This is a genomic window from Mycolicibacterium aubagnense (genome assembly GCF_010730955.1).
Taxonomy (GTDB): domain Bacteria; phylum Actinomycetota; class Actinomycetes; order Mycobacteriales; family Mycobacteriaceae; genus Mycobacterium; species Mycobacterium aubagnense.
Genome location: NZ_AP022577.1, coordinates 1,768,711 through 1,825,412 on the forward strand (window position 1 = coordinate 1,768,711; position 56,702 = coordinate 1,825,412).

The window sequence follows — 56,702 nt, forward strand, 5'->3', positions numbered from 1 at the left end:
CGCCAACTCGCTGCGTCTGCTGGAGCGCAAGATCGTCCAGACGCCGCCGAAGAAGCACGGGAACATCCCGCTGTGAGCGGCGCGAACGGTTCGGCTGTGGTGAGCGCCGACAACGTGTCCGAAACCGATGCCGCCGCGGAAGCGCCCGTCGCGCCGCTGTTCCAGGTCGTCAAGGGCAACCCGTCCGACGAGGAGCTCGCTGCTCTGGTGACGGTGCTGGCCAGCGCCTCCGGCGGCGGTGCCGCCGAGGCCGGCGACCGCAACGACTGGGGTCACCCGGTCTCCAAGCTGCGGTACGCGTACACCAGCTGGCAGCTGGTAACCCTGGTGGAGCGCACCTTCATTCGTCGCTGATGAGCGCTTGCGCGAAGAAGATTCGGCACTGATGAGGCTCGTTCTCGGCTCGGCCTCTTCGGGCCGGCTCAGCGTGCTGCGCAAGGCCGGGGTCGAACCGGTCGTGCTGGTATCCGACGTCGACGAGGACGCGATCATCGCGTCTCTCGGCGACGCCGGCCCCGGTGACGTCGTGCGCGCCTTGTCGACGGCCAAGGCCCAGCGGGTCGCCGAATCACTCGATCCGAGCCTGTCGTCGGACTGCCTTGTGATCGGCTGTGATTCGATGCTCGAGTTCGACGGCCGGCTGACCGGTAAACCCGGCTCCCCCGATGTCGCCCGGCGACAATGGAATTCGATGGCCGGCCGCAGCGCCACCCTGCACACCGGCCACTGTGTGTTGCGTCTGAACGACGGCGGCGTCACCGCCGCGGTCACCGAACTCGGTTCCACCACAGTGCATTTCGGCGAGCCGAGCCCGGTAGACCTGGACGCCTACCTGGATACCGGCGAACCCCTGTGGGTGGCCGGCGCGTTCACCCTCGACGGCCTGGGCAGCTGGTTCATCGACGGCATCGATGGCGACCCGTCCAACGTGATCGGGCTGAGCCTGCCGCTGCTGCGCCGGATGCTGGCCCGGCTCGGGGTGTCCGTCGCTGAGTTGTGGGCCGCGAACCGGCCCGGACCGGACGCTCCCGCGCTCTGATCGGATTTTTTCGCCGAATCCACCTATCCGCGCCCCCGGCCACACCGAACCCCTGGTGACCAACCAGGAAGGACGGCACGGTGCGGCGAATCGCAGTGATCGGAAGCGGCATATCGGGGCTCACCGCAGCCTGGGTGCTCGCGCGGGACACGGAAGTCACTCTGTTCGAGGCGCAACCGCGATGCGGTGGTCACGCCCACACGCACGAGCTGGCAGCCCGTCGCGGCAGCGCCGACGTCGTCGGCGTCGACTCCGGCTTCATCGTGCACAACGACCGCACGTACCCCACCTTGCTCCGGCTGTTCGCCGAACTCGGTGTCCGCACCCAGGAATCCGACATGTCGATGTCGGTCTGCTGCGAAGAGTGCGGCTTGGAGTACGCCGGCGCGAAAGGGCTGGCCGGCCTCTTCGCCACGCCGGGCTCCGTGTTGTCCCCGCGCTATCTGCGGCTGCTCGCCGAGGTGACGCGCTTCCACCGGCTCGCTCGCGCCGAACTCGCGCGCGGCGTGGCGGATGGTCAAACCCTCGGTGAATTCCTCACTACGGCAAGGTTTTCCGGCTACTTCGTCGCCCACTTCATGGTGCCGTTGGTCGCCGCGGTCTGGTCATGTCCGCCGGACGTCGCACTCGACTATCCGGTCGGCTACCTACTCGCGTTCCTCGACCACCACGGGATGTTGACGGTGTTCGGTTCACCGACCTGGCGGACGGTGACCGGGGGCTCGGCGCGATATGTCGAAGCGATCACCGCGCGGTTGCCGTCGGTACGCCTCGGGGTGCCCGTGCGGAGCGTCACCCGAACCCCGGACGGGGTGGCGGTCCGTGACGACGCGGACCGGGTCGAGCAGTTCGACGCGGCAGTCATCGCGACCCACCCGAATCAGGCCCTTTCGATCCTGGACCAGCCGACGGCCGACGAAATCGAGATACTCGGCGCACTGCGGTACTCGATCAACCACACGGTGCTGCACAGCGATACGTCGCTGCTGCCGCGGCGTCAGGGCGCCCGTGCGTCGTGGAACTATCGGATGCCGTCCTGCGACGTCCAGGCGGACGAGGTCCTGGTCAGTTATGACCTCAACCGGCTACAGCGACTCGACGGGAGCACCGATCGGCAGTTCGTGGTGACGTTGGGCGGCGGCGGCCGGGTCGACCCGAGCCAGGTCATCGCCACCATGCTCTATGACCACCCGCAGTACTCCCCCGAGTTCCGCGCGGCGCAACAGCGCCTGCACACACTCGGCGATCACCGGCTGGCATTCGCCGGCGCGTATCACGGATGGGGTTTTCACGAGGACGGCGCCGTGTCCGGGGTGGCCGCGGCGGAACGACTCGGCGGCAGGTGGAGCGGCGCGGTGCCGCCACTGGTCCACCCGGCGGGAAATGTGGCATGAGCCCACCACAGATCGTGCGAACCAGCATCCACCACGCGCGTGCCGTTCCGGTGCGCCACGCCTTCACCTATCGCAGCTACAGCTGGCTGGTCGACCTCGACGACGTGCCCGAGTTGCCCCGCCTGCTGCGGCCATTGGCCGGGTTTCACGCCGCCGACCATGTCGGCGATCCGCACCGCACGCTGCGGGAGAACGTCGACTCCTATCTGCACGAACAGGGGATCGACCTCGGCGGCGGTCGCATCCGAATGTTGGCCAATGCCAGGGTCTTCGGCTTCGTGTTCAATCCGCTGACGCTCTACTGGTGCCACGACGCGGGCGGCGCACTGGTATGTGCCATCGCCGAGGTGCACAACACCTACGGAGGACGGCACCGCTACCTGCTGCGCGCCGATCATCGCGGTGAGGTGATCGTGCCGAAGGCGTTCTACGTCTCGCCGTTCAACCCGGTCAGTGGCCGATACGTGCTGCGTGTTCCGGAGCCGGCCCAGGGCCGGCTCGGCGTGGCGATCACGCTGCTCGACCCGTCCGGCGAGGTCGTCCTGACCGCCACCTGGACCGGCTCCATCCACCCCGCGCGCCCCGCAACCGTTCTGACCACCGCACTGGCAGCGCCGCTGGCGCCGCTGCTGGTCTCGGCCCGCATCCGCTGGCAAGGCGTGCGCCTGTGGGCTCGCGGACTGCCACTGCACCCCCGACCCCAGGAGGCCGCCGTATGACGAATCAACTCCACGACGGTGCCGCGTACGATCCGTTCCTGCCGGCCCGGTGGACCGAGATCGCTCAGGTGCCAAACGGTCTGCGCACCAGGCTCGGCACGCCCGTCACCCGGGCGCTGTTCCGGGCCGCCGTACGGGACCTGCCGGTGCGGGTGGAATACCCCGACGGCACCGTGCAGGGGGCCGCCGGTGCGGCCGACCCGGCCGCGCCGCGAATGTTGTTGCACCGCCCCGATGATTTCTTCGGCCGGATCGCGAACAGTGGTCTGATCGGCTTCGGCGAGGCGTACATGGTGGGTGACTGGTCCGCGCCCGAGCTCACCGCCGTACTCACCGCGCTGGCGTCCCGGATCGACACCGTCGTGCCGGCCATGTTCCAGGGACTGCGCTCCGTTCTGCTGCCGCGGACACCACGCAACCACCGCGGGGCCCGCGCGGATACCCGCGCGAACATCGCGCATCACTACGACCTGTCCAACGAGTTCTTCAGCATGTTCCTCGATCCCACGCTGACCTACTCGTGCGCGCTGTTCGACACTCTCGACCCGCCACCGGCCTGGCGTGACCTCGCGGCCGCACAGCACCGCAAGATCGACCGGCTGCTGGACGCCACCGGCGTCGGCTTCGGCACGCGCCTGCTCGAAATCGGCACCGGCTGGGGCGAATTGGCGATCCGGGCCGCGCAGCGCGGCGCGCAGGTACATACCGTCACGCTGTCGCGCGAGCAGCAGCTGCTGGCCCGGGAGCGCATCGCCGCCGCAGGACTGTCGGACCGGATCACCGTCGAGCTGTGCGATTACCGAGACATCACCGGCAGGTACGACGCGATCATCTCCATCGAGATGATCGAGGCCGTCGGGTATCGCTACCTACCTGCCTATCTGCGCACGCTCGACCGCCTTCTCGAGGTCGACGGACGGGTCGGCCTGCAGCTGATCACCATGCCGCACAAGCGCATGCTGGCTTCCCGCGACACCTACACCTGGGTGCACAAATACATCTTCCCGGGCGGGTTCCTGCCCTCGGTCAAGCTCATCGAACGCTCGGTCGCGGCGCACACCAACCTGCACATCAGCGACCGCCATTCGTTCGGACCGCATTACGCCCACACCCTGAGGCTGTGGCTGCAGCGATTCACGGCGAACAGCGCCGGCGCCGACGCACTGGGGTTCGACCGGATCTTCCGTCGGATGTGGCGCTTCTACCTCGCCTACTCCGAGGCGGGCTTCGCTTCGGGCTACCTGGACCTGCACCAGCTGGTCCTGCAGCCGAAGGCACGATCGTGAGCAGGCCGTCCGGATCCGACGGGTTGCGTCAGATGGACACGGTTCCCGCGCAGTCGTGCGACGATTCCCGGATGGAGGGGGAGCCGGACCGCGCAGCGCTCCTGACTGCGATCGCCGATGGCGACCGCACGGCTTTCGCCGAGTTCTACGACCTGACGTCGGCCCGGGTGTTCGGCCTGGCCTACCGCGTCGTGCGTAACAAGACCCTGGCCGAGGACGTGGTGCAGGAGGTGTTCCTCCAGGTGTGGTCCTCGGCGGCCCGGCAATACGACCCCGCGCTGGCGAGTCCGATCGGCTGGCTGATGACCTTGACTCATCGCCGAAGCATCGATCGGGTCCGGTCCGAACAGTCGGCCGCCGACCGTAACCATGCCTACGGCGCCTCGAGCCTGGGCCGCGAACACGACACCGTCGCCGACGAAGTGGGGCAGCGACTCGACGAGCAGGAAGTCACCGAATGCCTCGGCGGATTGACCGCCGTCCAGCGCGAAGCCATCGGCCTGGCGTACTACAGCGGCCACACCTACCGGGAGGTCGCCGAGCATCTCGACGTCGCGCTCCCCACCATCAAGGCCCGTATCCGGGACGGCCTGATCCGCCTGAAGAACTGCTTGGGGGTGGGCACCGATGCCTGACAGCTACACCGAAGACGAACAGCAATTGCTCGATCTGGCGTACGTGTATGCACTCGACGCGGTGTCCGAAGCCGAACGCTCGGACATCGCCGGCCGCCTGGGCGTCGTCGCGCCGCACACCGCGCAGGCGTTCGCCCGGATCGTCGGCGACACCCAGGAGACCATGGCACTGCTCACCGCGGGTGACGCCGTGGCGCCGCCGGCCGAATTGCGCGCGCGCATCCTGAAGGCCATCGGCATCCAGTCGGAGCGCAGTTCAGATGAGTTGGCGCTCAGGCGCACCCGGCGACGCCGGTTGATCGTCCGGGTCGCGGCGGCCGCCGCGGTGATCTGCGCGATAGTCATCGGCACGACGGTGGTCGCCGAGCGCTTCACGAATCAGCCGGCGCAGCCGACGGTTTCGCAGGTGCTGGCCAACCCCGACATCCGGACCTTCTCCGCGGCGGTCGCCGGGGGCACCATCACCCTCAGCGCGTCCCAACAGGCGAACGCCGTCGTGGTGGCCATGTCGAATGTGCCGGCGCCACCGGCAGGCCACGTCTACCAGATGTGGTTCATCCCGGCGTCCGGAGCACCGCGGTCCGCCGGCACCATGAGCGCGGACACCATGCCACCACCCGGCGGCGAGGTGGTGCCGGCGCTGAACTCGGCCGCCAAGGTGGCCGTGACGGTCGAGCCGGGGTCCGGGTCCAGCCAGCCGACGAGCACCCCCGTCGTCGTCGTCTCCCTGGCCTGACGATGAGGGTCGACGCCTTCTTCGACGAGCTCCTCGACCGCACCGTCGTACTCGGGTATTCCCGCCTGGGTTTGGCTGTGCGGCAACGGTTCTGGCAGGCACCGGAGCTGCCTGACGGCGCCCTCGCCGGCCGTACCGTCATGGTCACCGGGGCGAATTCGGGCATCGGCAAGGCCATTGCCACCGAACTTGCGGTGCTCGGCGCGACGGTGTTGATGACGGTGCGGGACCGGGCCCGCGGCGAGGCCGCCCGGCACCATGTGCTCACCGTCGCGCCGGCCGCCGACGTCGCGGTGGAGGTGTGCGACGTATCGCACCTGGCCGCGGTCCGGTCGTTCGCCGCGGACCTGCTGGCCCGGCGCCCACGGCTGGACGCCGTGATCCACAACGCCGGGGTCATGCCCGAGCACCGTACGGAAAGCGCTGAAGGACACGAGCTTTCGCTGGCCACGCACGTCCTGGGACCGGCGTTGCTGACGGAGCTCCTGCTGCCCGCGCTGACCGCCGCATCGGACCCTCGGGTCGTGCTGATGTCGTCCGGCGGCATGTACACCCAGCCGCTTCCGGTCGATGACATCGAATACCGGCGCGGGCCCTACCACGGTGCCACGGCCTACGCGCGCAGTAAGCGCATCCAGGTCGCGTTGACGCCGGTGCTGGCGCGGCGCTGGCCCGACCTGATGGTGGCCGCCATGCACCCCGGCTGGGCCGACACCCCCGGCGTCGCTCAGTCGCTGCCCGCGTTCCGCCGCGTGACGCGCCCGATCCTGCGGACGTCCGAGCAGGCCGCCGACACCGCGGTCTGGCTGACGGCGACGAACCCACCACCGAGGTCAGGCGAGTTCTGGCACGACCGCCGCATCCGTCCCACGCACTATCTGCCCACCGCCCATGACGACGACGCCGACGTGCAGCAGGTGTGGCAGTACTGCGCAGCCGCCATCGGGTTGTACGGACCTGTCGCAGAATCAGATTCGTGAGAGTTCGCGGCGAAGTCCGCGCGCCCCGTCGTCGAGAAGGTGTGCCACCGCGAGCTGCAGCAGCGGCTCGATCCACCGCAGCCACCCCTGGAACGCAAATCGGATGCGGTAGGTGACCTGGGTGCCGTCTGCGTGTGGGGCCACGGTGATGGTGTCGCGCGCGACCAGATACTGATTGACCCCGCGCAGTTCGATCGACCGTCCGGGCGTCACGCTGGTCACTTCGTAGGTGATCTCCGACGTGCGGCCGGCGAATCGGGACGTGTTCAGGTAGCGGGTGCCCACGCCGCCGTCACCGTCGATGCGTTCGGTGCGAACGGTGCCGGGGTCCCACTGCGTCGTGGTGGTGAAGTCCGCGAGGTAGGCGAACACGGCGTCCGCCGGCGCGTCGACCACCAGCTGCCGTTGGGCGTCGATCATCGGATTGCCTTTCCCAGCTGGTGGCGCAGGCACTGTTCCAGGTCCGGTCGCCGGAATCGGTGCCCGGCCTCGATGAGCCGGCCGGGCACCACCCGTTGGCTGGCCATGGCCAGTTCGCGGGCGCCCTGCCGGCCGAGCAGCAATGCGGGGCCGGCCGCGGGCACCGGGACCACGGCCGGACGGTGCAGCACTCGGGCCAGGGACCGCGTGTAGTCGGCATTGCGAACCGGTTGTGGCGCAACCGCATTGACGGGACCGGACAGCTCCGTGTCGACCAGGGCGCGGTGATAGACATCGATCAGATCGTCGATGTCGATCCAGGACAGCCACTGCCGCCCGCTGCCCAGGGGGCCACCGAGACCGGCGGCGAACAGCGGCCGCATCAGCTGGAGCGTGCCGCCGCGCGGGGTCTGCACGATCCCGGTGCGGACGTTGACCACTCGCAGTCCGGCAGCGGCTGCCGGCGTCGTCGCCGCCTCCCAGCCGGCGACGACATCGGCCAGGAACCCGTCGCCCGGTTGCGCCGATTCGTCGAGGCGCTCGTCGGCCCGGTCATCTCCGTACCAGCCGATCGCCGAGGCGCTGACGAAGACCGACGGTCCGTCCGTCGCTCGTGCGGCACACTCGGCCAGCCGTCGGGTCGGCTCGATCCTGCTGTCGCGCACCGCCTTTTTGTGTGCGTCGGTGAACCGCCCTGCAATCGATGCGCCCGCCAGGTGCACCACGGCGTCGATCCCGTCGAGCAGGTCATCGGCGGGTGACTCGGGATCCCACCGGCGTTCGGTGTCGTCGCGTGGTTCGCGGCGCACCAGCCGGATCACCCGGTAGCCGCCGGTGGACAGGAAGGCGGCGAGGGCAGTGCCGATCAGTCCCGATGCCCCGCTCACCACCACCGACTCGGGTCGCTCGCCGTGTTCGCGCGCCCACCGATGGGTGGCCAGATCATCGCTCAGCTGGCGATGCCGGTAGCGGAACGTCGGCTGCAGAAGTTGCCCGGGCACCGGCGTATCGACACGATCGGTGACTCGGGTGCGCCCGTCGGCGACGGCGTCGAAGCAGTGTTCGTGCCGCCAATGCCCGACCAAAGCTGTTGGCAGCGAACGCAACCCGCCCCGGCCCAGTTCGTCGACGAACCGGGCGGGTGGTGCGTAGTCGGCGGGATTGTGTTGAGCGCTCCAGCGCAACCCGCCGGGCAGTCCGAGTACGGCGCGCCCGTCAGCCAGCGATGTCGCTTCCGCGACCACACTCATCGGCTGCCACGGCGGCAGCAGCCGATGGATGGCCCCCGGCCGCGCATGCCAGGCGAATACGTCGTCGCGCGGCGCGTCGACCACACTGCTGTACTCGATTCCCATGAAACCTCCGAGTCGAATCGGCCTCAGGTGGCATTCGGGGCCAACCGGCCGGCGGATGGGTCTGGGATACCCGCGAAAGGGATTCGAAAAACAGCGGTCAGTTGGCCGGCCGATAACTGAACGACACCTTGCCGTCGGCGACATCGGTGACCGTCAGCGTGTAGGCACGGCTCTGACCGCCGACCACCGCCGTGCACCGCTGGGTCGCCCCGACCTTGCTGTCCACGTCTCCGGCGCACTTGACGGCGCCCGGGCTCTGGCCCAGTTGCGCCGCGAGCGAGCTCTCCGCAACGGACTTCTCGAGCACGGGTGTCAGGCCGTAATTCATTGCGAGCCCGGATACTTCGCTCACCAGAGCGGTGCGGCGGCTGGTGAACCCGTCGTCGGTGATGTCGCACAGTGCCACCGCGCCCTGCTTGCCCTCGAGTCCCGACAGGCACACCACGGAGTCGGGAGCGGACTTGCGCGCCCGGGTCACCATGTCCGCCACCGCCGCCTCCAACTGGGTCTTGGAGACGGCCGGCGTCATCGAATAGCTGACCTTGCCGCCGTCGACCCCCGACACGGTGATGGTCGGTTGAATCCCGTAGGCGGGTGACATGGTGACGTCGCAGCGCGTGCTCTGCCCGACCCGGGCGATGAGGCCGCGCTCGCAGATCACCGCCTGCGGCGGCTGGCTGGTGAAGGCATCGTGAATGGCCCGCTCCAGTGATGCCTTGTCCACCATCGGCAGCTGCGCCGACTTGGCCTGGGCGGGCTCGGAATCCGGGCGGGTGAGGCTGTAGACCAGCGCCGCGAGCCCGGTCACCAGCAGTCCAGCGATGACGACCAGTGCCAGGATGCGCGCCCTCATAGCCGCTATTGTGCCTGGCTACATCAAGTCGTTTGCGGGCACGTCATTTTGGTGCTCGCGGTACCACGCGACGGTGCGCGCCAGCCCCTCGTCCAGCCCCACCTGCGGCGACCAGCCCAGTGCCCGCATCTTCGAGATGTCCGGGCACCGGCGCGGCGTGCCACCGGCCTGCAACTCGCCGGGCTTGATCTCGAGCTCGACCCCGACGGCACGGCCGATCCGCATCGCCAGCTCCCGGACGCTCAGTTCCTCGTCACTGCCGATGTGGTAAACCTCGCGGTGACCGCCGTTTTCGTACATGGTCAGGATGCCCTGGACGATGTCGTCGACGTAGCAGAACGAGCGCGTCTCGCTGCCGTCGCCCTGGATCGGGAACACCGGGTCACCGGCCTCCTGACAGCCCAGTGCCCGCAGGATGAACTGCGGCTCGACGTGCTTCCAGCCCATGTTGGGCCCGAAGACGTTGTGCGGCCGGAAGACCTGCACCTGCCGGTAGTGGTCCTGCCCGTAGTTGAAGGCGATCAGCTCGCTGACGATCTTGCCGCCACCGTACGAATACCGCGGGTTGAGGCTGTCGGGCAGCATCAACGGGATGGTCTCGGGCGTGGGGATGATCGCGGGCGTCTGGTAGACCTCGGCCGTCGAAGCGACGATGAGGTCCGGCACCCCCGCGGCGCGGCCGGCGTTGGTCACCGCGAGCGCGCCGCGCAGACCGACGTCGAGCACCAGCTCCGGTTGCTTGTAGAAGTTCTCGGTGCCGTTGATGGCAGCCAGGTGCATGACGACCTCGGCGCCCGCGAAGGCCTTCTCGAGGGCGTCCTGATCGCGGACGTCGCACGTGAAGAGTTCGACATCGGAGGCGACTTCGGCGAACCGGCTGGCATCGCCGCGGACCATGGAGTCCACGACCGCGACCTGCCAGCCGTCCCGGACCAGTCGCTTGACCAGGTAGGCGCCGATGAATCCGCCACCGCCGGTGACGACAACCCGCTTAGACACGTTCGACGACCTTTCCGCTGCGGCCCACGGCGAAGTAGTTGTCGCCCAGTTCGGTGGCCGGCAGGTGGCTGTAGTGGTTCCAGTAGTCGAAGACGAAACCGTCGGGGCTGATGAACTCGCTGATGGTGCGCGGCGAGATGGTGCCCAGCGACGGGTGGTTGTTGCCGAGGACCACGACGTCCGCGCCGCTCACCGCGTCACCGAACCGGTTGTAGACCTTGTGTCCCGGGAACGCTTCGGCCAGCACGTCATTCGGCGTGACAGGGTCGTAGACGCCGATCTCGGCATCCGGGTGCGCGGCCTTCAACTCATTGAAGACCTTGATGGACATCGACCCACGCAGGTCGCTGGTCTCTGGCTGACCCTTGAACGCCATGCCCAGCAGGTTGATCCGCAGCGGGCCTTCGGCGCCCAGCTTGCGGCGGGCGATCTCGCTGCTGATGAAGCGCACCGTCTCGGCGGGCTGGCGCTCGTTGACCAGGCGGCCGGCGGCGGTGATGTCGAGGGTGACGCCGCGTTCACGCACGCTCTCCATCAGGATGTGCGGGTCCTTCTCGAGGCACGGCCCACCCACCAGACCCGGCAGCGGGATATTGGTGCGGTTGTAGCCGAGTTTGCCCGCCGAGATCACCTCGTAGGCGCTGACGCCGAACGCGTCGCAAATCCGGGCGACTTCGTTGGCGAAGGCGAACTGAACGTCACGGAACGTGTTGCTCACCAATTTGATGATCTCGGCGGTCTCGATATCGGAGACCAGCACGATCGAACTGGTGAGCTTGCGGAAGACCGCGGCGGCGCGGTCGGCGACCGCCGGGTCGTCGGCGCCGACGATCTGCGGCAGCTCGCGCAGCTCCTGCAGCGCCTTGCCTTCCAGGGTGCGCTCGGGGCACATCGCGATGTCGAAGCTCTTGCCGCTGGCGGCCAGCATCGGCGCCACCACGTCGCGGGTGGTACCGACCTTCACCGTCGAACGCAGGATGACCAGCGCGCCGTCTTCCATGTTTCCGGCGATGTCGCGGGCCGCGGCCTCGATCATATCGACGCGGGCCACGCCGTCGGCCGACAACGGCGTGCCGACGGTGATGATGTAGGTGTCGCAGGAGAAGCTGTCGTCAAACGCGGTGACGGCCTTCAGTTTCCCGAATCGGGTGACGCCCTCGAGGGCGTCGGGCAGGCCGGTCTCGGTGAAATGCGGCAAACCCTGATTGGTCATATCGACCAATTCCTGACGGGTCTCGATTCCGATGACGGAGTTTCCGGCTTCGGCCAGCACGGTGGCCAGCGTCAGCCCCACATATCCCAGGCCGATGATTCCGACGTCGTATTTCTCTGGCAAATCCTCAATCCCTCCGGTCAGCCCTGTGGGAGACGCTGATTTCATACCGCAGCAGTTATCGCGCAAACAAGTTTCGACCTTACGGGTCGGCGGCGCATTTCGGGGCCTAGGTACGCTCACAGTGTGCCGCTGCCCGCAGACCCACATCCCGCTTTCGCCGCCTATGCGCATCCCGATCGTTTGGTGACCGCCGACTGGCTGTCAGGCAACATCGGACGCCCTGGTCTGGCCATCGTCGAATCCGACGAAGACGTCCTGCTGTACGACACCGGCCACATCCCGGGCGCGGTGAAAATCGACTGGCATCTCGACCTCAATGACCCGCATGTCCGCGATTACATCGACGGCGCGCAGTTCGCCGCGCTGATGGATCGCAAGGGCATCAGCCGCGACGACACCGTGGTGATCTACGGCGACAAGAGCAACTGGTGGGCGGCCTACGCGCTGTGGGTTTTCACCCTATTCGGCCATCCGGACGTCCGGCTGCTCGACGGCGGCCGCGACCTGTGGATCACCAACGGCCGCGACACCACGCTCGACGTGCCGAGCAAGCAGACCTCGGGGTACCCGGTGGTGGAGCGCAACGACGCACCGATCCGGGCCTTCAAGGACGACGTCCTCGCCATCCTCGGCAAAGAACCGCTGATCGACGTCCGCTCGCCGCAGGAGTACACGGGCGAGCGCACCCACATGCCCGACTACCCGGAGGAGGGTGCGCTGCGCGGCGGCCACATCCCCACCGCGCGGTCCATCCCGTGGGCAAAGGCCGTCGAGGACAGCGGCCGGTTCCGTGGCCGTGCCGAGCTCGACGAGCTCTACGGCTTCATCTCTCCCGACGACAAGGCCATCGCCTACTGCCGCATCGGCGAGCGCTCCAGCCACACCTGGTTCGTGCTGACCCACCTGCTGGGCCTGCCGGCCGTCCGCAACTACGACGGCTCCTGGACCGAGTGGGGTAACGCGGTGCGGGTGCCCGTGGCTGTTGGTGAAGAACCGGGGTCGGCACCGCCGGCATCCGCATGACCCTCCCCGCGGCCCTGGCCGAGGTGGTGTCGGATTTCGCCGACGTCCAGGGGCAGGACAAGCTGGCGCTGCTGCTGGAGTTCGCCGGTGAGTTGCCGGCACTCCCGGCGTTCCTCGAAGAGGCCTCGATGGAGCCGGTGCCGGAGTGCCAGTCGCCGCTGTTCCTCCACGTCGACGCGCAGGACCTCGAGCACGTGCGGCTGTACTTCAGCGCGCCGGCCGAGGCACCGACCACCCGGGGCTTCGCGGCGATCCTCGCGGCCGGCCTGGACGGTCTGCCGGCGTCCGAAATCCTGGCGGTTCCCGACGATTTCTACGCGGACCTGGGGCTGGCCAAGCTGATCAGCCCACTGCGCCTGCGGGGCATGTCGGCGATGCTGACGCGCATCAAACGCCATCTCCGCGACGCTTGATCGGGTTACGGCTCAGAAGAACGGCAGCTTGAACTTGCCGCTGTAGTGCAGGGCGTCCGGGTTGCGCTGGCCGATGATCTTGCCGGGCACGCCCCCGACGATGCCGAACGGCGGCACTTCCTTGTTGACGACGGTGTGCGCGGCGACGACGGCGCCGCGGCCGAGCAGGGATGGCAGGACGATCGCGCGGGTCGCGATCCACACGTGGTCGTCGATCACGATGGGGTCCGGAGGATTCGGCGCCGGCACGAAGTTCGGGTGGTTGATGTCGTGCCCGCCGGCGATGATGTGTGTGTCGCTGGCGATCACGACGTCGTTGCCGATCGCGATGCCCGCCCGCGCGTCCAGAACACACCGGAAGCCGATCGAGACGCGGTCACCGATCACCAGGTAGGGAATGGACCAGACGCTGGTGCCACGGTTGATCGCGGTGCCCTTGCCGATCGAGGCGCCGAACAGCCGCAGGTAGCCCAGCCGGATGAAGTGGAACGGGATGTGGGTGACGACCGAGCTGTAGAACAGCGCCGCGTAGGTGTCCCGGATCCGGTGCCACAGGGTCTCCCCCGGCAGCTCGTGCTTGAGGATGTTGCCGTCCTCGTCGGTCACCCACTGCATCTTCGGTGGGATGCGCACGTTCGGGTTGACCGCCCGCTTGCGTGCGATCAATTCCGGGTCAGATGCCTGCGGCTCGACGAACAACGGTGTCCCCTTACTCGCGGATCCCTGGCGGGACCGGTGCCGCATCAGTATCGCTCACGCCGATGGACGAGGGAGAAAGTGCCGGTGAAACCGGCGGATTCGGCGATTTCTAAGAAAATCCCCCAACGACCCGCTACCCGAATCGGGGATCCACCTGCATTGGCCTTACACTGCACCCGATACATTCTTAAAGACATTTCTTAGAGAACCGCCGTCAGGAGGCACTGTGGCCAACCACGCCAGTTCCAAGATCTCCAAGGTGCTAGTCGCCAACCGTGGGGAGATCGCCGTCCGGGTCATCCGGGCTGCCAAGGACGCCGGACTGGCCAGCGTCGCCGTTTACGCCGAGCCGGACGCCGATGCGCCGCACGTGCGGCTTGCCGACGAGGCCTTCGCCCTGGGCGGGCAGACCTCGGCCGAGTCGTACCTCGTCTTCGACAAGATCCTCGACGCCGCCGCCAAGTCGGGCGCCAACGCGATCCACCCGGGTTACGGCTTCCTGTCCGAGAACGCCGACTTCGCCCAGGCCGTCCTCGACGCCGGCCTGATCTGGATCGGGCCCAGCCCGCAGTCCATCCGCGATCTGGGTGACAAGGTCACGGCGCGCCACATCGCCGCCAAGGCCAACGCTCCACTGGTGCCCGGTACCCCGGACCCGGTCAAGGACGCGAACGAGATCCTGGCCTTCGCCAAGGAGCACGGCCTGCCGATCGCCATCAAGGCCGCCTTCGGCGGTGGTGGCCGCGGTATGAAGGTCGCCCGCACCCTCGAAGAGATCCCCGAGCTGTTCGACTCGGCCACCCGTGAGGCCGTCGCGGCCTTCGGCCGTGGCGAGTGCTTCGTCGAGCGCTACCTGGACAAGCCGCGCCACGTCGAGGCCCAGGTCATCGCCGACACGCACGGCAACGTCGTCGTCGCCGGTACCCGCGACTGCTCGCTGCAGCGCCGCTTCCAGAAGCTGGTCGAAGAAGCGCCGGCACCTTTTCTCACCGACGCGCAGCGCAAGGAAATCCACGAGTCCGCCAAGCGCATCTGCAAGGAAGCCGGTTACTACGGTGCGGGCACCGTCGAGTACCTGGTCGGCCAGGACGGCCTGATCAGCTTCCTTGAGGTCAACACCCGCCTGCAGGTGGAACACCCGGTCACCGAGGAGACCTCGGGCATCGACCTGGTGCTCCAGCAGTTCAAGATCGCCAACGGCGACGCCCTGGACATCACCGAGGATCCCACTCCGCGTGGCCACTCGTTCGAGTTCCGGATCAACGGCGAGGACGCCGGCCGCGGCTTCCTGCCGGCCCCCGGCCCCGTCTCGAAGTTCGAGGCCCCGACCGGCCCCGGTGTCCGCATGGACTCGGGTGTCGAGAGCGGTTCGGTCATCGGTGGCCAGTTCGACTCGATGCTGGCCAAGCTGATCGTCACCGGCGCCACCCGCGACGAGGCCCTGGCCCGCTCGCGCCGCGCGCTGGCGGAGTTCAACGTCGAGGGCCTGGCCACGGTCATCCCGTTCCACCGCGCCGTGGTCTCCGACCCGGCCTTCATCGGTGACGGCGAGAAGTTCGACGTGCACACCCGCTGGATCGAGACCGAGTGGAACAACACGGTCGAGCCGTTCACCGGTGGCGAGGCGCTGGACGACGAAGAGGCCGCACCGCGTCAGAAGGTCGTCGTCGAGGTCGGTGGCCGTCGCGTCGAGGTGTCGCTGCCCGGCGATCTGGCCATCGGTGGCGGCGGCGGTGCCGCCGCAGGTGCCATCAAGAAGAAGCCGAAGCCGCGCAAGCGTGGCGCCGCCGGCGGCAAGGCCGCCTCGGGCGACTCCGTCACCGCGCCGATGCAGGGCACCGTCGTGAAGGTCGCCGTCGAGGAGGGCCAGCAGGTCTCCGCGGGTGACCTGATCGTGGTGCTCGAGGCCATGAAGATGGAGAACCCGGTGACCGCGCACAAGGACGGCACCGTGACCGGCTTGTCGGTCGAGGCCGGCGCCGCCATCACGCAGGGCACCGTCATCGCCGAGCTGAAGGACTAGTTTCTGGTCTGCTGTTTTTTGACTCAGGGCTGCGATCCACCACGGATCGCAGCCCTGAGTTGTATGTGAGGAGGAGCGCTATGGAACCCATCGAGATCAACGCCGGCGCCTGGTATCTGCGTGCCCTGCGTGCCGACGACCGGATGGACGACCGGCCTTCGCTCGCCGACCTGGGTGAGCGCTCCCCCGACCATGTGGAAACCCGTGCCGCGCAATGGGGATCCGACACGCTGTATTCGTGGGCGGTCTGTGAGCCGACGACCGGTGAACTGCTCGCCGAGATCACTCTGGACCCCGTGACGCGCGAGGTTTCGGTACGGACCCGGGCCGGATTCGACGAAGCCGCCGCGACCGGAGTCGAGTCCGTGCGCCGCTTCGCCGCCGCGATGCTCGATTAGAGAAGCAGTACCGGCAGGCTCATGGTCAGCACGATGGACATCAGCAGCAGCAGGAACCAGCCGGCGCCCTGCCAGGCCCACCACACCTGGTCGTTTCGCCAGGCGCGGTAGGTCCGCACAAAGGCCCACACGCCGCTGCCGAACAGGAACAGCGGGCCGGCCAGGGCCAGCACGGTGCGGTACGGCATGCTGCACGCCGCGGTGTCGAAACCGTGGCACTGCCGAACCCACACAGCGGCCAACACCATGAATCCGACGCCGAGGCTTCCCATCACCAGACCGAATCGCGCGGCCTGATGCACGCCGGGATCGTCGTCACGGAATCGATCAGTTGTGGGGCTGAGCATCGTCATCACCGCCAAACCCCAGTATGCGCCTGGTCGGTGCTAGGGCGCCACTTCCCCCTCGGCGATCCGCTTGATCGCGGCCAGTCGCCGATCCCATTGCCTGCCAATGGTTTCCAGCCGGCTTCCCAGTGCGCTGAGTTCGGCCCCCAGCGCTCGGTAGCGAATCTCCCGGCCCACCTTGACGGACTCGACCAACCCGGCCTCGGCCAGCGCCGACAGGTGCTTGGCGATGGCCTGCCGACTCACCGGCAGCCGGCCGGCCAACGCGCTCGCCGAGAGATCGTCGGCGCCCAGCTCGGTGAGGATGCGCCACCGGGTCTCGTCGGCGAGCACCGCCAGCACCGCCGGCACGTGGGTGCCGGTCACACCGCCGCCCGCAGGTACGCCACCAGGTCTTCGAGTTCGGCCGTCCAGCCGCCACTGTTCTCGGCGTGTGCGGTCTGTGGATCGGCGAGCTGCTCAAACCCGCTCTCGCGCAGATCAAGTCGCGTGCCGCCGTCGATCTCGGTGAGGTCGAAGCGGACGACGGTGGAGTTCTCGGGGCTCGGGTCGGCGTCGGCTTCGCGGTGCGCCCACCGATAGACCAGCGTGTGCGGCGCCTCGGCGCGCTCGACCACCACTCGGAACTTGCCGTGGGCGTGCCAGCCGAAGAACCCGGTACCTCCCGGGATCGCTTCGAGTTCCGCTGCGTCACCGAACCATTGGGCGATGAGCTCGGGCTTCGTCAGGGCGTCCCAGACCCGCTGGATGGGAGCGTTGATGTCGATGGTGCGGGTGATGTCCAGCGTGTCCATGATTTCCTCTCGGGCGACGGTATGTGCAACTTCAGAGTTGCATACTGTCGATCGACTTGCAACCCTCAGATTGCACTTTGTACCGCCCGCCCCTGTCGCACCAGCACCAGCCCAAGCACGGCGAAGATCACGTTGGCGGCGATCTCCAGTATCGCGGTCACCCACGAAAACGCCGTCACCCGCGCCCACGGCGGCGCATTGATGAAGCTGTCGCTGAAGAATCCCCACTTCGGAAGCAGATGCGCCGCAGTGAAACCCACCGCGCCCGCGAAGCCGATGCCGACGGCCGCGAGCGGCGCCCACCTGTTCCGCTTGAACACCAGCACGATGGTCGCAGCCGCGAAGATCAGCTGCAGCGTGCCGCCGATCATCACTGCCGGCGGGATGACGTTCATCCCCCGCCGCATGTGGTCAGCGCCGTGCAGCAGCAGCGCCACCGCCAAAAAGCCTGCGGCCCAATCGAAGTTTCGTTGCCAATTCCTGGTTTCACCAGTCATCCGGATCACCTCTACTACGGAAGGTAGTAGCTCGATTTCATCCTGTAAAGACCTGTCGGGGGCTGGCCCTACGATGCGTGGCGTGCAGATGAAACTCTTGGGCGCGGCAGGGCTGCTCGCCGGCGGCGCCGCGTACCTGCACGGCTGGAGTTGGCAGCCGGCACTGGCCGTGACCGTCAGCGTCCCGCTGTTTCTCGCCGCCGTCCCGCACGTGGTCACCGGAATGCGTACTCCCGGCCGCCGCGAGAACCCCGTACACGACATGTCCGGCACGGAATTCGAGGACTACGTCGCCCGGATCGCCCGGTCCTGCGGCGTCCCGGTCATCATGACCGAGCTGTCCGGGGACTGGGGCGTCGACCTGATCGTCGGCACCCGGCCCAATCGCCTTGCCATTCAATGCAAAAGAGTGTCCCGGCCCGTCGGCCCGGGCGCCGTTCAGGAGGTGGTCGCCGGCGCGCCCATGCAGGACTGCACACACACCATGGTGGTTACCAACAACGACTTCACCGCGGCCGCACGGAAACTGGCCGAGCTGCACGACTGCACGCTGGTCAGCGGCACCGAGCTGACCCGACTGCGCGGGCTGATCCGGCAGCACGTACTAGAGCGTCGTTAGCACGTCCCGCACCGCCTGCACGGCTTCGTCGATCTCGGTCCGCGACACCGTCAGCGCCGGCCGGAACCGCACCGAATCCACACCGCTGGCCAGCAGGATGACCCGGCGCTGCCAGAGCCGCCGGAGCAGCTCGTCACGCTGCGCCGCCGACGGCATGCTGAACGCACACATCAGACCGCGCCCGCGCGGTTCGAGTACCAGCGACGGAAATTCGCTTGCCAGGCAACGCAACTGGCCCACGAGATACCAGCCCATCCGCACGGCATTGTCGATCAGCCCATCGGCTTCGATGACCTCGAGGACGCGGCGGGCCCGCACCATGTCGGTGAGGTTGCCGCCCCACGTGGAGTTGATCCGCGAGCTGACGTGGAAGACGTTGTCCGCGATGTCGTCGACGCGGCCACCCGCCATCACGCCGCACACCTGGGCTTTCTTTCCGAAGGCCACCACGTCGGGCACGACACCCAATTGCTGGTAGGCCCACGGGGTCCCGGTCATGCCGACGCCGGTCTGCACCTCGTCGAAGATCAGGAGCGCGTCGTACTCGAGACACAAATCCCGCATGGCGGCGAAGAACTCGGGCCGCATGTGCCGGTCGCCGCCTTCACCCTGGATCGGCTCGGCGATGAAACAGGCGATGTCGTGCGGATACGCCTCGAAGGCCGCCTGCGCTTGGCGTAGCGATTCACGTTCCAGCGCAACGATATCCACTCCGGGGGCCAGCACCGGAGCGTCGATTCGTGGCCAGTCGAATTTCGGGAATCGGGCCACCTTGCCCGGGTCGGTGTTGGTCAACGACATCGTGTAGCCGCTTCGGCCATGGAAGGCACCGCGCAGATGCAGCACCCGGGTGCCCAGCGCCGGGTCGATGCCACGGGACTCGTTCAGCCGGCTCTTCCAGTCGAATGCCACCTTCAGCGCGTTCTCCACGGCCAGCGCGCCACCGTCGACGAAGAACAGGTGCGGCAGCGCCGGATCTCCCAGCACGCGCGCGAACGTCTGCACGAAGCGCGCCATCGGCACGGTGTAGACGTCGGAGTTGCTCGGCTTGTTCACCGCCGCCTGCGCGAGTTCGGCGCGGAATGCCGGCTCGGTCAACGCCGGGTGGTTCATCCCCAGCGCCGACGACGCGAAGAACGTGAACATGTCGAGGTACCGGCTGCCGTCGCGCGCGTCGACCAGATACGAGCCACCGGACCGGTCGAGATCGAGAACCAGGTCCAATCCGTCGGTCAGGATGCTGCGCCCCAGTACGTCACGAACGTCGCGGGCACTGCCCGCCGAAAGGCCGTCGCCAGAAGTCAGAACAGCGGTCATGCCGCCATCCTAACGCAATATTTACAGTCTGCACGCCATGCAACAGGAACTATTCCGGTAGCGAGACTTGATCATCGTAAAAAGTCTGTAAGATGATGGTGCTTCGCGTGCGTACGTTGGCAACGGTCCGGATCCGCTGCAGCAGACCTTCCAGCGCCCGCGCCGAGGCCACGCGCACCAGCAGGACGTAGCTCTCGTCGCCGGCCACCGAGTGGCAGGACTCGATTTCGGGGAAGTGCTGCAGCCGCGCCGGGGCATCATCAGGTTGGGAAGGATCGAGCGGGGTGATCGCGACGAACGCGGACAGCATGTGGCCGACAGCCTCGGGGCTGATCCGCGCGGTGTATCCGGTGATGACGCCGCGGGATTCCAATCGGCGCACCCGCGATTGCACTGCCGACACCGACAACCCTGCCGCCGTCGCCAGGTGCGCCAGCGTCGCCCGGCCGTCGGCTATCAGCTCCCGCACCAGGATTCGATCGACGTCGTCAAGCGCTTCGGCCATGGCCGGAGACTACCCCCAGGCCCTATCGGCGGGCAGGAGCGTAGCGACTCGGGGATCAGCACGGTGACGGTCCAGACGTGGGAGCTGCGCGCCGCGTTCGCCGCCGCCCTGTCCCGCATGTACGGCGCCGAAGTACCGGCCTACACCACGCTCGTGGACGTCAGCACGGCCGTGAACCGCGACCGCGGCACCGACGGCCGGCTCGGTTCGATCGACCGGGTCACCGCTGAACGGCACGGCGCCATCAGGGTCGGCAGCCCCGCCGAACTCGCCGAGGTCGCAAGCCTTTTCGCGGCCTTCGGCATGTACCCGGTCGGGTTCTATGACCTGCGCGAAGCCACGTCCCCGGTGCCCGTGGTCTCCACCGCATTCCGCCCGATCGAGGCAGACGAGCTGGACCGCAACCCGTTTCGCGTTTTCACGTCGATGCTGGCCACCGAGGACGCCCGCTTCTTCTCCCCCGACCTGCGCACCCGGGTACAACGCTTCGTCGGGCAGCGCCAACTGTTCGACCCCGCATTGATCGCCCAGGCCCGCCGCATCGCCGCCGACGGCTGCCCGGCAGCCGATGCCGACCAGTTCGTGCGGCGCGCCGTCGCGGCGTTCGCGTTGTCGCACACACCGATCGACAAGGCCTGGTACGACGAACTCGGTGCTGTCTCCGCCGTCGCCGCGGACATCGCCGGCGTCGGCACCACCCACATCAATCACCTGACCCCGCGCGTGCTCGACATCGACGAGCTGTACCGGCGGATGACAGCCCTCGGTATCACCATGATCGACGCCATCCAAGGTCCACCCCGTACCGACGGACCGCCGGTCCTGTTACGGCAGACCTCGTTCCGGGCCCTGGCCGAACCACGCACGTTCCGCAACCCGGACGGCGGCGTGTCCAACGGGAGCCTGCGGGTGCGCTTCGGCGAGGTCGAGGCGCGCGGAGTGGCGTTGACCCCGACGGGCCGGGAGCGCTACGACGCCGCGATGGCCGACCAGCAGCACTGGGATCGGTATTTCCCGGCCACCGACGCCGAGATGGCAGCCCAAGGCCTGGCCTACTACCGCGGTGGCGACCCCACGAAACCCGTTGTCTACGAGGATTTCCTACCGGCTTCCGCGGCCGGCATCTTCCGGTCGAACCTGGACCGGGATGCGCAACCAGAAGCCACCGACGACACTGGCGACTACAGCCTCGACTGGATGGCCGGTGTCATCGGCCATCACATCCATGACCCCTACGACCTCTACGAGAAAGCGGCATCATGACGTCCCTTCAGCCCCAAGTGCAGACTCTCCTACCCACCGCCGATCAACTCCGGGACCGGGTGCGCACCGCGCTGCAGGCGGTCGGTGCCGAGGTCGCATTGGGTGCGCCCGGCGCTCATGGCTTACCCGCCAGCACACCCATCACCGGCGAGGTTCTCTTCACGGTTCGCGAGACCACCGCCGATGAGACAGGTGCCGCGATCGCCGAGGCAGCACAGGCGTTTTCCGGCTGGCGCACCACTCCGGCCCCCGTGCGCGGTGCGCTCGTGGCCCGGCTGGGCGAGCTGCTCATCGAGCACAAGGCCGATCTCGGCACCCTGGTGACCATCGAGGCGGGCAAGATCACCTCCGAGGCACTCGGCGAGGTGCAGGAGATGATCGACATCTGCCAGTTCGCCGTCGGCCTCTCGCGGCAGCTGTATGGGCGCACCATCGCCTCCGAACGGCCCGGGCACCGGCTCATGGAGACCTGGCACCCCCTCGGGGTCGTCGGTGTCATCACCGCGTTCAACTTCCCCGTCGCCGTCTGGGCCTGGAACGCCGCCATCGCGTTGGTGTGCGGCGACACCGTGGTGTGGAAGCCCTCGGAGCTCACCCCGCTGACCGCCGTCGCCTGCCAGGCGCTGCTGGAACGCGCAGCGGCTGACGTCGGGGTTTCCGGTTCCGTTTCGCGCCTGGTCTTGGGTGGCCGTGAGATCGGCGAGCAGCTGGTGGACGATCCGCGTGTCGCGCTGGTGAGTGCGACGGGGTCGGTCCGGATGGGCCAGCAGATCGGCCCGCGCGTGGCCCAGCGGTTCGGCAAGGTGCTGCTGGAGCTCGGCGGCAACAACGCCACCATCGTCACCCCGTCGGCCGACCTCGATCTCGCGGTGCGCGGCATCGTGTTCGCCGCCGCAGGCACCGCCGGGCAGCGCTGCACGACGCTGCGCCGCGTCATCGCGCACCGCAGCGTGGTCGACACGCTGGTGTCGCGCATCGTCACCGCCTACCAGAGCCTGCCGGTGGGCGATCCGTCCGCCGAGGGAACCCTGATCGGGCCGCTGATCCACGAGCGGTCCTACCGCGACATGGTCGGTGCGCTGGAACAGGCGCAAGCAGAGGGCGGTGAGGTCACCGGCGGCGAGCGGGTGCAGCTGCACGCCAGCTCGTACTACGTCACCCCCGCGGTGGTGCGGATGCCCGGGCAGACGGCCATCGTCCACCAGGAGACGTTCGCGCCGATCCTGTATGTCCTGACGTACGACACCCTCGATGAGGCCATTGCACTCAACAATGCCGTGCCGCAAGGACTTTCGTCAGCTATCTTCACCACCGACATCCGGGAGGCCGAACGCTTCATGGCCGCTGACGGGTCGGACTGCGGTATCGCCAACGTCAACATCGGTACCTCCGGCGCGGAGATCGGCGGGGCGTTCGGCGGCGAGAAGCAGACGGGCGGCGGGCGCGAATCGGGCTCCGATTCCTGGAAGGCTTACATGCGGCGCGCCACCAACACCGTCAACTACTCGTCCGATCTGCCGCTGGCTCAAGGAGTCCGGTTCGGTTGAGCCGCTGATGCGGTAGACATGAGCCCGTGAAGATCGAAGGTGCGGTGGCGGTGGTCACCGGAGCGGGCTCGGGCATCGGAAAATCCATCGCGACGGCGCTGGCCGCCGCCGGTGCATCGGTCGTTGCCTGCGACATCAACGCCGCAGCGGCCGCCGACACCGCCGCGGGTTTCGGCGGTGTCGGCGTCGGTGCCGATGCCGCGTCGGTCGACGGCATCGCGACGCTACTCGACGCCGCCCGAGCGGCGTACGGGCCGGTGGACATCTACGTCGCCAACGCCGGAATCACCGGGCAGCCCGGCCTCGGCGACGACGAAGCCGCATGGGATCGCATCATCGACATCAACCTGCGCGCACACATCCGTGCCGCCAAAGCTGTTGTGCCGGAATGGCTCGAGCGCGGTGCCGGGCATTTCGTCGCCGTCGCCTCGGCAGCCGGCCTGCTCACCCAACTCGGTGCCGCCGGGTACAGCGTCACCAAGCACGCCGCCGTCGGCTTCGCGGAGTGGCTCACCATCACCTACGGCGACAAGGGCATCGGCGTCAGTTGCGTCTGCCCGATGGGTGTGGACACGCCCCTGCTGCGCGGCATGACCGACTCCGACGACGCCGCGATCCGAGTGGCCGGCAACGCCGTGACCCACGCCGGAAACGTCGTCAGCCCCGATGACGTCGCCGCGCTCGTGACCCAGGCCATCGAGGACGGCACCTTCCTGGTGCTACCCCACCCCGAGGTGCTGACCATGTACCGGCAGAAGGGCGCCGACTATGACCGCTGGATCGCCGGCATGCAGCGGTATCAACGCACGTTGGGATAGGCGGCTCTGGTTCTAGATTTTGGTGGGGTCGCTGTCGCCGATGGTGGTGCCGTTCTTGTCGAGAGCCTGGATCTGGAAATAGGTGCCGGTGGTGGGTGTTGTGGCCGGCATGGGGACGGGTGTGTCGAGTCCGTTCCAGGGGGCAGTCAGCAGGGGTTTGAGCGCATCGGGTGTGGGCCCGGTGAGGATTCTCCAGTGGGTGACCTCGGTGGCGCCGTTCCAGACCGCGTGCAAGGTGGGCTGGCCATTGCCGGTGGTGATGGCCAGTTCGGGTTTCTGCGTGGGATGTCCGGTCCAGGGCTGCAAGAACGCGCGGTAGGTTCCGATCCCACCACTTCCCACGTTGCCCTCTAGTTTTTGTGGAGCATTTGCGGGTTGGCCGGCGCTCCACAAGACTCTGCCGTCGGCCGCGAATTCGGTAATCCGGTTCGCATCGCCCCAGCCGGTGAACGTGTTGCCACCGGGAAGGCTTTGCACGCTGCCTTGGGTGAACGTTCCCAGATTGTCCGGCTGGGTCCACTCGCGGACCAGGGTCGCCGTACGGGTCTGGTGGTCGAGCCGGATCCATTTGATACTGGACGGGCCGTGCCGGGTCCCGCCGAGGTCCACGTTGTTGTTGAACAACATGATCGTGTTTGCGTCCACGAATTGTGGATCGTGCTGGCCCGCGAAGTCCGCCCCAGGGCCGAGGGTGAAGGTCGAGTCTTTCCCACCGAGTTTCCATTTGATGGCGCCGGTGTGTGCGTCGACGGCAACCAGCTCGTTGGCCGCGCGCACCGATACCAACAGATCTCCGTCGGGGTCCAGGGCCACCGAATTGATGTGCAAGGGAGACACCGCAGCTTGCCCCGGAATGTTGGACAGATCACGGTAACTCAGTGCGCTATCGGTCACCGGGAGATGCTGTGCCGAATCCCACTCGAGCAGAGTGTTACCGGAGGCGATATCGACGACATTGACGATGCTGTTGTTGATCTTCCCGTTCTTGGGTCCGCCGATGCCCGTGAGATCAGCATCAATGGTCTTCACTGACGTGATCAACGCCCGCCCGTCCGGGGTGATGCGGAACTCGTGAAAGTCCGACGGTGCGCCGTGCGGAGTGATCTTCTTGATGATCTTGTAGTTCGTATCCGCGATGTAATCGGCACCGGAGAGTTTGGTGCCCTGGAACCGAGCCTGTCAAGTTTTCTGTGTAAATCGCCTGTCTGATTGTTCGTCTGAGTAGTTGTTGTGGTGCTTACAGATAGCGTTCGATGCGCTCTGGGTAAACCAGGGCGAGTTGTTCGAGTGCCTTCTTCCAGTTGGTGACCACCTGTCCTTCCACGAGGCGTCCGGGAGCTGTCCGGCCCTGCTTCTTGCCGCGCTCTTTGGCCCGCTGCGCGGCGCGTTTGTCTTCGATGTTGCAGATCGCCAGCCACAGCAATTTCACCACTGAGGCATCGTTGGGGAACTGGCCGCGGTTCTTGATGATCTTGCGCAGTTGATAGTTCAGCGACTCGATCGAGTTGGTCGTGTAGATCACCCGGCGCAGCTCGGGCGGGAACGCCAGAAACGGGATGAACTGTTCCCACGCGCGTTCGAAAACCATAGTCACCGTGGGGTTTTTCTTCCCCAGCTCCGATGCGGTGAACGCGTCCAACTCCACCTGTGCAGCCTCGGCATTGGGTGCGGTGTAGATCGGCTTGAGGGCGGCGGCCACCGCCTTACGATCGGCGTAGGACACGAACCGCAGTGCGTTGCGGATCAGATGCACCACACAGGTCTGCACCGCGGCCTGCGACCAGGTCGCCGCGATGGCCTCGGGGAACCCCGTCAGCCCGTCGCAGCACACGATCAGCACGTCCTTGACACCCCGGTTGGCCAGGTCCGCGCATACCGACGCCCAGAACGAGGCGCCCTCGTTGGGCTGGACCCAAATCCCCAGAACATGCTTGACCCCGGCCATATCCACGCCGACCGCGATATGGGCGGCCTTGTTGCGGGTGTGCCCGCCGTCTTTGACCTTCACGATCAGTGCGTCAAGGTAGATCACCGGATACAACGGCTCCAGCGGCCGACGCTGCCACGACAGGACCTCGTCGGAGATCTCGTCGACGATCTTGGAGATCGTCTCATGCGACACCTCGGTCCCAATCGTGGACTGAAGGTGAAATTGTATGTCCCGCAATGTCATTCCACCGGCATACAGGGAGATGATCATGTCATCGAGCCCGCCGATCCGGCGCTGGCCTTTAGGTACCAGGGTCGGGGTGAACGAGCCGTCACGGTCTCGCGGCACCTCCAGAGGCACCGGGCCGGCCTCGGTGAGCACCGTCTTGGGCGAGCCGTTGCGGGCGTTGGGCAGCACCCGGCCGGCCGGGTCGCCCTTCTCGTAGCCCAGATGGTCGGTCAGCTCGGCGGCCAGCCCGCGTTCGAGGGCCAGCTTGATCAGCCCGGGCAGCAGCCCGCCTTCACCGGTCAGCGCGACCTCACCAGTATCGACCTGCGCCAGCAGCTCATCGACCGCGCCCGATGCCCGAAGCGCCTCGGCCATCTCCACCGTGGACGCCGCCTCAACCAGCGCCGAATCCATGTTCTTGCCTGTCGTCACGTCCTGCGATCCTTCCGTTAACAGGACTTACACAGACCATTTGACACGCCCCTGGAACCAGGTCAGCACAGGCTTGCCCTGATACGTCTGGACCTGAAAATTCCCCGCGTCCTGGTCATTGGGGATCTGCAGGAACCAGACCGGCCGACCCTTCTTGTCCAGAATCTCCGGGCCGGAAGCGATTTCGGGGCTCCCGCTGCCAAAAAGATTGGCCGCGCCCGCCCCGCCACCATTGATGAACACAAAACCCGGATCCGAACCGGGCACATCGGCGGTGACAGTGAGTGGCGGTGCAGCCAGCTGTGTCTGCGGGATCGACCCAGCATCCTGTGCGAGTGGACCCGCCGCCTCAGAAGACACCTGGCTTGAGGACGAACAGCCTGTCGCCAGCAATACCAGCGCTACCGCCCCCACGCGAAAACCCTTAACTGCCCCAAAGTAACTCGGCAGCTCGTGACCGCGTAACCGCATCATCTGCCCAACACTAGACCAGTCCTGTGAGGTCACTGTGAATCGTCCCCGGATGGCCCTCCCTCGGCTAGCGGCGGCGGGCGATGATCTGCGTGCTGTCGAACAGAGCGAAGGTGACGCCAGGATCGTCGAGCACGCGCCGCAGATAATCGCGGTAAGCCTCGATCCGCTCAGCGGGAGCACCGATTTCGGAGAGGTACGCCGGTGCACATTGTTCGAACCCCAGCGCATGGACGAGTTTGGCGTCCCGGGCCGAGGAGATCGGTTGGTATCGGTCACGACGGTGGATTGCGAAACCGGCTGCCTCGAGCTCGGTTTCGATGGAGTCGGCCACATCGAAGCACAGACCGCGCGCCCGGCCCAACGCGTACCACCAGGACAGCCAGAGGTCGCTGTCGGCCTCGGCCGGGCTGAACCGCGCCGAGCCGACGTCGGCGATCTCCAGCAGTAGCGCGCCGCCGTCGGCGAGCATGTCGGCCATCGCAGCGAGGGCACGACGCAGGTCGCGAACGTGCATCAACAGGAACCGGCTGTATACCCAGTCGACGCGCTGCCCGCGCAACGGGTCGTCTTCGAGCGCACCGGCGACGAAGGTGACGTTGCGGCGCCGACTCAGCGTCGACCGCGCGATCTCGATCTGCTCGGCAGAGGCATCGACTGCGTACACCATGCCCGATTCGCCGACCCTGCGCGCCATCCGATCGGTGACCCCGCCGTGCCCGCATCCCAGGTCGACGATCGAATCCCCTTCTGCCACACCGGCAGACTCCAGAAAAGCGCCCGAGTTCGGATCGTAGAACCGACCGAGCAGCATGAGACGTTCACTGTCGTCGACACCGACGTGCATAGCATATGTTTCAGCGGCCATCCTCGGTCACCTTTCTTCGTTGTTGCGATGTGTGGTCTGCGCAAGGACGTCGCGCAGCACTTCCCCGACGGAAACACCCCACGTTCGGTCCGCGCCGCGCGCATCGGTCGTCACCACAGTTCAGGACCATACTTGAACACTGTTCAATTGCAATACCCGCGCAGCACCAGCCCGCACGTCACCGTCCGCCGAAACTTGTCGGACCCACCGGGCAATATGGAGCCGTGGCCCCGACCGACCCGATGGCCCGGTTCAGTGACCTGACCCGGGAGTGGTTCGCGGCTGCCTTCAGCACCCCCACCCCGGCGCAGGCTGAGGCCTGGCAGGCCATTGCCGACGGTCACAACACGCTGGTCATCGCCCCCACGGGGTCCGGCAAGACGCTGGCGGCATTCCTGTGGGCCATCGACCAGCTGGCGCAGGAGCCCGCCGGCAAGGGCACCCGCGTGCTCTACGTATCACCGCTGAAGGCCCTCGCGGTCGACGTCGAACGCAACTTGTCCACGCCGCTCACCGGCATCACGCGGGTGGCCGAACGCCTGGGCGAGACGGCGCCGAAGATCACCGTCGGAGTGCGGTCCGGCGACACCTCACCGGCACAGCGCCGCCAATTGATCGCCACCCCGCCGGACATCTTGATCACCACACCCGAGTCGCTGTTCCTCATGCTGACCTCGGCCGCCCGGGAGACACTCGCCACGGTGCGGACCGTCATCGTCGACGAGGTGCACGCGGTCGCGGCCACCAAACGCGGTGCACACCTGGCACTTTCGCTGGAACGCCTGGACCAGTTGACCGCGGCGCCGGCCCAGCGGATCGGCCTGTCCGCGACCGTCAAGCCACCCGAGGAGGTGGCGCGCTTCCTGTCCGGAGCGGCCCCCACCACCATCGTCAAACCACCCGCGGCCAAGACCTTCGATCTGACCGTCGAGGTCCCGGTGCCCGACATGGCCAATCTCGACGGCGGCACCATCTGGCCCGACGTCGAGGAACGCATCGTCGACCTGATCGAGTCGCACAATTCGTCGCTGGTGTTCGCCAATTCCCGGCGGCTGGCCGAACGGCTCACGGCCCGGCTCAACGAGATTCACGCGGCTCGCTCGGGTATCGAACTGGCCAACGAACGCAACCCGCAGATCGGTGGCGGCGCCCCCGCCACCATCATGGCCAGTGGCCAGACTTTCGGTGCACCGAGCCTGCTCGCCAAAGCCCACCACGGCTCGGTCAGCAAAGAGGCCCGCGCCCAGGTCGAAGACGACCTCAAGAGCGGACGGCTCAAAGCCGTGGTCGCCACGTCCAGCCTGGAACTCGGCATCGACATGGGCGCCGTCGATCTGGTCATCCAGGTCGAGGCGCCGCCGTCGGTCGCCAGCGGCCTGCAGCGCATCGGCCGCGCCGGGCACCAGGTCGGCGAGATCTCCGAGGGTGTGCTGCTGCCCAAACATCGCACCGACCTCATCGACTGCGCCGTCACTGTGCAGCGCATGCGCGCCGGCGAGATCGAAACCCTGCAGGTGCCGGCCAACCCACTCGACGTGCTGGCCCAGCACACCGTCGCGGCAGCCGCTCTCGAACCGCTCGATGCCGACCGTTGGTTCGACGCCGTCCGCCGCAGCGCGCCATTCGCCGCGCTGCCGCGCAGCGCGTTCGAAGCGACGCTGGACCTGCTGGCCGGCAAGTACCCGTCCACCGAATTCGCCGAGTTGCGGCCGCGGCTGGTCTACGACCGCGACCGCGGAACCCTGACCGCCCGGCCCGGCGCGCAACGGCTGGCCGTCACCTCCGGCGGTGCCATCCCGGACCGCGGCATGTTCACCGTCTACCTGGCCACCGGTGACGAAAAGCCCTCTCGGGTGGGCGAACTCGATGAGGAGATGGTCTACGAATCGCGACCTGGCGACGTCATCTCGCTCGGTGCCACCAGCTGGCGGATCACCGAGATCACCCATGACCGGGTGTTGGTCCTGCCCGCGCCGGGCCAGCCCGCTCGGTTGCCGTTCTGGCGGGGCGACGCCGTCGGCCGTCCCGCCGAACTGGGTGCGGCCATCGGCGCCTTCACCGGAAAGCTCGCCGGACTGCCTCGCACCGAGTTCGACGAGTACTGCAGCACAATCGGTTTCAACGACTATGCCACCGACAACCTGTGGCAGCTGCTGGACGAGCAGCGGCAGGCCACCGGCACGGTGCCCACCGACACCACCTTCGTGGTGGAACGGTTCCGCGACGAGCTGGGCGACTGGCGGATTGTCCTGCACTCCCCCTACGGACTGCGGGTACACGGGCCGCTGGCGCTGGCTGTGGGCCGACGGATCATGGAGCGGTACGGCATCGACGAGAAGCCCACCGCGTCGGACGACGGTATCGTGCTGCGGCTGCCCGATACCGGGGAAAACCCGCCCGGCGCAGACATTTTCGTTTTTGACGCCGACGAAATCGAGACCATCGTGACGGCCGAGGTCGGCGGGTCGGCACTGTTCGCGTCGCGCTTCCGCGAATGCGCGGCACGGGCGCTGCTGCTGCCGCGGCGCCACCCCGGTAAGCGGTCGCCGTTGTGGCACCAACGGCAGCGCGCCGCGCAATTGCTCGACATCGCCCGCAAGTATCCGGATTTCCCGATCGTGCTCGAGACCGTGCGGGAGTGCCTGCAGGACGTCTACGACGTCCCGATGCTCATCGAGTTGATGCGGCGCGTCGCGCAACGGCGGATCCGGGTTCTCGACGTGCAGACCGCCACGCCGTCGCCGTTCGCCGCATCGCTACTGTTCGGTTACGTCGGCGCGTTCATGTACGAGGGCGACAGCCCGCTCGCGGAACGGCGCGCCGCCGCACTGTCGTTGGACGCCACCCTGCTCGCCGAGCTGCTGGGCCGGGTCGAACTCCGCGAACTGCTCGATCCCGACGTGGTGGCGTCGACCAGTCGGCAGCTGCAGCACCTGACCGAGGACCGGGCCGCCCGCGACGCCGAGGGCATCGCCGACCTCCTGCGGCTGCTCGGACCGCTGAGCACCCAGGAACTTCAGCAGCGGTGCACCGCAAGCGATGTCGAGGCGTGGTGCGAGACGCTACAGGCTGCCAAACGCGCGGTCCGGGTCACCTTCGCGGGGCAGGGTTGGTGGGCCGCGGTCGAAGACATGGGGCTGCTGCGCGACGGCCTCGGGGTCGCGGTGCCGGTCGGGGTACCGGCGAGTTTCACCGCGGTGGTGGCCGATCCGCTGGGCGAACTGCTCGGCCGTTACGCGAGGACCAACGGGCCGTTCACGACCACCCAGGCGGCCGCCCGGTTCGGCCTGGGACATCGCGTGACCGCCGACGCCCTGAGTCGAATGGTGTTGGACGGCAAGCTCATCCGCGGGGAATTCACCGATATCCCCGACAGCGTCGATCAACAGTGGTGTGACGCAACGGTTCTGAAGATTCTGCGCCGCCGGTCACTGGCGGCGTTGCGGGCCCAGATCGAACCCGTCAGCACCACCGCATACGCCCGCTTCCTGCCCGCGTGGCAGCAGTTCGGCGATGCCCGTGGTATCGACGGGCTGGCGTCGGTCATCGAACAGCTTGCCGGCGTGGCGATTCCGGCGTCTGCGGTCGAGCCGCTGGTGTTCGCCCAGCGGGTGTCGGACTACCAACCGGCGATGCTCGACGAGCTGCTGGCCTCGGGCGAGGTCACCTGGTCGGGTGCCGGGCAGATCGGCGGAACCGACGGCTGGATCGTCTTCCACCGGGCCGAGACCGCGCCGCTGTCACTTGCCCCTGGGACCGAGATCGAGTTCACCGCTACCCATCGCGCGCTACTCGACACGCTGGGTAGCGGCGGTGCCTACTTCTTCCGGCAGTTGGCAGCCGAGGACAGCACCGACGCGAAACAGGCGCTGTGGGAGTTGATCTGGGCCGGCTGGGTCACCGGCGACACCTTCGCACCGGTACGGGCGATGCTCGGCAACGCGGGGCGCAAACCGGGTGGATCGCACCGGCAGCGACAGCGCCCACCCCGGCTCAGCCGCTACAGCGTGGCCCGGCCGCAGGCCCGCACCGTGGACCCGACCGTCGCCGGACGCTGGTCAGCGCTGCCGGCGGCCGAACCCGAATCGACTGTGCGCGCGCACTTTCAGGCCGAGCTGCTGCTGAACCGCTACGGCGTCGTCACCCGCGGCGTGGCCGACGGCCTACCTGGCGGATTCGCCTCGTTGTACAAAGTCCTGACCGCGTTCGAGGAAGCCGGCCGCTGCCAGCGCGGGTATTTCATCGAATCACTTGGTGGCGCGCAGTTCGCGGTGGCCTCGACGGTGGACCGGCTGCGCAATTATCTCGACGGCGTCGACCAGAGCAGCCCCGACTACAGCGCCATCGTGTTGGCGGCCACCGACCCGGGCAATCCCTATGGCGCCGCGCTGCCGTGGCCCGAGGTCGCGGGCCATCGGCCGGGCCGCAAGGCCGGCGCGCTGGTGGCGTTGGTCGACGGCGAGTTGGTGTGGTTCCTGGAGCGCGGCGGCAAGTCGCTGTTGTCTTTCGACGCCACCCCGGAACAGCAACGTGCGGCCGCCGGTGCGCTGGCGGACCTGGTGAGTGCGGGGCGCTTGCAGTCGCTGTTGATCGAGAAGGTCAATGGCGAGCCGGTGCTGGCTCCTACCCCCGACGCCGAGCAGACACAGGTCCACGCCGCACTGACCGACGCCGGGTTCTCACGGACGCCACGGGGCCTGCGGTTGCGCTGATGCGCATTGCCGGGGCCACCCCGTCGGAGGCTATGGCTCCCAACTACGAGAATTCATGTCCTGGTAGCCGCCCTTGTCACCGCAATACGTTGTGCTTCAACGGCGTTGAAGTGTGCGAACACAGGAAAGGTAGCGAACCATGCCACTGCTGAACTTCACCGTCATCCGGGGCCGGACCTCCGAGCAGGTGCGGCAACTGCTCGACAGCGCACACCGCGCCGTCGTGGACGCCTTCGGAGTACCTGAGCGTGACCGCTACCAGATTGTCGATGTGCGCGAACCCGACGACGTGGTCGCGCTCGACACCGGGCTGGGATTCGAACGGTCCGACCGGCTGGTCATCATCGAGGTGGTCAGCCGGCGCCGCACTGCAGAACAGAAGCAACGGTTCTACGAACTGCTGGCCGAGAACCTACATCGCGACTGTGGATTGGACGCCACAGACCTCATCGTCGCAATCACCGAGAACGGCGATGCCGACTGGTCGTTCGGCGCCGGGCGCGCGCAATTCGTCACAGGTGAGCTGACCTGACGGGTCACCGTACAGCACTGCAATGAAAAGCCATCACTATGAACGGCTTTGATCATCCAGGAGGTTGCCATGATCACCACCCGGTTCACGTCGAGATTTGAGCTCTCGGTGCCCGTCGCGCTGGGCCCGATGGATAAGTTCGCCGACGGTCGCCTGGCTGCGGCGGTGACTCGGGCGGGCGGTCTCGGCGTCCTCGGCGCCGGCTATGCCGACCCGGATTGGCTCAACGCCCAGTTCGCCGTCGCTGACGGAGCCCGCATCGGCGTCGGCTTCATCGCCTGGAAATTGGCCGAGCGACCAGAACTGCTGGACCTGGTTCTCGCCCACCAACCCGCCGCCCTGATGCTCTCCTTCGGCGATCCCACCCCGTTCGCCGACCGGATACATGACGCGAGAGTGCCGCTGGTCAATCAAATCAACGACCTGGAAGAGGCCCGCCGGGCGATCGACATCGGAGCTGCGGTGTTGGTGGCCCAAGGCGGCGAAGCCGGGGGGCACGGCAAAGGCGTCCGATCCACTTTCACTTTGGTGCCCGAGGTCGCCGACCTGGTCGCCGACCGAGCCCCGGACACCCTGGTTCTTGCGGCCGGTGGCGTGGCCGACGGCCGCGGTCTGGCGGCCGCGCTCTCACTGGGCGCCGACGGCGCCCTCGTCGGGTCACGGCTGTGGGCGACGCGGGAGGCGCCGGTCAATCCAGTCGCCCGCGATCGCGCGCTTGCCGCAGGGTCCGACGAGACCGTGCGGTCGACCGTGTTCGACGTCGCGCGTGGATACCCATGGCCGGCGGGTTACGGCGGGCGCGTGTTGCGCAACGACTTCGTCGACCGCTGGCATGGCAACGAGGACATGCTGCGCGCCAATCTTCCCGAGGCTCTGCGTGATTACCGCGCAGCAGTTGATGCCGCAGACTTCGACACCGCCGACATTCACATCGGCGAAGCGATCGGCGTCATCCGCGACAATCCGACCGCCGCGGTTGTGCTTGGGCGCATGGGGCGTGAGGCCGCCGCAATCCTCGGGAGGCTGGCCGCTTCCGCTCGGTAGGAGAATGGACTCTCGTGACCGAATCCGCGGACTTGTCAGACGCCGATATCGCCGCAATGACGCCGGCACAGCGCCACGATCTGATCAAGCGGCTGCAGCGTCCGTTGGACGACGTGTTTCCGCCGGCGACGGCGCGGCGGATGCGGCGCATCCGCTTGACGCTGATGACGGGCAGCAGCCTCGTGTTGATCCCGTGGGTCATCTACCTCGGATTCACCCTTCCGGACAACTACACGGCGCACAACTGGCCGGCCACCTGGATCGGTTTCGACGGCCTGCTGGTCGCCTTCATGACCGCGACTGCCGTGTTGGGCTGGTTGCGTCGTCAACTCGTGCTGCTCGCCGCCTTCACCACGGGGGTGCTCCTGGTCTGCGATGCCTGGTTCGACATCATGACCTCGGACTTCGGTCATGATCTGCTGGTCCCGTTGATGACGGCGCTCCTGATCGAGCTCCCGCTGGCGATACTCATGATCACCGGCGCGATCCGGATTTTCCGCCTCACCGCCACCCGGCTGTGGTTCCTCGAACCCGGTGCGCCGCTCTGGCGGCTACCGCTGCTCCCGTAATCACCGAGACAACATCCCGTGACCTCAATACCGCGGTGCCGGAGCAGTTTTCGGGAATCAAGTATGCAGCCGGTAGGCGCTGTCGACCGTGAGAGCCTGCACCTCTCAGCGCCAAGCTGATTCGTCCTAGCCACCAGGCATGGCCGCGGCCGAGGATTGTTGCACCCAGTGCAGTCAATCCACCCACAAGAGGAGGCCCGCCCATGGAATACCTGGTTGATATGACGACCCAGGTGCCGGCCCGCACATCGCCGGAAACCGTCGACGATATGCGGGCCCGGGAATCCAAGCGCGCCGCCGAGCTTGCCGCAGCGGGACACCTGCTGCGGCTGTGGCGTCCGCCTTTGGCCCCCGGACAATGGCGCACCTTCGGACTGTTCGCCGCCCAAGATGCCGTCCAACTGGAGATGGTTTTGGCTTCGATGCCGCTGCGCATCTGGCGCACGGATCTGGTAACCCCGCTGACCCCGCACCCCAACGACCCTCACGGCACCAGGGGGTGTGCGCCGACGGAGTTCCTGACCTGGATGAACATCACTGTGCCGGCCGGCACGCCGTCGCTCCGGGTCGGCGAGTTGAAGGATCGCGAAGCGGTCCGCGCCCGGGAACTGGCCGGGGAGGGACATCTATTGCGGCTTTGGCGGCCGCCCACTCGCCCGGACCAGTGGCGCACGCTGGGCCTGTGGAGCGCTCGCGACGACGCCGACCTGAGCGCCACCATGAAGTCACTGCCGCTACACGGCTGGATGGACCTCGAATCGATCCCTCTCAGCGTGCACCCGAACGACCCAGCACAGGAGGACCGGGCATGAGCGTTTTCGCAGTGGACCGGTTGGCGGACTTCGTTGTCGCGGCGGATCATTCGCATATTCCAGACCATGCGTCGACACTGTTGCGCCGCAACGTCCTGGACAGTCTGGCAGGTGCGATCGCGGCGCTCGACGGGGACACGGTCCGCCAGATCCGCGACCAGGTCGAGGCCACCGGTGGACATCCTCAAGCATCACTGATCGGCGGCGGCCGGACCACCGTGGACCAGGCGGCCCTTTTCAATTCCGTCGCGGTACGGTACGTCGACCTGCTCGACACCTACCTGACGCCGGGTGGGCTCTGCCATCCCGCCGACAACTTCGGTGCATTGATCGCCGTCGCGGAGAGCGTCGACGCCGGCGGCGCCGATTTCCTGCTCGCCCTCGCGGTGGCTTACGAAGTGCAGTGCCGCTTCTCCGCATCTGTGCCGGTAATGGGCCGCGGCCTCAATCACGCTCTGCAGCTGGCTCTTTCCGTCGCCGCCGGGTCAGCCAAGCTGCTCGGCCTGACCGCCGAACAGACCGCCGACGCGCTCGCCATCGCGGTGGCCGACAACGTCTCGCTCGCCGCGATCCATTCCGAACCGGTGTCGAACTGGAAGGGCATCTCACCAGGCATCACCGCGATGCGTGCCGTCTACACCACCCAGCTGGCCCAGCGCGGTATCACCGGCCCACGCGGAATCATCGACGGCCCCAACGGTCTTGAGCGCTTGTTCGGCCAGCCCATCGAGCTGCACCTCGACAACCCCACCCTGGACGTTGTCCAACACACCTATCTGAAGAAGTTCAGTGCGCTCATCCATGGTCAAACCCCGATCGAGACCATCCTGGCGTTGAGCGCCGAACACGGCGTCGACTATCACGACGTCACTGCCGTGGATGTCGACACCTTTCAAACCGCCTACGACATCGCCGGCGGCGGCACCTTCGGCGGGAAAGACCACCCGACCACCAAGGAGCAGGCGGACTACAACCTGAAATATCTGCTTGCCGTGGCGCTCATCGACCGGCAGGTCGGTCCGGACCAACTTCGAACCGAGCGCATTCAGCAAGCCGATGTCCAAGAGCTTTTGCGCCGCATCAGTATTCGCCCCGACCAAGAGTTCACCAATCGCTATCCCGAGGCGACTCCGGCGCGGGTCTCGATCACGCTTCGCGACGGTCGACGACTGTCCCGGGAGCAGGATGACTTCGAGGGTGCACCGGGCCGGTCGTTCGACTGGGGCCGCACGGCCCGCAAGTTTGACGCCCTGGCAGCACCGCACGCCGACGGCGATTTGCGCGCTGCGATCATTGCCACCGTGGCACAGCTCGACACTCTGCCGTTGTCAGCATTGACAGAGCTGCTCGTGAAGGTCAGTCCAGAACGACAGTCATGACAACCCTGCTCAACCGGCCTTGCCCGACTGCGGGCTGTCGATCGGGTGCGCCCGCAACCACTCGAGCACCTGCTGCGCATGCGTGTTCGGCGGGAAGATCGGATAGAAGACGTGCTCGATCCGGCCGTCGCGGATAACCATGGTCAGCCGCGTGTAGAGACGCGGGTGACCGGCCGCGGCGAACGTAGGCAGCCCCAGCGCTTCCGCCAGGGCGAACTGCTCATCCGACAGCATGTGGAACGGTAGTCGCAGCCGACGCACCACCTCCGCCTGATAGTCGACATCCTGGCTGGACAGACCCCAGACCTCCTCTACGCCAGCATCTTTCAGCTCGGCGAAGTGGTCACGGAAGTCGCACGCCTCGGTCGAGCAGCCACGCGCTCCGGGAATCGCGTCCCAACCCTCGGGGAGGTCGGCGCCGGGACGACCGGTAAGCGGGTACAAATACAGAATCGTTCGTCCCGTCGGCAGGCGCCCCAGCCGGACGGGGCCACCACCGCTCGACTTCAGCGTGATATCGGGGAACCGCAATCCCACCAGATGGTCTGCCGCGCCGTCGTTTTCGGGGACGGGAAGGCCCGCGGGAAGTGTCGTGTAATCCGTCACCTGCTCATACTCCTTATCGAATTCGCGGCACGCGGCAGCATTGAGCCGCGCCGTGAGGACCTGCCGTCGCTGCGTCAACGCCGCGATGGTCTCGTCGAGAACCGCAATGCTGTCCCGGTATGCCGCAAGCGACTCGGGACACTCGTCACTGTGCTCGTGGCCGTGGCGGAGGCATTCGATGAACGGCCCGGCCTTCGACGGGGGGATGCCGACGGCGGCCAGCGCACGCACTTCGCTCACGATCTGCACATCGTCTTCGGAGTAGTCCCGGTACCCGTTGGGCAGGCGCAACGGGTCCAGCAGGCCGAGGTCCTCGTAGTACCGCACGGCCTTGGTCGACGCGCCCGTTCGCCGGGCCAGCTCGGAAATCTGCATGGTCAATGTCCTCAGCCCAGAGGGTAAACATTGCCACCAGGGGCAAGGTCAAATCGAGCAGTCATACAGTGAAGTCATGGCCCTGCACACCCCGCTCACCGAGTTGTTCGGCATCGACCATCCGATCGTGTTGGCACCGATGGGCGACGTGTCCGGCGGCCGGCTTGCGGCCGCGGTGTCCGAGGGCGGCGGCCTGGGCCTGATCGGTGGCGGCCGCGGTGACCTGACCATGCTCGCCGCCGAATGCCAATTGGCCAAGCAGGGCACCGAAAGGCCCTGGGGTGTCGGCCTGCTCACCTGGGCGGTGAATCAGGAGATCATCGACTGGGTCATCGCCCAGCAGCCGGCCGCGATCATCCTGTCTTTTGGCGATCCGGCCCCGTTCGCCAAAGCCATCCACGACGCCAACATCCCGCTGCTGTCCCAGGTCCACAGCCTCGACGAGGCCAAGCAGGCGCTCGACGCCGGGGTTCAGGCGCTGGTGGCGCAGGGCCGGGAGGCCGGGGGCCACCACGGCGGCCGGTCGACGCTGCCGTTCGTCCCCGCAGTCGTCGACGTGGCACACGGCATCCCGGTGCTGGCGGCCGGCGGCATCGGTGACGGTCGCGGCCTGGCCGCGGCCCTGACCCTCGGCGCCGCGGGCGCCATGGTCGGCACCCGATTCGAGGCCACCCACGAGTCCCTGCTCAGCGCCGCCGAATCGAAGGTCATGCTCAAGGCGAAGGCAGCAGACACCACCACCGGCCGAGCCATCGACATCGCCGCCCGGCCGCTCGAAACGCGTTGGCCGGCGCAGTATCCCGCGCGCACATTGCGCAGCGTCTTCACCGATCAGTGGCAGGACCGCGACGCCGAGCTGGACGCGGATCCCAAGGCCCAGCAGGAGTTCCGCAGCAAGGTCGCCGAGCTGGACATGGACTACGTGCCGATCTGGGCCGGCGAGGCCCTGGACCTGATCGACGAGCTCGAACTGGCCGCTCCCCTGGTCCAGAAGATCGCCTATGATGCCGAACGCGCTCTGGCCCGAGCCCACGCCTACATCCGCTGATGCCCGAAGGCGACACCGTCTGGCACACGGCGGCGATCCTCCGCGAGGCGCTGCAGGGAAAGACGCTGACGCGTTGCGATATTCGCGTTCCGAAGTTCGCGACCGTCGACCTCACCGGCCAGACGGTCGACGAGGTGATCAGCCGTGGCAAGCACCTGTTCATCCGCACCGCCGAGGCCAGCATCCACTCGCACCTCAAGATGGAGGGCAAGTGGCAGGTCAGCACCAAACCCAGACGGCCCGATCACCGAACCAGAATCATCCTGGAAACCCAGGACAGTCAAGCGGTGGGCACAGAACTCGGCACGCTGGAGGTCCTCCGAAGAGACCACGACGAGGAGCCCGTCAAACATCTCGGCCCCGATCTCCTTGGCGCGGACTGGGATCCGCGAAAGGCAGCAGCCAATCTCACTCAGGCCCCAGATAGGCCGCTGCACGAAGCCCTACTCGACCAACGCAACCTGGCCGGCGTCGGCAACGTCTACGCCAATGAGTTGTGTTTCATCGTCGGCCGCCGCCCGAGCGCCCCGGTCAGCACAGTGAAAGACCCGCTGCGGCTGGCGCAGCGGGCCCGGGACATGTTGTGGCTGAACAGAAATCGATGGAATCGAACCACAACGGGCGATACCCGGCCCGGTCGTCAACTCTGGGTGTACGGCCGGGCCGGGCAAGCGTGTCGCCGGTGCGGAACGTGGATCGAATCAGCCGACCGAGACCGGCTCGAGAACCTCGGGAACCTCGCTGACCGGATCACCTTCTGGTGCCCGCGGTGTCAGCCATGAATCCGGCAGCGCCAGGCGGCAGATCTTCTTCACGACCGAGAAGAACTGCTTGTGGATCGGCCCGCTGTTGTAGGGCAGGTCGTACTTCTCGCACAGCGCCTTGACCTCGGGCGAGATTTCGCCGTAGCGATGCGCCGGGATGTCGGGGAAGAGGTGGTGCTCGATCTGGAACGACAGGTTGCCGCTGAAGATGTGGAACCACTTGCCGCCGGTCAGGTTTGCCGAACCCAGCAACTGGCGGTAGTACCACTGGCCGCGGGTCTCGCTCTTGGTCTCCTCGACGGTGAACTCGTGGGTGCCCTCGGGAAAGTGTCCGCAGAAGATGATGGTGTACGACCACACGTTGCGCATGAGGTTGGCGGTCATGTTGCCGGCGAACACGAACGGCGCGAACGGCCCGGCCAACAGCGGGAAGGCCACGTAGTCCTTGACGGTCTGCTTGCGGACCTTCGCCCACATCTCCCGCAGCATGTCCTTCTTGTCCCGCAGGCGGATTTCACCGGTGCGGATGCGCTCGGCCTCCAGCTCGTGCAGTGCGACGCCGTACTGGAAGAACACCATCAGGAAGAAGGCGTAAACCGGGTTGCCCAGGAAGTACGGGCTCCACTTCTGGTCCTCGCTCATCCGCAGGATGCCGTAGCCGATGTCACGGTCCATGTCGACGATGTTGGTGTAGGTGTGGTGCATGTAGTTGTGCGAGTGCCGCCACTGGTTGGACGGGCAGGCCGAATCCCATTCGAAGTTCTGGCCGCGCAGCGCCGGGTCGCCCATCCAGTCGTACTGGCCGTGCATGACGTTGTGGCCGATCTCCATGTTGTCCAGGATTTTCGACAGGCCGAGCATCACGGTGCCGACGGGCCAGGCCGGCGGCAGGAACAACAGGGCGCGGCCACCGACCTCCAGCTTGCGCTGCATGGCGATGATGTTGCGGATGTAGTCGGAGTCGCGGTCACCGAGGTCGGCGACGTGGCGTTCGCGGATGGCGTCGAGCGCGCGGCCGAACTCGTCGAACTGCTCGGGGGTCAGGGTGGCGGGACGTTGAGCCATGGTTCGTCTCCTTTGGATGTGGGCTGGTTTAGAGGTCGATCTGGACGTCGCCGCAGGGCGCGGTCACGCAGATTTGGATGTTTTCGTCGGGGGCGGTCGAGACCGCGCCGGTGATCAGGTTCTTCACGGGGCCGCTGATCTTCTTGCGGGTGCAGGTGTGGCAGATGCCCATGCGGCAGCCGTTGGTCGGGCTGAGCCCGGCAGCCTCGGCCTGCTCGAGGATGGAGCGGCCGTCATCGACGACGTCGACCTTGCTATCGGTGAAGACGACGCTGCCGCCCGAGGCATCGGTCGGGACGGCGATGACCGGGGGCACGAAGCTCTCGGACTGGGCGCCCGGCAGCAGGTCCTTGACCGCGTCGACCAATGCCGGCGGGCCGCAGACGAACACCGCGTCCGGGTTGGGCATCGCGGCGGCCAGGTGATCCGGGCCGAAGTGGCCACTCAGGTCGCCACGGTTGGAGCGGGTGTAGCTGTGCAGCACCTTGACGCCTGGGGTGGCGGCCAGCTCGGTGGCGTAGGCGGCCTCTTCGGGGTTGCGGGCGTAGTGGAGGAACGCGACCTCGCCGTCGAAGTTCTCCTCGCGCAGGGTGCGCAGCATGGACAGCACCGGCGTGATGCCGCTGCCGCCGGAGACCAGCAGGATGCGGCGGGGACGCGAGTCGGGCGGGCCACCCGGAAGAGTGAAGTCACCGCCGACGGAGTCGAGGTGGACAACCATGCCGGGCTCGGCGTGCTCGAACAGGTAGGTGGAGACCAGGCCACCGTCGTGCAGGCCGACGGTCAGCTCGATGACCGGGCTGCCCTCGGAGTTGGCCGGCGAGTAGCACCGGGTGCGACGACGGCCGTCGATCTCGACGGTCAGGTTGATGTGCTGGCCGGCTCTGAAACCGCGCCAGGCGTCATTCGGCTGCAGGGTCAGGGTGACGCTGCGCGGCGTCTGCCGGCGGACCGCGACCACCTTGGCGCGGGCATCGTTGACAGTCCAGGTGCGATCGAAAACCTCGGTGTACCGGTCCACGCCGTGCGGGCCGGTGAGGATGCCAACCAGGGCGGAGCGCCGAACTCGGCGGCTCAAAGTTTCGGTGAACATATGTACACAGTGACTGACTTCGAGCGGTCGCGTCAAGAGTTAAATCGCAGGTTGTTGCTGGGATCACATAGTGAACATCCGTACTCATAACTCATACACATCTGTATCGATCTGCGGTTGCGACGCGCTGTGTAAACTCTGTTCGGTGAACAGTCGTACCCCTGGTTCACGCGACCGGAGGTCCAGCCGCTCATCCAGCTCCCGCGTCCAGGACAACCTCTCGCGCGAAGAGCGCAAGGAAGCCACCCGCCGCGCGATCATCGCGGCCGCCCTCAAGCTGCTCGACGAGGACAGTTTCAGCGCGCTCAGCCTGCGTGAGGTCACCCGCGAGGCCGGCATCGTGCCTGCCGCCTTCTATCGGCACTTCGAAACCATGGACGCCCTCGGGCTCGTACTGATCGATGAGTCGTTCCGCGCCCTGCGCGAGATGCTCCGCGGTGGCCGCGCCGGCCAACTCGACCCCAAACGCATCATCGAGTCCTCCGTCGACATCCTGTTCAACAGCGTCGCCGAACGCCCCGAGCACTGGCGCTTCATCAGCCGCGAACGCAACAGCGGCGTCACCGCGCTGCGCTACGCGATCCGCACGGAAATCCGGCTGATCACCTCGGAGCTCGCGATCGACCTGGGCCGGCTACCCGGGCTCACCACCTGGAGCGCCGAGGACCTGAACATCGTGGCCGGCCTGTTCGTCAACACGATGATGACCACCGCCGAATCGATCGACGATGCCAACGACGCCAAGGCCCTGGACGACGTCAAGCGGACCGCGCGCAAGCAGCTCCGCATGATCGCGGTCGGCGTGGCAGGGTGGCACAGCAGCTAACGTCGGCCTGGATTACCCCACGAGCGCCGGGCTCGCGGGAACGCGCTTCTTCAGCCGCGCCACCCGGTGCAATTGACCGAAGATGTTCAGCGAGGTCAGCATCGGGATGCCCCCGATGAAGGTGCGAAACGAGGGGTGGCCGCCATGCACCTGGAGCTCGTAGAGGCAGCCGACGACGTAGAAGAAGCCCATGGTGAAGAGGACGGCGGGTATCGCGTAGGCGAGCGGTGAGCCGGCGTCGGACACCAGCTCGTTCGCGTAGTCGATCTCGTCCTGCGACATCGGTTCGCCTTTACGCACTTTGGCCAGAACGGCTTTGTGGGCACCCACCTGTTCACCCAATGCGGCGGGTGGGCGCCGCTCCAACCGGCGGACGTACACGAAGACGCACGTGAGAAAGGTCAGTGCCATCAGCCCGGCGAGGATTGTCAGGCCGCCCCATAGCTCGATGCCCGTCATGCGTCTCCTCCACGGCTACGCGAGCCTGCACCCGATCCACTGACCGCGGGATCGCCGTCCTCCCACAGCAGCAGCTGACGCACCGACTGCCGTGAGCCGTAGGGCTGCAGCATCTGGCTGGCCGGGCGCGGCCGCACCCTGAGCGGCCACCAGAACCACCGCCCGAGCAGCACGGCGATGGCCGGCGTCATGAACGACCGCACGATCAACGTGTCGAACAGCAGACCGAGGGCGATGGTCGTCCCGATCTGACCGAGCACCCGCAGGTCGGCGAACACGAAGGACGCCATGGTCGCGGCGAACACCAGCCCGGCCGAGGTCACCACCGCGCCGGACCCGGCCATCGCGCGAATGATGCCGGTGTTGATGCCGGCGTGGATCTCTTCTTTGAACCGCGAGATGAGCAGGAGGTTGTAGTCCGACCCCACCGCCAGGAGCAGGATCACGGCCAGCGCCAACACGATCCAGTACAGGTCGATGCCGAGGATGTCCTGCCAGATCAGGACGGACAGGCCGAACGAGGCGCCCAGAGACAGCGCCACGGTGCCGACGATGACCAAGGCCGCGACAATGCTTCGGGTGATGAACATCATCACCAGCAGAATCAGGCTCAGCGCGGCGATACCGGCAATCATGAGGTCGTACTTGGCGCCCTCCTGAATGTCCTTGTAGGTGGCCGCGGTACCGGCGAGATAGATCTTCGATCCGCCCAGCGGAGTGCCCTTGACGGCCTGCTGCGCCGCGTGCCTGATCGCGGCGATGTGCGAAATACCCTCCGGTGTAGCGGGATCGCCGTCGTGCGTGATGATCATCCGCGCGGCCTTGCCATCCGGTGACATGAACAGCTTCATGCCGCGCTGGAACTCGGGGTTGGTGAACGCCTCCGGCGGCAGATAGAACGAATCGTCGGTTTTCGACGCGTCGTACGCCTGCCCCAGCGCCGTCGAGTTCTGCAGCGACGCGGCGGCCTGATCGTTGAGACCCGAGTTGGTGGCGTAATTCGTCATCGTCAGCTCGCGGTTCGTCTGCTGACTGGCGATCTGCGGCGGGATCAGCGCGAGCAGTTTCGGCTGCAGCGCATCGAGTTTCGCGATGCTCCCGGCGACATCACCCAGCTGATCGGTCAGGTCATCGATGCCGTCGAGCGCGTCGAAAACCGACCGCAGGGCCGCGCAGATCGGGATGTCGTAGCAATGCGGCTCCCAATAGAAGTAGTTACGCAACGGCCGGAAGAAGTCGTCGAAGTTCGCGATCTTGTCACGCAGATCCTTGGCGGTGGCGACTGTCTGCTGAAATGCCTGGGCCTGCTCGTGGGTGATACCGCTGGACTGCTGTTGTAACGAATACTGTTGGCGCAGAATGTCGATCGACTTGTTGATCACGTCGACCTGCTTGAGCAGGTCAGCACTGCGCGCCTGCTGGAAGGGTAGGTTGTTGATCTGCCCCGAGTTTCCGGCGCTGATCAGGAACGGGATCGACGAATGGTCCAGGGGCGTGCCCAGCGGCCGGGTGATCGACTGCACCTGCGCGATGCCGTCGGTGTGGAAGACCGCCTTCGCGACACGCTCCAGCAGGATCATGTCGGTGGAATTTCGCAGATCGTGATCGGCTTGGATCATCAGCAGTTCGGGATTGAGCCGGGCCTGCGAGAAATGCCGTTCGGCGGCGGCGTAACCGATGTTCGCCGGAGCGCCCGCCGGCATGTAGGGACGGGTGTCGTAACTCGTCTTGTACCCGGGTAGGGCGATCAGGCCGATGAGGGCCACCCCGACGGTGACGACCAGGATGGGGCCGGGCCAGCGCACGATGGCCGTGCCGATGCGCCGCCAGCCTTGGGTCTGCAGTTGGCGCACGGGTTCGAAGAGGCCGAAGTGCCTGCCGATACACAGCAGCGCGGGCGCGAGCGTCAACGCGGCGACCACCGCGACGAGAACGCCGGTACCGGCAGGGACGCCGAGGCTCTGGAAGTACGGCAGCCGGGTGAACGTCAGACAGAACACCGCACCGGCGATGGTCAGGCCCGATCCCAGGATGATGTGCGATGTCCCGTGATACATGGTGTTGTACGCGGCGACGCGGTCCTGCCCGGCGTAGCGGGCTTCGTGGAACCGGCCGAGGATGAAGATCGCATAGTCGGTACCAGCGGCAATGACCAAGAGCGTCAACAGGTTTGTCGAGTACGTCGAGAGCTCGATGATGCCGGCGTTGGCGAGCGAGGCGACGACGCCGCGCGAGGCCGTCAGTTCCATCATCACCGTGAAGATCACCATGATCACCGTGGTGAAACGGCGGTAGAGCGAGAACAGCATCACCATGATCACGCCGATGGTGATCAGCGTGGTCTTGAGAGTGCCGTGGCGACCGACCTCGAACTGGTCGGTGATCAGGGGGGCGGCGCCGGTGAGGTACACCTTGAGAGCCGGTGGCGGCGGCGTGTTCTCGATGATCCTGCGGACAGAGTCGACGGACTCATTCGCCAGCGACTCCCCCTGGTTGCCGGCCAGATAGACCTGCACCAGCGCTGCCTTGCCATCCGCGCTCTGCGATCCGGCTGCCGTCAGCGGGTCGCCCCAGAAATTCTGCACGTGCTGGACGTGTTTGGTATCGGCGGTGAGTTTGTCGATCAGGCCGTCGTAGTAGTGGTGTGCGGCAGCCCCCAGCGGCTGGTCGCCCTCCAGGACGATCATCGCCGAACTGTCGGAATCGAACTCGTGGAATACCTTGCCGATCTGCTTCGCCGCCTGCAGCGACGGCGCGTCGGTCGGGCTCAGCGACACGTTATGCGATTCGGCCACCGTCTCCAACTGCGGCACAAACACATTCGTGACCACGGCCAGAGCGAGCCAGAAGAAGGCGATGGGCACCGAGTATCGGCGGATGAAGTCCGGAACGCGGTTGGTGCTCATCCGGATTTGTCCAGACAGTAGGTGAAGGCGTGCACGGTGTTCACCGTTCTCTCGTCCTTGACGGCGTCATCAATCGTGATGCGGCAACCGATCGAGTCGCTGTCGCCCTGGGCCTGAAGGTTGACGAATACCGCGGGCTGAGTGGTGGTCGTGTCGTAGGCCCACGGCAACCTGACGGCGTCGGCGCGCTGCGGTTGCGCGTTCACATCCAGATACGTGATGGTGGCGACAGTGCCCGGCGGCCCGAAGACCTCCATCACCACATGTTTGGGGTTGAACGGCACGATGTCGTTCACCGCCCCGCTGGGGGTCGACGTGACGTCGTGCGAGGCGAAGACGCCGTGCAGTCGGTACACGACGAAACCGGCGACCACGATCACCACCACCGCCACCACATACATCCAGCGACGGCTCAGCTGGCGTCTGATCGAAAACCGCTGCACCCGTGACCCTTTCGTGCCGGCATGCGTGGACTGCGCGGAACGTCTTCCTAGCGTGGCTAATCAAGAAGGTTGACGGTATGACATTAAACCCGCCAGGGCTATAATTCAACACGTAAAGAATTCTGCGAACCAGGGAGTCAAATGGCGCAGCGACCCACCCGCGGTGGACGACGCCCGGGACCCAACGGCACCCGCGAGGCGATCGAAGAGACCGCACGGAAGCTGTTCGCGGAGTTGGGGTATGAGCGAACATCCCTGCGTCAGATCGCGTTGCAGGCCGGCGTCGACCCCGCGTTGGTCAGCCACTTCTACGGCAAGAAGCGGGATCTGTTCCTGGCAGTGGTGGAACTTCCGGTCGAGCCCGCCTCGGTCATCGGCCGGGTACTCGACGGCGACAAAGACTCTGCCGGCCTGCGCCTGGCGACGCTCATCCTCGAGGTGCTCGACGACGAGGTTCGGCGGCGACCCATGATCGGCATGGTGCGCGCGGCCACCGCCGAACCCGAGGCGGCGAAGCTGGTACGGGACTTCCTGGCCCGCACGATCATCGCACCCATCGCCGAAGGACTGGGCTCCGCTGATGCCGACTACCGCGCCGCCCTCGTCATGTCACAGGTCAATGGTTTCGCGTTGGCGCGGTACGTCATCGGACTCGAGCCGCTGGCCAATCGCTCGAACCAACAACTCGCCGCCGACCTCGGCGTCACGCTGCAGCGCTATCTGCTCGGCGATCTCGCACCTAGCGCGCAATAGACCGCGGTCAGACGTGGCTGTGCGCCGCGGTCCAGGCCGGCAGCGGATCCGCATAACGCAGCCAGGCGCTGGTGCCGGCAGCCATTTCGTCGTCCGTGAGGAGCGCCGAGTCGAGAAGCGCTCGCACCGTGTCGGTTTCGAGCCTGATGCCGATGAAGACAATCTCCTGACCGGGTTCGATGTCGGTGCTCGTCCAGTACTGAGCGGGGTCGATGGTGAGGTTGGGCCCAGCTTGCGACCAGATGGCGGCGATGTTCGGCCGGGTGGCGATCCAGCAGAAGCCTTTACTGCGCAGCAGGCCGCGGACCTGGTCGAGGACATCGGCGAGGCGCTGGGGATGGAACGGGCGATCAGCGCGGAACGTCATGCTGCTGATCCCGTATTCCTCTGTTTCTGGAGCGTGCCCGTTCGCGATCTCCTCATCCCATCCGGGCGCCGCCGCGGCGAGTTCGGGGTCGAACGACCCGGTATCCAAAACGGTTGCCAGCGGCACGATCCCGCGCTCGGTCCGCTCGATTCGGGCTCTGGGGTTGAGGCTCCGCGCGACAGCCTCCACGGTCGCAGCCGTTTTGGCGCTGACCAGATCGGTCTTGTTGATCAGGATCACGTCGGCGAACTCGACCTGGTCGACCAACAGATCGGCGATGTTGCGGCCGTCGCCGTCGGCCACCGCCAGGTTCCGTTCGGTGAGCGCCTCCCCGCGCGCCAACTCCGGCAGGAAGGTGCACGCATCGATGACGGTGACCATCGTGTCCAGGCGGGCGAGTTCGGAGAGAATGAAGCCGTCCTCGAATTCCCAGCTGAAGGTGGCCGCCACCGGCATGGGCTCGGAGATGCCCGTCGACTCGATCACGATCTGATCGAATCGCTTCTGGCGAGCCAGCTCGGCCACGGCGGTGACGAGGTCTTCACGCAGGGTGCAGCAGATGCATCCGTTGGTGAGTTCGACCAGCTTTTCTTCGGTCCGGTCGAGGTGCCCTTGGCCGGCGATGAGCGCCGCGTCAATGTTCACCTCGCTCATATCGTTGACGATCACCGCAACCCGACGACCGTCCCGGTTGGCCAGGATGTGATTGAGCAGCGTGGTCTTGCCGGCTCCCAGGAAACCTGAAAGCACGGTCACCGGGATGAGGTCAGCGGAGGTCGGAGGCATGACATTAATGGTAATCATTTTCATTAAGCGGCGCGAGTCATGCTCTGGAATAATCCGGACTATGGTCCGGTTGGCTGATGGAGAGTCCGGACGAACCGGCGCTCAGACCAACCGACGAAGGACAGACACATGACCACCGCAACCACTCCTCTCAGCGCCGGCACCTGGGCGATCGACACCGCGCACTCGACCGTCGAATTCTCGGTACGCCATCTGATGGTCAGCAAGGTCCGCGGAAAGTTCGAGAACTTCAGTGGCGCCATCACCGTTGCCGAGGACGGCACCCCGTCGGTCACCGCCGAAATCGACGTGACCTCCCTCAACACCGGCAACGAGCAGCGCGACGGCCACGTGAAGTCGGCCGACTTCTTCGACGCCGAAAATCACCCGGTCGCGACCTTCGCCTCGACCGCAGTGCGACCGAACGGTGCGTCCTATCTCCTCGACGGCAACCTGACCATCAAGGGCAACACCCGCCCGGTCACCCTGAGCCTGGAATTCAACGGCGTGAGCCCCGGCCAGGGCTACGGCGAGGTCTCCGGCTATGAGGCCTCGATTGTGCTGAACCGCAAGGACTTCGGCGTCGACCTCGACCTGCCGATGGAGACCGGTGGCGCCGTCGTCGGCGACAAAGTGACCATCACGCTCGACATCGAAGCCGTCAAACAAGCCTGATTCACGGACGACGCCGGCCGGGGATGCGGTGTTCACTCCGGCCAGGCGTTGTCCTGAATGAGGTCAACGAAATTGGTTCGTTTGAACGATGGGTCGAAGTGCGCCAGCACATCATCGTTCATGGTGCCGAACGTGGTTTCCGGACGATGGACCATGCCGGCGTTGAATGCCTGCAGGATGCGGTTTTTGAAGTCGGGGCGCGGGTGTGCGGCCACCACTTCAGCACGCTGTTCGTCGGTGATCTCATCGAGATCCAGCCCCAGGACATCGGTTTCGACACCCAGACTCACCACGGCCACCTCGGGTGCCAGGTGATGCGGCACTTCCGGAGTGGTGTGCAGCGCGATCGCCAGCCACACGTTGGTGGCTTCCCGCTCGGTGCGGCCGAAGTCCAGCAACAGATTCCGCGCCGCGGCTGCCCCGTCGATCTCGAACCGTTGGTCCTTGGCGCCGTAGGCCGGCGTCAGGCCGAGATCGTGGCACATGCCGCCGACGTACGCGAGTTCGGGATCGACATCCAGGCCCCGCGCGGCCGCCTTCAACGATCCCCACAGGAACACCCGGCGGGAGTGGTTGAACAAGGTGTCGTCGGTCGCCTTCCGAACGATCGAGGTGGTCTCCCGGACCAGCTCGGTATCCGGAATCGTCACTCCTGCAATTACTTCGGCCATGGTCGGCAACTTTCCGTCGGACTTGATTGGATACATTCCATTTTGTCCACGGACGGGCCGCACCCACAGGGCGCAAGCTGCCACGCAGCCCACAATTCAGGACATTGCTCAGACGTACTTCTCGTGCACGTAGCACCACCGCCAGTTTTCGCCCGGCTCGAAGGACTGCACGATCTCGTGCCCCGGCGTCTGCGCGTGAGCACTGGCGTGGCGCATCGGCGACGAATCGCAGCAGCCGACGTGCCCACACGTCAGGCACAGCCGTAGATGAACCCAGCGGGTGCCGGCCGCAATGCAGTCCTGACATCCCTTGGTGGTCTGTGGGGTGACGAGGCGGACGTTTTTCAGGTGGGAGTCGCCGAAGATGGATGCCACGGTCTCCACCGTAACCCCGTCACGCCGGGATCACCGGGACGTGCCGGACCGAACGTCGGCCCCGCCGTCGCCAGTTGGCGGCCTGACCTGAAAGCTGGAGGACTGAAATCACTTCGGGAGGGATGGCGGACAGGTGACACATCGGTATGACGTCGTCGTTGTCGGTGGCGGCCCGTCGGGTTCCGCCGCGGCATGGCAGGCAGCGCACGTGGGCGCCAAGGTGCTGGTCGTGGACAAGGCAGAGTTTCCCCGGGACAAACCCTGTGGTGACGGGTTGACCGCCCGCGCCGTCAGTTACCTGCAGAAGATGGGCCTGGCAGACGAAGTCTCCACGTTCCACCGGGTCAACCGGGTCACGGTGTTCAGCCCGAGTCGGTGGGAGATGTCCTTCCCGCGGCGGCCCGGCATGCCCGACCACGGACACACCGTCAGCCGCACCCACCTGGACACCGTATTGCTCAGGCACGCCGAGAAGGCCGGGGCGGAAGTTCGCGAGGGCGCCGAAGTGGCAGGACCGGAACTCGACCGCGACGGTCGTGTGGTCGGTGTGGTCCTCAAGACCGGGGAGAAGATCTCGGCGGACGCAGTCATCGCGGCTGACGGCGCGTACTCACCCGTCAAGCGTGCACTGAACATCCGTTCGGAGTACAACGGCTACTCGGCCATCGCGATCCGTTCGGAGATGCACGTGAACCGGCCGGACACCGATTCGTTCGACATCTACCTCAAGCTGCAGTTCCAGGGCGATCAGTTGCCCGGCTACGGCTGGGTGTTCCCGATGGGCAACGGCAAGTTCAACATCGGTGTCGGCTACGTCAACTGCTACCGGAACTGGCAGGCGATCAACGCCACGCAGTTACTGAGCGAATTCCTGGGGTCCCTGCCGCGCGACTGGGACCTGCCGACGATTGCGGACTTGAAGAAGAGCAAGAGCGTGCGGGCATGGCGCCTGCCAATGGGTTTCACCGCGTGGCCGCCGTGGCATCCGGGCGTCGTGTTCACCGGCGACGCACTCGGTGCCGCCAAACCGGTTTCGGGCGCAGGCATCTCCAAGGCGCTCGAATCCGGTGTGGTCGCCGGCGAAAGCGTGATCGCGGCGCTGCAGAACGGCGGCCCCGACGACTTCACCAACTACACCCAGCGTCTGGAGGCTGCCTGGGGCCGGGAGTACCGCATGGGCCGGGGCGGCCACAGGCTCGCAGGTATCCCTGCCATTCCGAACACCGGCATCAAGCTCCTCGACAAAGGATTCGTACGCGACCGCGCCCTCAGGGTCATGTACGGAAAACGGCACGGTCCGCTGCATACGTACTGACCGGCCTACCGCGGCGTCCCGCCGCCGTCGACGATGACGACCTGCCCGGTGATGTAACTGCCTGCGCCCGAACACAACAGCAGCGCTGTGCCCACCATTTCGTCGGGGTTGGCCAGGCGCTTCATCAGTGTGTTCGAAGCCATCGCGTCGATCACCGCCTGCGGGTTGTTGCGCACCATGTCGGTGTCGACCGGACCGGGCGCGATGGCATTGACGCGGATCCCGTCGGCCGCGTAGGCGGCTGCCATTGACCGAGTGAACGAGAGCAGCGCCGACTTGCCCGCGGCGTACATCGACACGAACGGCGCGAACTGAAACGCGCCCACCGATGACATGTTCAGGACGGCCGCCGCCGGGCTGGCCTTCAAGTGCGGCAACGCTTTCTGCACGAGGAACACCGGACCGCGCAGGTTCGAGTCGTACGACTTGGCCCACGCCTCGGGCGTCATCTCCCCGAGCCGCTGGGCGAGCGCGTTGGCCGCGTTGTTCACCAAGACGTCGATGCCACCGAACTCCGCGACAGTGGCGTCCACCAGCCGGTCGAGATCGTCGAGGTTGCCCATGTTCGTGGGCACGCCGATCGCGTTGCCGCCCAGGCCGCGCAGGTGCTCGGCCGCGGCCTCGCAAGCGTCGGGCTTGCGGCTGGCCACCACCACGTTGGCACCGGCCAGGACGAACCCCTCGGCCATCGCCAAGCCGATACCACGCGTCCCGCCGGTCACGATGGCGGTGCGGCCGGTCATATCGAACAGGCGGTCAAATGTGGTGCGGTCCATGGCTAGCAGTAGAACATAGGCGGTGCGGAGGCCAACAGACCCGCACCGACGAGCGGGCATCAGGATGCCGCGGCGGCTCGGAGTGCCGCGGCGAGATCGGTGCGGCGTGTCGGCTCTGTTGCGACACTTGCGGTTTGGAGACGTCAACTTTCGTTGACGGTCAGGGAAAGCTGACGGCTGCCGACGCGAGTTATGTGAACAGAGCCCTGACCCAGGAAGTCGCGGTGCCCAGAGCTAAGGCCGACCGCCGATCGTCCTCGAACTGACGAACTCCCGCTCCTCCCCGGTCACCGGATCGGTGAATGCGAGCCGGTGCGCCAGCAGCTGCAGCGGCGTCGAGAAATCTCCAAGCGCCACGTCAAGCACCCTGGGGTACAAGGGATCACCGTCGATCGGCAGTCCCAGCGAGTTCATGTGCACGCGTAACTGGTGGGTACGGCCCGTCGACGGCGTCAATCGGAACAGCCCGTCCCCCAGCGGCTCTACCAACGTCACCGCATTCACCTCACCCGGCTCCACGACAGCCTGTAAAGACCCCCGTCGCTTCACAATTCGGTTGCGCAGCTCGACCGGCTCGACCAGCTCGGCCGGTGTCCCGGCCGACGACCGCGCCAGATACGTCTTGGCCGCCGCACCCGAGGCGAACATCGTCTGATACGCCCCGCGCACCTCGCGTCGTGCGGTGAACACCAGAACCCCGGCGGTCAGCCGGTCCAGCCGGTGGGCCGGCGAGAGCTCCCACAACCCCAAGGCCCGCCGCATCCGCACCAGGGCCGTCTGCACCACATGTCCGCCGCGGGGCATGGTGGCCAGGAAATGCGGCTTGTCCACCACGACGATGTTCTCGTCGCGGTACAGCACCGGCATGTCAAACGGGACCACGACCTCATCGGGCAGATCCCGGTACCAATAGATGAACGCCCCGGCCGGCAGCTCGGTCACCTCCGTGACCACGGACCCGTCAGCGCAAACCACCTCGCCGGCAAGCACTTTCGCGGCCGCGTCGGCGCCGAACCGAGAATGCAGCTCGGCCAGCACCGGCCCGCCGTGCACCCGCAGACGAGAAGGTCCTATCCCCTCGTAGCCGGGACGGGCGGGCAGGCTCAATCGAGCGGCACCGGCTCGAGGATCTCCGACCGAGCTTCGGGAGCCGCCGCCCGCAACGCATCTGCCGATTCGTCGTCGGGCTGCGTCTGCGACAGCACCTCGGCTTCCACCCGCGCCAGGTAGGTCGCCACCTCCCGGTCGACGTCCTCGGCGCTCCAACCCAGCACGGGTGCAACAACTTCCGCGACCTCACGGGCGCAGTCCACACCGCGGTGCTGGTACTCGATGGAGATCCGCATGCGGCGGGCCAGGATGTCCTCGAGGTGCAGCGCACCCTCTGCCGCGGCCGCGTACCAGGCCTCGACCTTCAGATACACCGGCGCCTCGGTGATGGGTTCTAAGAGGTCAGGCCGGACTGCGGCATTCTTGTGCGCCATGTCCAGTACCTCGCCGATCAGCGAGCCGTAGCGGTCCAGCAGGTGGCGCACCCGGTAGGGATGCAGGCCGTAGTGCTGGCCGACGTGTTCGGTCTGGTTGATCAACGCGAAATAGCCGTCGGCCCCGAGCAGCGGCACCTTCTCGGTGATCGACGGCGCCACCCGGGTCGGCACGAACTCACTGGCCGCATCGATGGCGTCCTCGCCCATGACCCGGTAGGTGGTGTACTTGCCGCCCGCGATGGCCACCAGGCCCGGAGACGGCACCGCGACCGCGTGCTCGCGGGACAGTTTGGAGGTCTCCTCGCTCTCCCCGGCCAGCAGCGGGCGCAGGCCCGCGTAGACACCGTCGATGTCGTCATGGTTGAGCGGGGTGGCCAGCACCTTGTTGACGTGCCCGAGGATGTAGTCGATGTCGGCCTTCGTCGCCGCCGGGTGCGCCAGGTCCAAGTTCCAATCGGTGTCCGTGGTGCCGATGATCCAGTGGGTGCCCCACGGGATCACGAAGAGCACCGACTTCTCGGTGCGCAGGATGATCGCCACCTCGCTGACGATGCGGTCCCGCGGCACGACGATGTGCACGCCCTTGGAGGCGCGGACCCGGAACCGGCCGCGCTCCTTCGACAACGCCTGAATCTCGTCGGTCCACACCCCGGTGGCGTTGACCACCACGTGGCCGCACACCTCGGTCACCGCACCGGTCTCCGAGTCGCGGACCCGCACGCCGGTGACCCGGTCGCCTTCGCGGAGCAGCGCCACGACTTGCGTCGAGGTGCGGACGACGGCTCCGTAGTGCGCCGCGGTGCGGGCGACGGTCATGGTGTGCCGTGCGTCGTCGACGACGGTGTCGTAGTACCGGATCGCGCCGATCAATGAACTGCGCTTGAGCCCGGGAGCCAGCCGCAGCGCCCCGGCCTTGAGGAGGTGTTTCTGCGCGGGCACCGACTTGGCGCCGCCCAGCTGGTCGTACAGGAAGATGCCCGCGGCAATGTAGGGGCGCTCCCAGATCCGTTTGGTCAGCGGGAACAGGAACGGCAGCGGCTTCACCAGGTGGGGCGCCAAAGTGGTCAACGACAGTTCGCGTTCGTACAGCGCCTCCCGCACCAGGCCGAACTCGAGCTGCTCCAGGTAGCGAAGGCCGCCGTGGAACATCTTGCTGCTCCGGCTGGACGTGCCCGAGGCGAAGTCGCGCGCCTCGACGAGTGCGACCTTCAGCCCGCGCGTCGCCGCATCCAGCGCCGCACCGGCCCCGACGACGCCGCCGCCGATCACGATGACGTCGAACTGCTCGGCGCCCAGCCGGTTCCAGGCGGTCTCGCGCTGCGCGCGGTTCAGCAGGGTCTGCCCATTACCCGGTCCGGGAATCGGGTCACTCACGGCGGAACTCCTCGTGGTTACTCGTCGGTAGGCGTTGCCTGACCGAGCCTACGTGGTCAGCCCTGCTCGTGCGTCAGCCCTGCTCGTGCGTCAGTCCAGATCGTCGTGAGCCATGAGCCGGCGGGCCGTCTCGATGATCGAGCCGGACAGCGACGGATAGACCGACAAGGTCTGGGCCAGATCGGTCACCGAGATCCGGTTCTGCACCGCCAGCGCGATCGGCAGGATCAGCTCGGAGGCGATCGGCGCGACCACCACACCGCCGATCACCACGCCGGTGGCCGGGCGACAGAAGATTTTCACGAAGCCGTGCTCGAGCAATGACATCTTGGCCCGCGCATTGGTGTTCAAGGGAAGCATCAGGGTGCGGGCCGGGACGGTACCGGCATCGATCGCCGACTGCGGCACCCCGACCGCGGCGATCTCCGGCCGAGTGAACACCGCGGCGGCGACAGTCCGCAGCTTGATCGGCGAAACCCCTTCACCCAGTGCGTGATACATCGCGATGCGGCCCTGCATGGCGGCCACCGAGGCCAGCGGCAGCAGGCCGGTGCAGTCGCCCGCCGCGTAGATGCCCGACGCCTTCGTGCGCGACACGCGGTCGACGCTCAGATAATTCCCGGGGCCGAGCTCGATGCCGACCTTCTCCAGTCCGAGGCCCGACGTGTTGGGCACCGACCCGATGCTCATCAACGCGTGGCTGCCCTCCACGACGCGGCCGTCGGCCAGGCTCACCTTGACGCCGGTATCGGTACGGACCACCGAATCGGCGCGGGCGTTCTTGACCAACGTCACACCGCGCTCGGAGAACACCTCCTCGAGCACCGCGGCGGCATCAGAGTCTTCGTGCGGCAGGATCTGGTCGCGGCTGGCCACCACCGTGACCTTGACGCCGAGTTCTGTGTAGGCGTTGCAGAACTCGGCACCGGTGACACCGGAACCCACGATGACCAGGTGCTCGGGCAGGTCGGTCAGGTCGTACAGCTGCCGCCAGTTCAGGATGCGCTCACCGTCGGGCTTGGCGTTGGGCAGCACCCGAGGGCTCGCGCCGGTGGCGATCAGCACGACGTCAGCCTTGAGAACTCCGGTTCGGCCGTCGGGCGTCGTGACCTTGACCCGGTGATGGGCCATACCGGGGATGCTGTCGACCAGCTCACCGCAGCCGGCCACCACATTGACCCCGGCACGCAGCAGCTGACCGCCGATGTCGACCGACTGACTGCGCGCCAGCGTCTTGACCCGGTTGTTGATCTGCGACAACGAGATCTTGGCGTCCTCGATCTTGATGTCGAAGCCCAGCCCGTCGGCCCTGCGCAGCTCGGTTCGCACGCCGCTGGAAGCGATGAACGTCTTGGACGGCACACAGTCCCAGAGCACGCACGCACCACCGATACCGTCGCGGTCGATGACCGTCACCTCAGTTGCCTCAGGGCCATAACCGGCGGCAACCAGGGCTGCCTCATACCCGGCGGGACCGCCGCCGATGATCACGATGCGGGTAACCACGGCTACATCTAACCCTGAGTTGGGTGCCCGACGCCCGACA

Annotated in this window: 58 protein-coding genes (1 of these 58 running past the window's edge); 29 read left to right on the plus strand and 29 right to left on the minus strand. The window is 66.7% G+C overall.

Features of this window, described 5'->3' with window-relative positions; genetic code table 11:
• From G6N59_RS08735 to G6N59_RS08775, 9 genes are all read left to right on the plus strand, one after another.
• On the plus strand, positions 1–76 hold the end of the coding sequence (locus G6N59_RS08735) for an acyl-CoA carboxylase subunit beta (RefSeq protein WP_138231788.1). The gene continues 1,553 nt to the left of window position 1, outside the view; only the last 76 of its 1,629 coding nucleotides appear in the window; its start codon lies beyond the left edge, outside the window; its stop codon occupies positions 74–76.
• A gap of 80 nt (positions 77–156) precedes the next feature.
• Positions 157–354: an acyl-CoA carboxylase subunit epsilon gene (locus G6N59_RS08740; RefSeq protein WP_155901803.1), complete on the plus strand. Its 198-nt coding sequence runs from the start codon at positions 157–159 to the stop codon at positions 352–354.
• Between the two features lie 31 nt (positions 355–385).
• Positions 386–1,039, plus strand: coding sequence for a Maf family protein (locus tag G6N59_RS08745; RefSeq protein ID WP_138231789.1), 654 nt, complete (start codon positions 386–388; stop codon positions 1,037–1,039).
• Positions 1,040–1,119: 80 nt separating this feature from the next.
• Positions 1,120–2,433, plus strand: coding sequence for an NAD(P)/FAD-dependent oxidoreductase (locus tag G6N59_RS08750; protein WP_138231790.1), 1,314 nt, complete (start codon positions 1,120–1,122; stop codon positions 2,431–2,433).
• The gene (locus G6N59_RS08755; protein ID WP_138231791.1) at positions 2,430–3,152 is read left to right on the plus strand and encodes a DUF1365 domain-containing protein; all 723 of its coding nucleotides are present in this window, start codon (positions 2,430–2,432) and stop codon (positions 3,150–3,152) included. Before G6N59_RS08750 ends, G6N59_RS08755 begins: the two co-directional genes overlap by 4 nt.
• Positions 3,149–4,438, plus strand: a complete 1,290-nt coding sequence (locus G6N59_RS08760) for an SAM-dependent methyltransferase (RefSeq protein ID WP_138231792.1) — start codon at positions 3,149–3,151, stop codon at positions 4,436–4,438. The genes G6N59_RS08755 and G6N59_RS08760 overlap by 4 nt, the downstream gene beginning before the upstream one ends.
• Positions 4,435–5,073, plus strand: a complete 639-nt coding sequence (gene sigK / locus G6N59_RS08765) for an ECF RNA polymerase sigma factor SigK (RefSeq protein ID WP_138231793.1) — start codon at positions 4,435–4,437, stop codon at positions 5,071–5,073. The genes G6N59_RS08760 and sigK overlap by 4 nt, the downstream gene beginning before the upstream one ends.
• Positions 5,066–5,809 carry an anti-sigma factor gene (locus tag G6N59_RS08770; RefSeq protein WP_138231794.1) on the plus strand — a complete coding sequence of 248 codons (744 nt, stop codon included), beginning with the start codon at positions 5,066–5,068 and terminating at the stop codon, positions 5,807–5,809. The genes sigK and G6N59_RS08770 overlap by 8 nt, the downstream gene beginning before the upstream one ends.
• Before the next feature lie 2 nt (positions 5,810–5,811).
• Complete coding sequence (locus G6N59_RS08775; RefSeq protein WP_138231795.1) at positions 5,812–6,789, plus strand: SDR family NAD(P)-dependent oxidoreductase; 978 nt, start codon at positions 5,812–5,814, stop codon at positions 6,787–6,789.
• Here the strand turns inward: G6N59_RS08775 and G6N59_RS08780 are convergent.
• The 5 genes from G6N59_RS08780 to G6N59_RS08800 all read right to left on the minus strand — a co-directional run bounded on the left by G6N59_RS08780 (position 6,778) and on the right by G6N59_RS08800 (position 11,752).
• Positions 6,778–7,209, minus strand: a complete 432-nt coding sequence (locus G6N59_RS08780; protein ID WP_138231796.1) for an SRPBCC family protein — start codon at positions 7,207–7,209, stop codon at positions 6,778–6,780. The two genes, G6N59_RS08775 and G6N59_RS08780, sit on opposite strands and share 12 nt — an antisense overlap.
• Complete coding sequence (locus G6N59_RS08785; protein ID WP_138231797.1) at positions 7,206–8,564, minus strand: TIGR01777 family oxidoreductase; 1,359 nt, start codon at positions 8,562–8,564, stop codon at positions 7,206–7,208. The genes G6N59_RS08780 and G6N59_RS08785 overlap by 4 nt, the downstream gene beginning before the upstream one ends.
• Before the next feature lie 97 nt (positions 8,565–8,661).
• Positions 8,662–9,417, minus strand: a complete 756-nt coding sequence (locus tag G6N59_RS08790; RefSeq protein WP_138231798.1) for a DUF4333 domain-containing protein — start codon at positions 9,415–9,417, stop codon at positions 8,662–8,664.
• A gap of 18 nt (positions 9,418–9,435) precedes the next feature.
• On the minus strand, positions 9,436–10,416 hold the full coding sequence (locus tag G6N59_RS08795; protein WP_138231799.1) for an NAD-dependent epimerase/dehydratase family protein: 981 nt from the start codon (positions 10,414–10,416) through the stop codon (positions 9,436–9,438).
• Entirely contained in the window at positions 10,409–11,752 is a 1,344-nt protein-coding gene (locus tag G6N59_RS08800; RefSeq protein ID WP_179970286.1) for a nucleotide sugar dehydrogenase, read from the minus strand. The genes G6N59_RS08795 and G6N59_RS08800 overlap by 8 nt, the downstream gene beginning before the upstream one ends.
• A gap of 123 nt (positions 11,753–11,875) precedes the next feature.
• Here G6N59_RS08800 and G6N59_RS08805 point away from each other — a divergent pair, with 123 nt between their 5' ends.
• Together G6N59_RS08805 and G6N59_RS08810 are read left to right on the plus strand one after the other, a co-directional pair.
• A complete protein-coding gene (locus tag G6N59_RS08805; RefSeq protein WP_138231801.1) occupies positions 11,876–12,775 on the plus strand; it encodes a sulfurtransferase in 900 nt (299 codons plus the stop codon).
• Entirely contained in the window at positions 12,772–13,188 is a 417-nt protein-coding gene (locus G6N59_RS08810) for a SufE family protein (protein WP_138231802.1), read from the plus strand. The genes G6N59_RS08805 and G6N59_RS08810 overlap by 4 nt, the downstream gene beginning before the upstream one ends.
• A gap of 12 nt (positions 13,189–13,200) precedes the next feature.
• Here the strand turns inward: G6N59_RS08810 and G6N59_RS08815 are convergent, their stop codons facing one another.
• Entirely contained in the window at positions 13,201–13,887 is a 687-nt protein-coding gene (locus G6N59_RS08815; RefSeq protein WP_138231803.1) for an acyltransferase, read from the minus strand.
• 226 nt (positions 13,888–14,113) lie between these two features.
• On the opposite strand from G6N59_RS08815, the gene G6N59_RS08820 reads away from it, so the two are divergent.
• Positions 14,114–15,910 carry an acetyl/propionyl/methylcrotonyl-CoA carboxylase subunit alpha gene (locus tag G6N59_RS08820; RefSeq protein ID WP_138231804.1) on the plus strand — a complete coding sequence of 599 codons (1,797 nt, stop codon included), beginning with the start codon at positions 14,114–14,116 and terminating at the stop codon, positions 15,908–15,910.
• 80 nt (positions 15,911–15,990) lie between these two features.
• Positions 15,991–16,308 (plus strand): hypothetical protein, encoded by a 318-nt coding sequence (locus tag G6N59_RS08825; RefSeq protein ID WP_138231805.1) that lies wholly within the window; start codon positions 15,991–15,993, stop codon positions 16,306–16,308.
• Here G6N59_RS08825 and G6N59_RS08830 read toward each other — a convergent pair.
• The 4 genes from G6N59_RS08830 to G6N59_RS08845 all read right to left on the minus strand — a co-directional run bounded on the left by G6N59_RS08830 (position 16,305) and on the right by G6N59_RS08845 (position 17,946).
• Positions 16,305–16,655, minus strand: a complete 351-nt coding sequence (locus G6N59_RS08830; protein WP_138231822.1) for a hypothetical protein — start codon at positions 16,653–16,655, stop codon at positions 16,305–16,307. The two genes, G6N59_RS08825 and G6N59_RS08830, sit on opposite strands and share 4 nt — an antisense overlap.
• Before the next feature lie 39 nt (positions 16,656–16,694).
• Positions 16,695–17,021: an ArsR/SmtB family transcription factor gene (locus G6N59_RS08835; protein ID WP_138231806.1), complete on the minus strand. Its 327-nt coding sequence runs from the start codon at positions 17,019–17,021 to the stop codon at positions 16,695–16,697.
• Positions 17,018–17,449, minus strand: a complete 432-nt coding sequence (locus G6N59_RS08840) for an SRPBCC family protein (RefSeq protein WP_138231807.1) — start codon at positions 17,447–17,449, stop codon at positions 17,018–17,020. The genes G6N59_RS08835 and G6N59_RS08840 overlap by 4 nt, the downstream gene beginning before the upstream one ends.
• Before the next feature lie 65 nt (positions 17,450–17,514).
• A complete protein-coding gene (locus G6N59_RS08845; RefSeq protein ID WP_234884344.1) occupies positions 17,515–17,946 on the minus strand; it encodes a hypothetical protein in 432 nt (143 codons plus the stop codon).
• A 73-nt stretch (positions 17,947–18,019) separates the two neighbouring features.
• Between G6N59_RS08845 and G6N59_RS08850 the strand changes: the two genes are divergently transcribed.
• Positions 18,020–18,565 carry a restriction endonuclease gene (locus G6N59_RS08850; protein ID WP_163911143.1) on the plus strand — a complete coding sequence of 182 codons (546 nt, stop codon included), beginning with the start codon at positions 18,020–18,022 and terminating at the stop codon, positions 18,563–18,565.
• On the opposite strand, the gene lat is transcribed toward G6N59_RS08850, so the two are convergent.
• Together lat and G6N59_RS08860 are read right to left on the minus strand one after the other, a co-directional pair.
• Positions 18,551–19,882 (minus strand): L-lysine 6-transaminase, encoded by a 1,332-nt coding sequence (gene lat / locus G6N59_RS08855; protein ID WP_138231808.1) that lies wholly within the window; start codon positions 19,880–19,882, stop codon positions 18,551–18,553. The genes G6N59_RS08850 and lat overlap by 15 nt on opposite strands.
• Positions 19,883–19,931: 49 nt before the next feature.
• A complete protein-coding gene (locus tag G6N59_RS08860; RefSeq protein WP_138231809.1) occupies positions 19,932–20,387 on the minus strand; it encodes an Lrp/AsnC family transcriptional regulator in 456 nt (151 codons plus the stop codon).
• Between the two features lie 63 nt (positions 20,388–20,450).
• Between G6N59_RS08860 and hglS the strand changes: the two genes are divergently transcribed.
• The 3 genes from hglS to G6N59_RS08875 are packed head-to-tail and all read left to right on the plus strand — an operon-like array spanning position 20,451 to position 24,015.
• Complete coding sequence (gene hglS / locus G6N59_RS08865) at positions 20,451–21,650, plus strand: 2-oxoadipate dioxygenase/decarboxylase (RefSeq protein WP_138231810.1); 1,200 nt, start codon at positions 20,451–20,453, stop codon at positions 21,648–21,650.
• Entirely contained in the window at positions 21,647–23,197 is a 1,551-nt protein-coding gene (amaB, locus tag G6N59_RS08870) for an L-piperidine-6-carboxylate dehydrogenase (RefSeq protein ID WP_138231811.1), read from the plus strand. The genes hglS and amaB overlap by 4 nt, the downstream gene beginning before the upstream one ends.
• 26 nt (positions 23,198–23,223) lie before the next feature.
• Entirely contained in the window at positions 23,224–24,015 is a 792-nt protein-coding gene (locus G6N59_RS08875; protein ID WP_138231812.1) for an SDR family oxidoreductase, read from the plus strand.
• 12 nt (positions 24,016–24,027) lie between these two features.
• Here G6N59_RS08875 and G6N59_RS08880 read toward each other — a convergent pair whose 3' ends face one another.
• The 4 genes from G6N59_RS08880 to G6N59_RS08895 form a co-directional block, all read right to left on the minus strand.
• The gene (locus G6N59_RS08880; protein ID WP_163911963.1) at positions 24,028–25,152 is read right to left on the minus strand and encodes an arylsulfotransferase family protein; all 1,125 of its coding nucleotides are present in this window, start codon (positions 25,150–25,152) and stop codon (positions 24,028–24,030) included.
• Between the two features lie 100 nt (positions 25,153–25,252).
• Entirely contained in the window at positions 25,253–26,605 is a 1,353-nt protein-coding gene (locus tag G6N59_RS08885) for an IS256 family transposase (RefSeq protein ID WP_407665838.1), read from the minus strand.
• A gap of 27 nt (positions 26,606–26,632) precedes the next feature.
• Complete coding sequence (locus G6N59_RS31090) at positions 26,633–27,079, minus strand: hypothetical protein (protein ID WP_235678737.1); 447 nt, start codon at positions 27,077–27,079, stop codon at positions 26,633–26,635.
• A gap of 64 nt (positions 27,080–27,143) precedes the next feature.
• Positions 27,144–27,944 (minus strand): class I SAM-dependent methyltransferase, encoded by an 801-nt coding sequence (locus G6N59_RS08895; protein WP_138231825.1) that lies wholly within the window; start codon positions 27,942–27,944, stop codon positions 27,144–27,146.
• Between the two features lie 242 nt (positions 27,945–28,186).
• Here G6N59_RS08895 and G6N59_RS08900 point away from each other — a divergent pair, with 242 nt between their 5' ends.
• From G6N59_RS08900 to G6N59_RS08925, 6 genes are all read left to right on the plus strand, one after another.
• Positions 28,187–32,656, plus strand: coding sequence for an ATP-dependent helicase (locus G6N59_RS08900; protein WP_138231914.1), 4,470 nt, complete (start codon positions 28,187–28,189; stop codon positions 32,654–32,656).
• A gap of 139 nt (positions 32,657–32,795) precedes the next feature.
• Positions 32,796–33,188, plus strand: a complete 393-nt coding sequence (locus tag G6N59_RS08905) for a tautomerase family protein (protein WP_138231826.1) — start codon at positions 32,796–32,798, stop codon at positions 33,186–33,188.
• A 69-nt stretch (positions 33,189–33,257) separates the two neighbouring features.
• Positions 33,258–34,232, plus strand: a complete 975-nt coding sequence (locus G6N59_RS08910) for an NAD(P)H-dependent flavin oxidoreductase (RefSeq protein WP_138231827.1) — start codon at positions 33,258–33,260, stop codon at positions 34,230–34,232.
• 14 nt (positions 34,233–34,246) lie between these two features.
• Positions 34,247–34,801, plus strand: coding sequence for a hypothetical protein (locus G6N59_RS08915; protein ID WP_138231828.1), 555 nt, complete (start codon positions 34,247–34,249; stop codon positions 34,799–34,801).
• 203 nt (positions 34,802–35,004) lie between these two features.
• Positions 35,005–35,613 carry a muconolactone Delta-isomerase family protein gene (locus G6N59_RS08920; RefSeq protein WP_138231829.1) on the plus strand — a complete coding sequence of 203 codons (609 nt, stop codon included), beginning with the start codon at positions 35,005–35,007 and terminating at the stop codon, positions 35,611–35,613.
• Positions 35,610–36,992, plus strand: a complete 1,383-nt coding sequence (locus tag G6N59_RS08925) for an MmgE/PrpD family protein (RefSeq protein ID WP_138231830.1) — start codon at positions 35,610–35,612, stop codon at positions 36,990–36,992. The genes G6N59_RS08920 and G6N59_RS08925 overlap by 4 nt, the downstream gene beginning before the upstream one ends.
• Before the next feature lie 9 nt (positions 36,993–37,001).
• Here the strand turns inward: G6N59_RS08925 and G6N59_RS08930 are convergent, their stop codons facing one another.
• On the minus strand, positions 37,002–37,973 hold the full coding sequence (locus tag G6N59_RS08930; protein ID WP_138231831.1) for a redoxin family protein: 972 nt from the start codon (positions 37,971–37,973) through the stop codon (positions 37,002–37,004).
• Positions 37,974–38,049: 76 nt separating this feature from the next.
• Here G6N59_RS08930 and G6N59_RS08935 point away from each other — a divergent pair, with 76 nt between their 5' ends.
• Positions 38,050–39,021 carry an NAD(P)H-dependent flavin oxidoreductase gene (locus G6N59_RS08935; protein ID WP_138231832.1) on the plus strand — a complete coding sequence of 324 codons (972 nt, stop codon included), beginning with the start codon at positions 38,050–38,052 and terminating at the stop codon, positions 39,019–39,021.
• Positions 39,021–39,803 (plus strand): endonuclease VIII Nei2, encoded by a 783-nt coding sequence (gene nei2, locus G6N59_RS08940; RefSeq protein ID WP_138231833.1) that lies wholly within the window; start codon positions 39,021–39,023, stop codon positions 39,801–39,803. Before G6N59_RS08935 ends, nei2 begins: the two co-directional genes overlap by 1 nt.
• Here nei2 and G6N59_RS08945 read toward each other — a convergent pair.
• Both G6N59_RS08945 and G6N59_RS08950 read right to left on the minus strand, forming a co-directional pair.
• Complete coding sequence (locus tag G6N59_RS08945; protein ID WP_138231834.1) at positions 39,723–40,850, minus strand: fatty acid desaturase family protein; 1,128 nt, start codon at positions 40,848–40,850, stop codon at positions 39,723–39,725. The genes nei2 and G6N59_RS08945 overlap by 81 nt on opposite strands.
• Before the next feature lie 28 nt (positions 40,851–40,878).
• Positions 40,879–41,943, minus strand: coding sequence for a ferredoxin reductase (locus G6N59_RS08950; protein WP_138231835.1), 1,065 nt, complete (start codon positions 41,941–41,943; stop codon positions 40,879–40,881).
• Between the two features lie 145 nt (positions 41,944–42,088).
• On the opposite strand from G6N59_RS08950, the gene G6N59_RS08955 reads away from it, so the two are divergent.
• The gene (locus G6N59_RS08955) at positions 42,089–42,769 is read left to right on the plus strand and encodes a TetR family transcriptional regulator (protein WP_138231836.1); all 681 of its coding nucleotides are present in this window, start codon (positions 42,089–42,091) and stop codon (positions 42,767–42,769) included.
• Positions 42,770–42,781: 12 nt separating this feature from the next.
• Here G6N59_RS08955 and G6N59_RS08960 read toward each other — a convergent pair whose 3' ends face one another.
• From G6N59_RS08960 to G6N59_RS08970, 3 genes are read right to left on the minus strand one after another with little or no spacing between them, the layout of a single operon-like run.
• Positions 42,782–43,228: a hypothetical protein gene (locus tag G6N59_RS08960; RefSeq protein WP_138231837.1), complete on the minus strand. Its 447-nt coding sequence runs from the start codon at positions 43,226–43,228 to the stop codon at positions 42,782–42,784.
• Entirely contained in the window at positions 43,225–46,134 is a 2,910-nt protein-coding gene (locus G6N59_RS08965; protein WP_138231838.1) for an MMPL/RND family transporter, read from the minus strand. The genes G6N59_RS08960 and G6N59_RS08965 overlap by 4 nt, the downstream gene beginning before the upstream one ends.
• On the minus strand, positions 46,131–46,577 hold the full coding sequence (locus tag G6N59_RS08970) for an MmpS family transport accessory protein (RefSeq protein WP_191248111.1): 447 nt from the start codon (positions 46,575–46,577) through the stop codon (positions 46,131–46,133). The genes G6N59_RS08965 and G6N59_RS08970 overlap by 4 nt, the downstream gene beginning before the upstream one ends.
• A gap of 141 nt (positions 46,578–46,718) precedes the next feature.
• On the opposite strand from G6N59_RS08970, the gene G6N59_RS08975 reads away from it, so the two are divergent.
• On the plus strand, positions 46,719–47,330 hold the full coding sequence (locus tag G6N59_RS08975) for a TetR/AcrR family transcriptional regulator (protein WP_138231839.1): 612 nt from the start codon (positions 46,719–46,721) through the stop codon (positions 47,328–47,330).
• Between the two features lie 7 nt (positions 47,331–47,337).
• On the opposite strand, the gene G6N59_RS08980 is transcribed toward G6N59_RS08975, so the two are convergent.
• Positions 47,338–48,483 (minus strand): GTP-binding protein, encoded by a 1,146-nt coding sequence (locus tag G6N59_RS08980; protein ID WP_138231840.1) that lies wholly within the window; start codon positions 48,481–48,483, stop codon positions 47,338–47,340.
• Positions 48,484–48,612: 129 nt separating this feature from the next.
• On the opposite strand from G6N59_RS08980, the gene G6N59_RS08985 reads away from it, so the two are divergent.
• The gene (locus tag G6N59_RS08985) at positions 48,613–49,158 is read left to right on the plus strand and encodes a YceI family protein (RefSeq protein WP_138231841.1); all 546 of its coding nucleotides are present in this window, start codon (positions 48,613–48,615) and stop codon (positions 49,156–49,158) included.
• A 32-nt stretch (positions 49,159–49,190) separates the two neighbouring features.
• On the opposite strand, the gene G6N59_RS08990 is transcribed toward G6N59_RS08985, so the two are convergent.
• Positions 49,191–49,829 (minus strand): HD domain-containing protein, encoded by a 639-nt coding sequence (locus tag G6N59_RS08990; protein WP_138231842.1) that lies wholly within the window; start codon positions 49,827–49,829, stop codon positions 49,191–49,193.
• A 108-nt stretch (positions 49,830–49,937) separates the two neighbouring features.
• On the minus strand, positions 49,938–50,204 hold the full coding sequence (locus G6N59_RS08995; protein WP_043397744.1) for a UBP-type zinc finger domain-containing protein: 267 nt from the start codon (positions 50,202–50,204) through the stop codon (positions 49,938–49,940).
• 133 nt (positions 50,205–50,337) lie between these two features.
• Here G6N59_RS08995 and G6N59_RS09000 point away from each other — a divergent pair, with 133 nt between their 5' ends.
• Positions 50,338–51,519, plus strand: coding sequence for an NAD(P)/FAD-dependent oxidoreductase (locus G6N59_RS09000; RefSeq protein ID WP_138231843.1), 1,182 nt, complete (start codon positions 50,338–50,340; stop codon positions 51,517–51,519).
• Positions 51,520–51,524: 5 nt separating this feature from the next.
• Here the strand turns inward: G6N59_RS09000 and G6N59_RS09005 are convergent, their stop codons facing one another.
• From G6N59_RS09005 to G6N59_RS09020, 4 genes are all read right to left on the minus strand, one after another.
• The gene (locus tag G6N59_RS09005; protein WP_138231844.1) at positions 51,525–52,295 is read right to left on the minus strand and encodes an SDR family NAD(P)-dependent oxidoreductase; all 771 of its coding nucleotides are present in this window, start codon (positions 52,293–52,295) and stop codon (positions 51,525–51,527) included.
• 234 nt (positions 52,296–52,529) lie between these two features.
• Positions 52,530–53,402: a pseudouridine synthase gene (locus tag G6N59_RS09010; RefSeq protein WP_138231845.1), complete on the minus strand. Its 873-nt coding sequence runs from the start codon at positions 53,400–53,402 to the stop codon at positions 52,530–52,532.
• On the minus strand, positions 53,399–55,156 hold the full coding sequence (locus G6N59_RS09015) for a glycerol-3-phosphate dehydrogenase/oxidase (RefSeq protein ID WP_138231846.1): 1,758 nt from the start codon (positions 55,154–55,156) through the stop codon (positions 53,399–53,401). The genes G6N59_RS09010 and G6N59_RS09015 overlap by 4 nt, the downstream gene beginning before the upstream one ends.
• Before the next feature lie 90 nt (positions 55,157–55,246).
• Positions 55,247–56,662, minus strand: coding sequence for an NAD(P)H-quinone dehydrogenase (locus G6N59_RS09020; protein WP_138231847.1), 1,416 nt, complete (start codon positions 56,660–56,662; stop codon positions 55,247–55,249).
• Positions 56,663–56,702 lie beyond the last annotated feature (40 nt).

Coding starts and splice junctions, on each gene's coding strand:
- G6N59_RS08745 (WP_138231789.1), top strand. CDS start 386: ATGAGGCTCGTTCTCGGCTCGGCCTCTTCGGGCCGGCTCAGCGTGCTG.
- G6N59_RS08755 (WP_138231791.1), top strand. CDS start 2,430: ATGAGCCCACCACAGATCGTGCGAACCAGCATCCACCACGCGCGTGCC.
- G6N59_RS08760 (WP_138231792.1), top strand. CDS start 3,149: ATGACGAATCAACTCCACGACGGTGCCGCGTACGATCCGTTCCTGCCG.
- G6N59_RS08770 (WP_138231794.1), top strand. CDS start 5,066: ATGCCTGACAGCTACACCGAAGACGAACAGCAATTGCTCGATCTGGCG.
- G6N59_RS08775 (WP_138231795.1), top strand. CDS start 5,812: ATGAGGGTCGACGCCTTCTTCGACGAGCTCCTCGACCGCACCGTCGTA.
- G6N59_RS08780 (WP_138231796.1), bottom strand. CDS start 7,209: ATGATCGACGCCCAACGGCAGCTGGTGGTCGACGCGCCGGCGGACGCC.
- G6N59_RS08785 (WP_138231797.1), bottom strand. CDS start 8,564: ATGGGAATCGAGTACAGCAGTGTGGTCGACGCGCCGCGCGACGACGTA.
- G6N59_RS08790 (WP_138231798.1), bottom strand. CDS start 9,417: ATGAGGGCGCGCATCCTGGCACTGGTCGTCATCGCTGGACTGCTGGTG.
- G6N59_RS08810 (WP_138231802.1), top strand. CDS start 12,772: ATGACCCTCCCCGCGGCCCTGGCCGAGGTGGTGTCGGATTTCGCCGAC.
- G6N59_RS08825 (WP_138231805.1), top strand. CDS start 15,991: ATGGAACCCATCGAGATCAACGCCGGCGCCTGGTATCTGCGTGCCCTG.
- G6N59_RS08830 (WP_138231822.1), bottom strand. CDS start 16,655: ATGCTCAGCCCCACAACTGATCGATTCCGTGACGACGATCCCGGCGTG.
- G6N59_RS08840 (WP_138231807.1), bottom strand. CDS start 17,449: ATGGACACGCTGGACATCACCCGCACCATCGACATCAACGCTCCCATC.
- G6N59_RS08845 (WP_234884344.1), bottom strand. CDS start 17,946: ATGACTGGTGAAACCAGGAATTGGCAACGAAACTTCGATTGGGCCGCA.
- G6N59_RS08850 (WP_163911143.1), top strand. CDS start 18,020: ATGCGTGGCGTGCAGATGAAACTCTTGGGCGCGGCAGGGCTGCTCGCC.
- lat (WP_138231808.1), bottom strand. CDS start 19,882: ATGACCGCTGTTCTGACTTCTGGCGACGGCCTTTCGGCGGGCAGTGCC.
- G6N59_RS08860 (WP_138231809.1), bottom strand. CDS start 20,387: ATGGCCGAAGCGCTTGACGACGTCGATCGAATCCTGGTGCGGGAGCTG.
- amaB (WP_138231811.1), top strand. CDS start 21,647: ATGACGTCCCTTCAGCCCCAAGTGCAGACTCTCCTACCCACCGCCGAT.
- G6N59_RS31090 (WP_235678737.1), bottom strand. CDS start 27,079: ATGATGCGGTTACGCGGTCACGAGCTGCCGAGTTACTTTGGGGCAGTT.
- G6N59_RS08895 (WP_138231825.1), bottom strand. CDS start 27,944: ATGGCCGCTGAAACATATGCTATGCACGTCGGTGTCGACGACAGTGAA.
- G6N59_RS08900 (WP_138231914.1), top strand. CDS start 28,187: ATGGCCCGGTTCAGTGACCTGACCCGGGAGTGGTTCGCGGCTGCCTTC.
- G6N59_RS08905 (WP_138231826.1), top strand. CDS start 32,796: ATGCCACTGCTGAACTTCACCGTCATCCGGGGCCGGACCTCCGAGCAG.
- G6N59_RS08910 (WP_138231827.1), top strand. CDS start 33,258: ATGATCACCACCCGGTTCACGTCGAGATTTGAGCTCTCGGTGCCCGTC.
- G6N59_RS08920 (WP_138231829.1), top strand. CDS start 35,005: ATGGAATACCTGGTTGATATGACGACCCAGGTGCCGGCCCGCACATCG.
- G6N59_RS08925 (WP_138231830.1), top strand. CDS start 35,610: ATGAGCGTTTTCGCAGTGGACCGGTTGGCGGACTTCGTTGTCGCGGCG.
- G6N59_RS08930 (WP_138231831.1), bottom strand. CDS start 37,973: ATGCAGATTTCCGAGCTGGCCCGGCGAACGGGCGCGTCGACCAAGGCC.
- G6N59_RS08935 (WP_138231832.1), top strand. CDS start 38,050: ATGGCCCTGCACACCCCGCTCACCGAGTTGTTCGGCATCGACCATCCG.
- nei2 (WP_138231833.1), top strand. CDS start 39,021: ATGCCCGAAGGCGACACCGTCTGGCACACGGCGGCGATCCTCCGCGAG.
- G6N59_RS08945 (WP_138231834.1), bottom strand. CDS start 40,850: ATGGCTCAACGTCCCGCCACCCTGACCCCCGAGCAGTTCGACGAGTTC.
- G6N59_RS08950 (WP_138231835.1), bottom strand. CDS start 41,943: ATGTTCACCGAAACTTTGAGCCGCCGAGTTCGGCGCTCCGCCCTGGTT.
- G6N59_RS08960 (WP_138231837.1), bottom strand. CDS start 43,228: ATGACGGGCATCGAGCTATGGGGCGGCCTGACAATCCTCGCCGGGCTG.
- G6N59_RS08965 (WP_138231838.1), bottom strand. CDS start 46,134: ATGAGCACCAACCGCGTTCCGGACTTCATCCGCCGATACTCGGTGCCC.
- G6N59_RS08975 (WP_138231839.1), top strand. CDS start 46,719: ATGGCGCAGCGACCCACCCGCGGTGGACGACGCCCGGGACCCAACGGC.
- G6N59_RS08980 (WP_138231840.1), bottom strand. CDS start 48,483: ATGCCTCCGACCTCCGCTGACCTCATCCCGGTGACCGTGCTTTCAGGT.
- G6N59_RS08985 (WP_138231841.1), top strand. CDS start 48,613: ATGACCACCGCAACCACTCCTCTCAGCGCCGGCACCTGGGCGATCGAC.
- G6N59_RS08990 (WP_138231842.1), bottom strand. CDS start 49,829: ATGGCCGAAGTAATTGCAGGAGTGACGATTCCGGATACCGAGCTGGTC.
- G6N59_RS09005 (WP_138231844.1), bottom strand. CDS start 52,295: ATGGACCGCACCACATTTGACCGCCTGTTCGATATGACCGGCCGCACC.